This window comes from Shinella granuli (assembly GCF_004341885.1).
Lineage (GTDB): Bacteria > Pseudomonadota > Alphaproteobacteria > Rhizobiales > Rhizobiaceae > Shinella > Shinella granuli.
Map to the genome: position 1 here is coordinate 56,544 of NZ_SLVX01000024.1, position 48,039 is coordinate 104,582.

General features: G+C 64.6%; 43 protein-coding genes and 1 pseudogene (1 of these 44 cut by a window edge). 17 read left to right on the plus strand and 27 right to left on the minus strand.

The genetic code is table 11. The features are described 5' to 3' along the window. The 3 genes in view from EV665_RS26275 to EV665_RS26285 are tightly spaced (at most 12 nt apart) and all read left to right on the plus strand, a layout consistent with a single transcriptional unit that may run on beyond the window. Positions 1-736, plus strand: the 3' portion of a protein-coding gene (locus EV665_RS26275) for a vWA domain-containing protein (RefSeq protein ID WP_133036335.1). It extends 449 nt beyond the left edge of the window; 736 of the gene's 1,185 nt are visible here — the last part of the coding sequence; its start codon lies off the left edge, out of view; its stop codon occupies positions 734-736. Between the two features lie 11 nt (positions 737-747). Continuing rightward, positions 748-1,578 carry an XdhC family protein gene (locus EV665_RS26280; protein ID WP_133036336.1) on the plus strand — a complete coding sequence of 277 codons (831 nt, stop codon included), beginning with the start codon at positions 748-750 and terminating at the stop codon, positions 1,576-1,578. Positions 1,579-1,590: 12 nt separating this feature from the next. After that, the gene (locus EV665_RS26285) at positions 1,591-2,055 is read left to right on the plus strand and encodes an SRPBCC family protein (RefSeq protein WP_133036337.1); all 465 of its coding nucleotides are present in this window, start codon (positions 1,591-1,593) and stop codon (positions 2,053-2,055) included. Positions 2,056-2,238: 183 nt separating this feature from the next. On the opposite strand, the gene EV665_RS26290 is transcribed toward EV665_RS26285, so the two are convergent. From EV665_RS26290 to EV665_RS26330, 9 genes are all read right to left on the minus strand, one after another. Next, positions 2,239-3,996, minus strand: coding sequence for an ABC transporter ATP-binding protein (locus EV665_RS26290; RefSeq protein WP_133036338.1), 1,758 nt, complete (start codon positions 3,994-3,996; stop codon positions 2,239-2,241). Between the two features lie 79 nt (positions 3,997-4,075). Continuing rightward, positions 4,076-4,258, minus strand: coding sequence for a hypothetical protein (locus EV665_RS26295; RefSeq protein WP_133036339.1), 183 nt, complete (start codon positions 4,256-4,258; stop codon positions 4,076-4,078). An 87-nt stretch (positions 4,259-4,345) separates the two neighbouring features. Next, positions 4,346-5,452 carry a mandelate racemase/muconate lactonizing enzyme family protein gene (locus EV665_RS26300; RefSeq protein WP_133036340.1) on the minus strand — a complete coding sequence of 369 codons (1,107 nt, stop codon included), beginning with the start codon at positions 5,450-5,452 and terminating at the stop codon, positions 4,346-4,348. A 56-nt stretch (positions 5,453-5,508) separates the two neighbouring features. After that, positions 5,509-7,641 (minus strand): alpha-amylase family protein, encoded by a 2,133-nt coding sequence (locus EV665_RS26305; RefSeq protein WP_162853165.1) that lies wholly within the window; start codon positions 7,639-7,641, stop codon positions 5,509-5,511. Between the two features lie 81 nt (positions 7,642-7,722). Next, the gene (locus EV665_RS26310; protein WP_133036342.1) at positions 7,723-9,345 is read right to left on the minus strand and encodes an ABC transporter ATP-binding protein; all 1,623 of its coding nucleotides are present in this window, start codon (positions 9,343-9,345) and stop codon (positions 7,723-7,725) included. Continuing rightward, the gene (locus tag EV665_RS26315; protein ID WP_133036343.1) at positions 9,342-10,259 is read right to left on the minus strand and encodes an ABC transporter permease; all 918 of its coding nucleotides are present in this window, start codon (positions 10,257-10,259) and stop codon (positions 9,342-9,344) included. The genes EV665_RS26310 and EV665_RS26315 overlap by 4 nt, the downstream gene beginning before the upstream one ends. Positions 10,260-10,268: 9 nt before the next feature. Further along, on the minus strand, positions 10,269-11,186 hold the full coding sequence (locus EV665_RS26320; protein ID WP_162853166.1) for an ABC transporter permease: 918 nt from the start codon (positions 11,184-11,186) through the stop codon (positions 10,269-10,271). 88 nt (positions 11,187-11,274) lie between these two features. Beyond that, positions 11,275-12,360, minus strand: coding sequence for a TolB-like translocation protein (locus EV665_RS26325; protein ID WP_210234680.1), 1,086 nt, complete (start codon positions 12,358-12,360; stop codon positions 11,275-11,277). 81 nt (positions 12,361-12,441) lie between these two features. Next, entirely contained in the window at positions 12,442-13,953 is a 1,512-nt protein-coding gene (locus EV665_RS26330; protein ID WP_084438620.1) for an ABC transporter substrate-binding protein, read from the minus strand. 169 nt (positions 13,954-14,122) lie between these two features. Between EV665_RS26330 and EV665_RS26335 the strand changes: the two genes are divergently transcribed. Further along, complete coding sequence (locus EV665_RS26335) at positions 14,123-15,031, plus strand: LysR family transcriptional regulator (RefSeq protein ID WP_133036346.1); 909 nt, start codon at positions 14,123-14,125, stop codon at positions 15,029-15,031. Next, positions 15,028-15,936, plus strand: a complete 909-nt coding sequence (locus EV665_RS26340) for a LysR family transcriptional regulator (RefSeq protein ID WP_133036347.1) — start codon at positions 15,028-15,030, stop codon at positions 15,934-15,936. Before EV665_RS26335 ends, EV665_RS26340 begins: the two co-directional genes overlap by 4 nt. Here EV665_RS26340 and EV665_RS26345 read toward each other — a convergent pair. The 7 genes and pseudogenes from EV665_RS26345 to repA form a co-directional block, all read right to left on the minus strand. Further along, entirely contained in the window at positions 15,915-16,649 is a 735-nt protein-coding gene (locus EV665_RS26345) for an MBL fold metallo-hydrolase (protein ID WP_133036348.1), read from the minus strand. The two genes, EV665_RS26340 and EV665_RS26345, sit on opposite strands and share 22 nt — an antisense overlap. Before the next feature lie 368 nt (positions 16,650-17,017). Beyond that, the gene (locus EV665_RS26350; RefSeq protein WP_281048284.1) at positions 17,018-18,913 is read right to left on the minus strand and encodes a methyl-accepting chemotaxis protein; all 1,896 of its coding nucleotides are present in this window, start codon (positions 18,911-18,913) and stop codon (positions 17,018-17,020) included. Next, on the minus strand, positions 18,910-19,350 hold the full coding sequence (locus EV665_RS26355; RefSeq protein ID WP_133036349.1) for a hypothetical protein: 441 nt from the start codon (positions 19,348-19,350) through the stop codon (positions 18,910-18,912). The genes EV665_RS26350 and EV665_RS26355 overlap by 4 nt, the downstream gene beginning before the upstream one ends. Positions 19,351-19,670: 320 nt before the next feature. Further along, positions 19,671-19,772: pseudogene (locus tag EV665_RS32915) on the minus strand (3'-5' exonuclease); the annotation flags it as partial. Positions 19,773-20,727: 955 nt separating this feature from the next. After that, positions 20,728-21,948, minus strand: a complete 1,221-nt coding sequence (repC, locus tag EV665_RS26365; RefSeq protein ID WP_133036350.1) for a plasmid replication protein RepC — start codon at positions 21,946-21,948, stop codon at positions 20,728-20,730. 155 nt (positions 21,949-22,103) lie between these two features. Further along, the gene (gene repB, locus EV665_RS26370; RefSeq protein WP_064333910.1) at positions 22,104-23,078 is read right to left on the minus strand and encodes a plasmid partitioning protein RepB; all 975 of its coding nucleotides are present in this window, start codon (positions 23,076-23,078) and stop codon (positions 22,104-22,106) included. Between the two features lie 70 nt (positions 23,079-23,148). Then, the gene (repA, locus tag EV665_RS26375) at positions 23,149-24,357 is read right to left on the minus strand and encodes a plasmid partitioning protein RepA (RefSeq protein WP_133036351.1); all 1,209 of its coding nucleotides are present in this window, start codon (positions 24,355-24,357) and stop codon (positions 23,149-23,151) included. A gap of 447 nt (positions 24,358-24,804) precedes the next feature. Between repA and EV665_RS26380 the strand changes: the two genes are divergently transcribed. The 6 genes from EV665_RS26380 (at position 24,805) to EV665_RS26405 (ending at position 30,448) form a co-directional block, all read left to right on the plus strand. Then, positions 24,805-25,806: a LacI family DNA-binding transcriptional regulator gene (locus tag EV665_RS26380; RefSeq protein WP_133036352.1), complete on the plus strand. Its 1,002-nt coding sequence runs from the start codon at positions 24,805-24,807 to the stop codon at positions 25,804-25,806. Positions 25,807-25,979: 173 nt separating this feature from the next. Continuing rightward, positions 25,980-27,014, plus strand: coding sequence for a sterol desaturase family protein (locus EV665_RS26385; protein WP_133036353.1), 1,035 nt, complete (start codon positions 25,980-25,982; stop codon positions 27,012-27,014). Then, positions 27,011-27,322: a MocE family 2Fe-2S type ferredoxin gene (locus EV665_RS26390; RefSeq protein ID WP_064333906.1), complete on the plus strand. Its 312-nt coding sequence runs from the start codon at positions 27,011-27,013 to the stop codon at positions 27,320-27,322. The genes EV665_RS26385 and EV665_RS26390 overlap by 4 nt, the downstream gene beginning before the upstream one ends. A 78-nt stretch (positions 27,323-27,400) precedes the next feature. Then, on the plus strand, positions 27,401-28,345 hold the full coding sequence (locus EV665_RS26395; protein ID WP_064333905.1) for a substrate-binding domain-containing protein: 945 nt from the start codon (positions 27,401-27,403) through the stop codon (positions 28,343-28,345). 49 nt (positions 28,346-28,394) lie between these two features. Further along, positions 28,395-29,600 (plus strand): NAD(P)/FAD-dependent oxidoreductase, encoded by a 1,206-nt coding sequence (locus EV665_RS26400; RefSeq protein ID WP_133036354.1) that lies wholly within the window; start codon positions 28,395-28,397, stop codon positions 29,598-29,600. Continuing rightward, positions 29,600-30,448, plus strand: coding sequence for a sugar phosphate isomerase/epimerase family protein (locus tag EV665_RS26405; RefSeq protein ID WP_133036355.1), 849 nt, complete (start codon positions 29,600-29,602; stop codon positions 30,446-30,448). Before EV665_RS26400 ends, EV665_RS26405 begins: the two co-directional genes overlap by 1 nt. Positions 30,449-30,455: 7 nt before the next feature. Here EV665_RS26405 and treY read toward each other — a convergent pair whose 3' ends face one another. The 3 genes from treY to treZ all read right to left on the minus strand — a co-directional run bounded on the left by treY (position 30,456) and on the right by treZ (position 35,462). Beyond that, the gene (gene treY / locus EV665_RS26410) at positions 30,456-33,110 is read right to left on the minus strand and encodes a malto-oligosyltrehalose synthase (protein ID WP_162853167.1); all 2,655 of its coding nucleotides are present in this window, start codon (positions 33,108-33,110) and stop codon (positions 30,456-30,458) included. Between the two features lie 33 nt (positions 33,111-33,143). Beyond that, a complete protein-coding gene (locus tag EV665_RS26415; RefSeq protein ID WP_064333900.1) occupies positions 33,144-33,515 on the minus strand; it encodes a CBS domain-containing protein in 372 nt (123 codons plus the stop codon). Positions 33,516-33,638: 123 nt separating this feature from the next. Then, complete coding sequence (gene treZ, locus EV665_RS26420; protein WP_133036357.1) at positions 33,639-35,462, minus strand: malto-oligosyltrehalose trehalohydrolase; 1,824 nt, start codon at positions 35,460-35,462, stop codon at positions 33,639-33,641. Positions 35,463-35,665: 203 nt separating this feature from the next. Here treZ and glgX point away from each other — a divergent pair, with 203 nt between their 5' ends. Together glgX and EV665_RS26430 are read left to right on the plus strand one after the other, a co-directional pair. Continuing rightward, positions 35,666-37,750, plus strand: a complete 2,085-nt coding sequence (glgX, locus tag EV665_RS26425) for a glycogen debranching protein GlgX (protein WP_133036358.1) — start codon at positions 35,666-35,668, stop codon at positions 37,748-37,750. Positions 37,751-37,759: 9 nt separating this feature from the next. Continuing rightward, positions 37,760-38,785, plus strand: a complete 1,026-nt coding sequence (locus EV665_RS26430) for a DNA topoisomerase IB (protein WP_133036359.1) — start codon at positions 37,760-37,762, stop codon at positions 38,783-38,785. A 114-nt stretch (positions 38,786-38,899) separates the two neighbouring features. Here the strand turns inward: EV665_RS26430 and EV665_RS26435 are convergent, their stop codons facing one another. From EV665_RS26435 to EV665_RS26450, 4 genes are read right to left on the minus strand one after another with little or no spacing between them, the layout of a single operon-like run. Further along, positions 38,900-39,202, minus strand: a complete 303-nt coding sequence (locus tag EV665_RS26435; RefSeq protein WP_133036360.1) for a DUF2934 domain-containing protein — start codon at positions 39,200-39,202, stop codon at positions 38,900-38,902. Continuing rightward, complete coding sequence (locus EV665_RS26440) at positions 39,187-39,447, minus strand: DUF982 domain-containing protein (RefSeq protein ID WP_133036372.1); 261 nt, start codon at positions 39,445-39,447, stop codon at positions 39,187-39,189. Before EV665_RS26440 ends, EV665_RS26435 begins: the two co-directional genes overlap by 16 nt. A gap of 2 nt (positions 39,448-39,449) precedes the next feature. Further along, complete coding sequence (locus EV665_RS26445; RefSeq protein ID WP_133036361.1) at positions 39,450-39,842, minus strand: CBS domain-containing protein; 393 nt, start codon at positions 39,840-39,842, stop codon at positions 39,450-39,452. Between the two features lie 13 nt (positions 39,843-39,855). Then, positions 39,856-40,062, minus strand: coding sequence for a hypothetical protein (locus EV665_RS26450; protein WP_064333894.1), 207 nt, complete (start codon positions 40,060-40,062; stop codon positions 39,856-39,858). A gap of 173 nt (positions 40,063-40,235) precedes the next feature. Between EV665_RS26450 and EV665_RS26455 the strand changes: the two genes are divergently transcribed. Both EV665_RS26455 and EV665_RS26460 read left to right on the plus strand, forming a co-directional pair. After that, complete coding sequence (locus tag EV665_RS26455) at positions 40,236-40,427, plus strand: DUF3008 family protein (protein WP_064333893.1); 192 nt, start codon at positions 40,236-40,238, stop codon at positions 40,425-40,427. 21 nt (positions 40,428-40,448) lie between these two features. After that, positions 40,449-40,826 (plus strand): response regulator, encoded by a 378-nt coding sequence (locus EV665_RS26460; protein WP_064333892.1) that lies wholly within the window; start codon positions 40,449-40,451, stop codon positions 40,824-40,826. Positions 40,827-41,173: 347 nt separating this feature from the next. On the opposite strand, the gene EV665_RS26465 is transcribed toward EV665_RS26460, so the two are convergent. Further along, positions 41,174-42,934 (minus strand): peptidoglycan D,D-transpeptidase FtsI family protein, encoded by a 1,761-nt coding sequence (locus EV665_RS26465; RefSeq protein WP_133036362.1) that lies wholly within the window; start codon positions 42,932-42,934, stop codon positions 41,174-41,176. Positions 42,935-43,200: 266 nt separating this feature from the next. On the opposite strand from EV665_RS26465, the gene EV665_RS26470 reads away from it, so the two are divergent. Next, entirely contained in the window at positions 43,201-44,154 is a 954-nt protein-coding gene (locus EV665_RS26470) for a DUF1403 family protein (protein WP_133036363.1), read from the plus strand. 2 nt (positions 44,155-44,156) lie between these two features. Beyond that, a complete protein-coding gene (scpB, locus tag EV665_RS26475) occupies positions 44,157-44,843 on the plus strand; it encodes an SMC-Scp complex subunit ScpB (protein WP_133036364.1) in 687 nt (228 codons plus the stop codon). A 347-nt stretch (positions 44,844-45,190) separates the two neighbouring features. Here scpB and tcuB read toward each other — a convergent pair whose 3' ends face one another. The 3 genes from tcuB to EV665_RS32670 all read right to left on the minus strand — a co-directional run. Then, complete coding sequence (gene tcuB / locus EV665_RS26480) at positions 45,191-46,324, minus strand: tricarballylate utilization 4Fe-4S protein TcuB (RefSeq protein ID WP_133036365.1); 1,134 nt, start codon at positions 46,322-46,324, stop codon at positions 45,191-45,193. Then, positions 46,321-47,742: an FAD-dependent tricarballylate dehydrogenase TcuA gene (tcuA, locus tag EV665_RS26485; RefSeq protein ID WP_133036366.1), complete on the minus strand. Its 1,422-nt coding sequence runs from the start codon at positions 47,740-47,742 to the stop codon at positions 46,321-46,323. The genes tcuB and tcuA overlap by 4 nt, the downstream gene beginning before the upstream one ends. Beyond that, positions 47,735-48,039, minus strand: a 305-nt coding sequence (locus EV665_RS32670; RefSeq protein ID WP_210234681.1) for a hypothetical protein, incomplete at its 5' end; no start/stop codon positions are given. The genes EV665_RS32670 and tcuA, both read right to left, overlap by 8 nt.

The following is a 48,039-nucleotide window of genomic DNA, read 5'->3' on the forward strand; positions in this document are numbered from 1 at the left end:
CGACTTCAGGAAACTGTCCGATCCGGCGGACATGGCGCGGGCGCATGACATCGCCGCCGATCTCGCGCGGGCGATGCGCACGCGGCTCACCCGCCGCGATCTTGCCCGCCGGCGCGGCTATCGCATCGATCTGCGCCGCACGATCCACGGCAATATCGGCCATGGCGGCGTGCCGCTGGATCTCGTCCGGCGCCGGCGCAAGGAAAAGCCGCTGCGCCTCGTCATGCTGCTCGACGCCTCCGGCTCGATGACGCCCTATACCGGCCTCTTCCTGCGCTTCATGCATGGCGTGCTCGACGCCTTTCGCGAGTCGGAAGCCTTCCTCTTCCACACCCGGCTCGCCCATGTCTCCGACGCCATGAAGGAGCGCGACGCGCAACGCGCCCTCGACCGGCTTTCGATGATGGCGAAGGGCACTGGCGGCGGCACGCGGATCGGCGAATGCCTCGCCACCTTCAACCGCTGGCATGCCGCCCGCGTCATCCATTCGCGCACCTGCGTGATGATCGTCTCGGACGGTTACGAGACGGGCGATTCCGCGCTGCTGGCTCGGGAGATGGCGGCGCTGCGCCGCCGCTGCCGGCGCATTGCCTGGCTGAACCCGATGATGGGCTGGGACGGATATGCGCCGGAGGCCGCCGGCATCCGCGCCGCCCTGCCGTTCGTCGATCTGCATGCGCCGGCCAATACGCTCGAAAGCCTTGCGGCGCTCGAACCCTATCTTGCGAAACTCTGAGGGAGGTCGCGATGAACGCCCATGTCGATGTGATGGATCTCGCCAACCGCCTCAAATCCGCCGAGGAAGCCTTCGTGCTCGCCACCGTCGTGCGCACCGTCTCGGTGACGGCGGCCAAGGCCGGCGCCAAGGCGGTGATCCGCCCGGACGGCACGATCGTCGCCGGCTGGATCGGCGGCGGCTGCGCCCGCGGCGCGGTGCTGCGCGCCGCCCGCCAGGCGCTCATCGACGGCAAGGCGCGGTTGATCTCGGTGCAGCCGAAAGAGCTTCTGGCCGAACGCGGTGTGGCGGCCGGCGAGTTGCGCGAGGGCATCCAGTTCTCCGCCAACATGTGCCCCAGCAAGGGCACGATGGACATCTTCATCGAGCCGGTGCTGCCGCGCCCCGCGCTCGTCGTCTTCGGGGCGAGCCCCGTCGCCATGGCGGTGGTGGAACAGGCCGCCCTGCTCGGCTTCCACATCACGCTCGCCGCGCCCGCCGCCGACCGCGCCGAGCCGCCCATGGTGGATATCGTGGTGGACGGATTTTCCATCGCCGAGCCGCCGGCCGGCAAGATTTTCGCGCTGGTCGCCACCCAGGGCAGCGGCGACCTCGCCGCACTCCAGGCGGCGCTCGCCCTTGAGGCCGAATATTACGGTTTCGTCGGAAGCGGGCGGAAGATGGCGGCGCTCAAGGCCGATCTGTCCCGTGCGGGCATCCCGGCCGAGCGGCTCGACCGGATCAAGGGACCGGCGGGCCTCGACCTCGGCGCCATCACGCCGGAGGAGATCGCGCTCTCCATCCTCGCCGAAATCCTCGTCATCCGCCGCCGCGACCAGCGCGGCGACGCCACCACACCCTGAAAGGACCATCTCATGGACATGAACGGCAGCGAACGGATCGAAGCCCCCGTGCAAACCGTCTGGCAGGCGCTGAACGACCCGGACATCCTGCGCCAATGCATTCCCGGCTGCGAGACGCTGGAAAAGACCTCCGATACCGAAATGACGGCGACCGTCGCGCTGAAGGTCGGCCCGGTGAAGGCCCGTTTCCAGGGCACGGTCCAGCTCCTCAACCTCAACCCGCCGCATTCCTACACGATCAGCGGCGAAGGCAAGGGCGGCATGGTCGGCTTCGCCAAGGGCGGCGCGGATGTGGCGCTTGCCGAGGACGGACCGGACGCGACCCTTCTCACCTATGTCGTCAAGGCGGAGGTCGGCGGCAAGATCGCCCAGCTCGGCAGCCGGCTGATCGACTCCACGGCGAAAAAACTGGCGGCACAGTTCTTTGCCGATTTCACGCAGAAGGTCGCGAGAGCGCAGGAAGCGGTTGCGGGTTGAACCTACCGCCGCAAACCGACAGAAGAGACCGCATCCAGCAGACCGGATAAACGCTCCGGAGTTTCAAAATAATCCGCAATCTTCGCCCAGTTTGGCCTTAACCCGATGTTGGGATGCTTGTTTTCCTGATCCGTCTCTCAAGAGCGGCCTGACTTGTAGTTGGCAAAGGATTGAAAGATCGCTCTACCTCTTGAACGCGAGCGGATGAAACGGTCCGGTATCCGTCTGCGCAGTCTGGAGGTTTCTGTACCGGCCGTTCTTTCGGGCGATGAGGTCGGCATGGCTTCCCTGCTCGACGATGCGGCCGTCGTCGACGACGAGGATGCGATCGGCATTGGCGATGGTGGCGAGCCGGTGCGCAATGACCAGCGTGGTGCGGCCGGCCGAGAGCTCGGCGAGCGACTGCTGGATGGCCCGTTCCGTCTCCGTGTCGAGCGCCGAGGTCGCCTCGTCGAGGATCAGGATCGGCGGGTTCTTCAGGAAGATGCGGGCAATGGCGAGGCGTTGCTTCTGGCCGCCGGAGAGTTTTACCCCGCGCTCGCCGATGATCGTGTCGAGGCCGTCGGCGAGGCTGGCGATCACGTCATCGAGACGTGCCCGCCCGGCCGCATCCAGGATTTCGGCTTCCGTCGCGTCGAGCCGGCCATAGGCGATGTTCTCGCGGACCGTGCCCGCAAAGAGGAACACGTCCTGCTGCACGATGCCGATATTGGAGCGCAGCGACTTCAGCGTCATGTCGCGGATGTCCACGCCGTCTATGGTGATCGCGCCCGATGCGATCTCGTAGAAACGCGGCAGCAGCGAGCAGATCGTCGTCTTGCCCGCACCCGACGGACCAACGAAGGCGATCGTCTCGCCCGCCTTGATCGCAAGGCCGAGCCCGTCGAAGATCGGCCGGTCGTTGCGGTAGCCGAAATGCACATCGCGGTATTCGATGTCGCCGCGCAGCCGGCCGGCGTCCCTTGCCCCGTCGTGGTCCCGGATATCCGGCTCGGTGTCGAGGAACTTCGTGTAGCGTGTAAAGCCGGCAATGCCCTTCGGATAGGTCTCGATGATCGAGTTGATCTTGTCGATCGGCCGGAAGAAGACGTTCACCAGCAGCAGGAAGCCGACGAAGCCGCCGGCCGAAAGCTCGCCGCGCGTCACGAACCAGGCGCCCGCCAGCATCACCACCACCTGCACGAAGCGCATGGAGAGGTAGGAGAGCGACATCGAGGCGGCCATCACCTTGTAGGCCTGAAGCTTGGTGACGAGGTAGTTGCGGTTGCTCTCGGCGAAGAGCCGGCGCTCGTGGTCCTCGTTGGCGAAGGCCTGCACGACGCGGATGCCGCCGACATTCTCCTCGATGCGGGCATTGAAATCGGCGACGCGGCCGTAGATCGCGTGCCAGGTCGAGGTCATGCGCGCGCCGTAATGGGTGGTGACGAAGGCGGTCAGCGGCACGATGATGGCGGTGATCAGCGCCAGCGGCACATGCACCCAGAGCATGAGGATGAAGGCGCCGATCAGCGTCATGACGGCGATGAAGAGGTCTTCCGGCCCATGGTGGGCGACCTCGCCGATCTCTTCGAGATCCTTGGTCAGCCGTGCCACGAGATGGCCGGTCTTCTGATTGTCGAAGAAGCCGAAGGAGAGTTTCTGCAGATGGTCGAAAGCCTTGCGGCGCATCTCCGCCTCGATGCGGATGCCGAGCATGTGGCCCCAATAGGTGACGATCACCTGCAGGCCTGCATTGACGAGGTAGATGAGGAACAGGCCGATGGCGGCAAGCCCGATGAGATCGAGCCGGCCGGTCGGCAGCAGGCGGTCGATGAAGAGCGTCACGGCGACCGGGAAGGCAAGTTCCAGCAGGCCCGCGGCGACGGCCGAGGAGAAATCCAGCGCGAACAGGGCGCGATGGGGGCGGTAGTAGGCGGCAAAACGTTTCAGGAGATCGGGCATCGGCGGGCAGGCTTTCGGTATCGGTTCTATCTGTTAAGACGATCGAGGTCGCCCTTTCTCCCATATTCGGCACAGCTTTTCACGGGCCGGGGCGCATTTTCCGCCCCCCGGGCACGACCAGGGGTGTCCCTGAGACGGGATCGTCGATGACGAGGGCGGAAAGGCCGAAGACGGTCGCGACGAGGTCTTCGGAAACGATGTCCTGCGGCCTGCCTTCCGACACGGCGGCGTAGCGGCAGGCGTGGTTGAGGTCGTGCAGCACGGCAACGATCGTGCGACCCTTGGGGCCGTGCCATCCGATGAGACAGAATCCAAGGCTATGGACAGGACGGGATGGATCGCAAAGCCGTCAGCTTCGCCGTCTTTGCAGTTCGCCATCATGGACGACGAGCCCGAGGCCCGGTCCCGACGGCACCTTGAACATTCCGTTCTCCGGGATCGGGGGATTGGCGAAGGCGACGTGCATGCGCGTCGACGGATCGGAGAATTCCGCGGGCTTGGTGTTGTGCATCAGGGTGGCGAGCAGGTGCAGGTTCGCCGCATGGGCGATCGTCGGCTGGGTCTGGTGCGGCACGAGTTCGACGCCGTGGGCAAAGCAGATGGCGGCGCACTGCATCAGGCCGGTGATGCCCCCCATCTTGATGATGTCGGGCTGCACCATGCGCACGCCGGCATTGATCATGTCGACGACCGCCTGCATTGTATAGGACTGTTCGGCGGCCGAGACGGTAATGTCGAGACGCTGCGCAACCTCCCCCATGGCCCGGACATTGTAGTGCTGGACCGGCTCTTCGAACCAGATATAGCCAAGCTCCTCGAGCGCGCGGCCGACACGGATGGCACCGCCGACGGAATATTGGTTGTTGGCGTCGAAGGCGAGGGAGAAGTCGTCTCCGACCAGCTTGCGCACCGCCTTGGCCTTCGCGATATCGCCGGGGATGTCATGGTCCTGCCGCGTGCGGTCGCCGTCCAAGCGGATCTTGACGGCGGCGGGACGCTCGGATTTCAGCCGCTCTTCGACCGCCCGCACGGTCTCGTCCACGGTGCGGCCGGCATTCCTTCCGACCGACGAATAGAACGGCAGCTCGGTACGCCACGCCCCGCCGAGAAGCTTGTAGATCGGAAGGTCGAAATACTTGCCCTTGATGTCCCAGAGCGCGATGTCCAGCGCGGCAAGCGCGCCCGTCACCGCGCCTTCCGGACCGAGCTTTACATATTTGTGAAGCAGCCTGTCGCAGATGACGGCCTGGTCCAACGCGTCCAGACCGGCCAGCGAACCCGCGAAATCCCGCACGATGCCGAGCGAATGCTCGCCGCCCAGCATCGGGGAGGCTTCGCCGTAGCCGACCAGCCCGTCCTGCGTCGTCACGCGCACGATCGCCGTCCTGCGCCCCGGCGGTTCGTTCTCCACCCAGGTGACCTGAAAGGCCTGGACCGATTTGATGATGGTGCCCACTTTTGTTCCTTCCTGTGCGTAACCGGATGGCGCCGGTTTTCAGAGCCGCGGCGCGGCTATCCAAGGAGCATTTCTATGGTTTCCATGGCCTCCAGCCGCGGCAGGGTGAACCGGATGCGATTGCCGTCCAGACGCGTCACGGGGATTTCGCGTTCTGCAAAGACGAGCCGGACGCGATCCCTTCTGAAGGATGACGGCACGTCGACGGTGATTTCGAGATCGTGGAGAGGGATCAGTTCCTCGATGATGCGCCGCTGCCCGGTGTTGAAACTGCCCGGAGCGGAAAAGTTCACGAGCGAGACGACGAGCCGGTCGCTCTTTTCCATGACGGAGAGGTCGATCAGGCCCGGCCCCTTGACGGTCGCGACATCGCGCCAGCCCTCCGCCTGTCTTACTGCGTTGGCGATAAGCCGGAAGAGATCCCTGAAGCCGTAACGGAAGCCGATCAGGTCCGGCTGCCAGGGGAAATGGATGATGCGGCCCTTGCCGACGCGGCGGTCCACGATCATCGGATAGTCGGTGACGTGATCGATCGTATTGAATTCCGGCACCGAAATCCCGCTTCCGACCTCCCCTTCCACCGGCGGCACGAGGGTCAGGGGCGCTGGAATGGCCGGCTGGTCGTCGGTGCGCATGAAGGTGATATCGCCGGCCACCGGCAGCAGATCCGTTCCCTCGAACCCGGCCAGCAGCGGCGACGACGGGTCGCGGATCGCGGCATAGGCCGCCCGCAGGCTTTTCCAGGTGACGCCGGTTCCCTTCGCGCCGATCAGCCTGCCGAGGAGTGTCGTCTCCCGGGGGGCGCCCATCTCGTCGAAGTCGCCGCTGCGATAGGTCGAGACGAGATGGCCACCGTTCCGGACATAGGTTTCGAGCGCCGCGCAGGCGGCATCCGACAGGCAGGCGGCGTTCGGAAGCATCACGGCCTTGTAGCGCGCCAGCATCTCCGCCGTGAGGCGGTTGCCGCTGAGGATATCGAAGGCAAGCCGCTGGTCCATCATGGCGTTGTAGGCGCCTCGGAAATGATCGAGGTAGCGGGCGGCCGGGTCCTTGTGGCCGAAATTGTCGAGGCTGTGGCGGGAATAGACAAGGGCGAGATCGGCCACCGGCTTCGCCTCCATATAGGTTTCCCGGTTGCGGTCGAAGACGGCGAAGGTCTCGCGCAGGCCGTCCAGCCCCCGGTGGTCGAACTGTTCCTTCTGGTAGCCCGTTACATGGATCCACGGCATGACGCCCTGCGCCATGACCTGGCCGGCCCACATCCGGTTCTCCGCGACCGGGACGCGATAGAAGCGCCACCAGGGCAGGAAGTAGCTGGTCGTGATGCCGCCGCCCTTTTCGGGCGCGAGGCTGCGCATGTAGCGCGCTTCGAGGCCCGGCCAGAACATGTTCGCATAGCGCCGCTGCGCTTCCAGCACGATGCCGTCCTGGTGCGGTTCCGTATAGTCGAGGTCCCATCCGCCGACGCGGGAATGATCCCACGATTCTGCGACCTGGCTGAGGGGCATCCAGGCACAGGAAGGCCGCACGCGCATCTTCGCGGCCTGAACACGGGCGTTCCATTCCGCGATGCATTCGTAGCGCCATTCGTTGTATTGGCGCCAGACGGGATCGTTCCAGTTCTCGTCGGGAATGGCCTTGCCGGTCTTCGCCCGGAATTTCTGCTGGCAGACGGTGCAGTGGCACTGCGGCGTGTGCCACGGGGAGAACTGGGCGGCATTCGCCCACAGGCCGTCGAAGGCGTAGCGCGTCAGGATCTCCTCGACGACCCTGATCATGAAGTCGTTGTAGTAGCCGCCGTTCGGGCAGGTGATGAAATGGCCGTGCACCTCGACCGGAGCCCCCGACTTGTCCTGGGCGAACCATTCCGGCCGCTCGGCGTAGAGGGCGCGGGAGGCCATGCTGGGGTCGATGCGCGCGATGGGCCGGATACCGCGCTTGGCGAGCGAGGCGATCATCTCCGCGGCGAGGTCCCGCTCGCCGAGGGTTTTGGCGCGGGGGTGCAGAGGGATGTCGCTCGGATAGAAGGCCATGATGCCACCCACCGAAAATCCCAGCGCGTCGAGCGAGAACGACTTGGCGAAATCGGCCATTTTCTCGGTGTTCCAGCTTCCCGCATCGCTCTCGCGAAGCGTCATGATCATCACCAGCGAGGATCGGAGCCAACTGTATTGGGAGTGCGATGTCATTGAAGTCTCCATTGGAATGCGCCGCAAAGCGGACGCTTCGGGTGGCTTGCGCTGCACGCTGGACGATCGGATGCCGCGCGCCTAGGCGGCCACATGGCTGCCGAGAACAGGATCGGATTGAAGGAGTTCGCGGGTGTAGGGGTGCTGCGGGTCGGTGAAGAGGCTGTCGGTCCTGCCCTGCTCGACGATCTGGCCCTTCCGCATGACGAGAACCCGATCGGCGAAACTGCGGACCACGGGCAGGTCGTGAGCGATGAAGATGTAGGAGAGGCCGTGCTCGTCCTTGAGGTTCTTCAAAAGCGCGATGATCTGCGCCTGGACGGACACGTCCAGCGAGGAGACCGCCTCGTCGCAGATGATGACATCCGGCCGCAGGGCGAGCGCCCGCGCGATGGCGATGCGCTGCCGCTGGCCGCCGGAGAACTGGTGCGGATAGCGCTGGGCATGTTCCTTCGTCAGGCCGACCTGTTCGAGAAGCGCGCCGACCCGCCCTTTCCATTCCTTTTTCGGCAGGACGTCGCGGTGGATGGCCCAGGGTTCCGAGATGATCTCCTCGACGGTCATGCGCGGGTTGAGGGATGCGGTCGGGTCCTGGAACACCATCTGGATCTGGCGCTGCAGAATCGTCCGGTCGGCCTCCGTCGGCCGCAGCATGTCGCAGTCCCTGTAGGATGCGGTGCCGCCCGACGCCCTTTCGAGACCGAGCAGCGTGCGGGCGAGCGTCGACTTGCCGGAGCCCGATTCGCCCACGACGCCGAGCGTTTCCCCGCGCGCGAGCGTGAAGGACACCTTGTCGAGCGCCATGATGGCCGGAGACCTCGACGCGCTCGGATAGCCCTTCGACAGGTCCTTGACGGCGATCAGCGGTTCCGCCCGCACGCCCTCGGGGGCGGATGCCGGAAAACTGTGCTTGCCCGGAACCGCATTCAGCAGATTGCGGGTATAGGCGTGTCGGGGGGCGTTGAAGACCTGGTTCACCGGGCCGGTCTCGACGATCTCGCCGCCATTCATGACCGCGACGCGGTCGGCAAGACCCTCGACGATGCCGAGGTCGTGGGTGATCATCAGCAGGCCCATGCCCCGTTCGCGCTGGAGCTCCTTCAGCAGGCGCAGGATGCGGGTCTGGACGGAGACGTCGAGCGCCGTCGTCGGCTCGTCGGCGATCAGGAGGTCGGGATCGAGCGCGATCGCCATGGCGATCATGATGCGCTGCCGCTGTCCGCCCGAGAACTGGTGTGGATAATCGTTGAAGCGCGCACGCGCATTCGGCAGTTCGACCCGCTCCAGGAGGTCCAGCGCCCTGGCATTGGCCTTCTGGCGGTCGACGCCGTGGGCGCGGAACGTCTCCGCCACCTGCCAGCCCACGGGATAAACCGGGTTGAGGGCGGCAAGCGTGTCCTGGAAGATCATCGCGATCTTCGAGCCGTTCAACGCCCGCTGCCGTTCATAGGAGGCCTTGAGCAGGTCTTCGCCGCGATAGAGGACCTCGCCGGAGGTGATGCGGCCCGGTGGAATGTCGATCAGGCCCATGAGCGCCGATGAACTGACGCTCTTGCCCGATCCGCTTTCGCCGAGGATCGCAAGCGTCTCGCCGCGGTCGATATGCCAGCTTACATTGCGAACCGCCTGGACCGTGCCTTCCTGCGTATGGAATTCGACGGAGAGGTTGCGGATTTCGACGAGATGTTGGTCGTTCCTGGTCATGAAGATTTCTTTCTGGATTCCAGCCGCCAACGCTGCACCGGATCGCCGACGATGCGCAGCCAGTTCGCGAAGAGATTGAGCGACATTGCCGTCAGGGTGATCGCGACGCCGGGCCAGAAGGCGACCCACCAGGCGGTGCTGAGATAGCTCTGCCCCTGGGCGACCATGGCGCCCCAGGTGAAGGCGGGCGGCTGGATGCCGAGGCCGAGGAAGCTGAGGCTCGATTCCGACAGCATCACGAAGGCGAATTCGAGTGTTGCGATGGTGATCAGGGTCGGCGTGACGGTCGGGCGGATATGCCGCCAGATGAGCCGGCGCGGCGAGGCGCCCATGATCCGCGCCGCCGTCACGAAGGTCCGTTCGCGGACCTCCAGCACCTCGGCCCGCGTCGTGCGCAGGTAGATCGGAATGCGGGTGATCGCGAGCACGAGGATGACGTTGGCGATGCCGGGCTTGAGGACATAGAGGACGATCAGCGCGAGGAGGAGCGAGGGAAAGCTCATCACGACGTCGGCGACCCGCATGATCACCGCGCTGGTCCAATCGTTGCGGTAGCCGGCGATGAAGCCGAGGAAGGACCCGATGACCAGCGAACAGATGACGGCGGATGCGGCCAGGAGCATCGTGTTCTGCGCCCCGACGATGAGGCGAAGAAGGATCGACCGGCCGAGCGAGTCCGCTCCGAGGACGAAGGCCCAGCCGTATTTGAACGACAGGGGCGGTGCGTTGCGGGCGATGAGGTTGATCCTGTTGGACGAGGCCTCGAAGACCGCCGGCCCGAAAAGGGCGGCGCAGAAGACCAGGAGGAGGAACAGGACCGCCGCCGCCGCGAACTTGTCGTGCCATAGCAACGACAGATAGCGGCGGATGGTGGACCGGCTCGGCTGGCCGTTGGATGCGATGGTGGTGCGCATGTCGTCGCCTCAGCTATATCGGATGCGCGGATCGAGCAGCGCATAGGAGAGATCGATCGCGATATTGAGGATGAAGATGGCGACCGCGGTGATGATGACGCCGCCCTGCACCATCGCGAAATCGCGATACTGGATCGAGTCGATCATCAGCTTGCCGATGCCGGGCAGGCCGAAGATGACCTCGATGACCACGGCGCCGTTGATCATTCCCGTCGCCTGGTCGCCGGCGACGGTGATGACCGGGAGCATCGCGTTGCGCAGGGCATGGACGAAGATGATCGTCGAGCTGCGGACCCCCTTGGCCCTCGCCGTCTTCACATAGGCGGACGACATGGCGCTGATCATCGATCCCCGTACGACCTGGGCGATCAGGCCGCAGGGGCGGATGGAGAGCACCATGATCGGCAGGATCCAGTAGACGAAACCGCCAGTGCCGGAGGTCGGCAGCCATCTGAGCCAGACGGAGAAGACGAGCACGGCGACGATCGCCAGCCAGAAATTCGGCAGGCTTGCGCCGGCAAGCGAGATGACGTTGACGAAACGGTCGAGAATACCGTTGGGCCTCTGGGCGGCGAGCGCCCCCGAGACGATCGCGACGACCAGGGCGAAGAACATGGCGAAGAACGCCAGCAGCAGGGTCGTCGGGAATGCGGCGAACACCAGATCGAGGACCGGCCGATCCTGGCGCAGCGAGGTGCCGAAGTCGAGATGGGCGAGATCCCGGACGAAATGCCAGAACTGCACGATCAGCGGATCGTTGAAGCCATGCGCTTCGGAAAAGGCGGCCCTGGCCTCGGCCGAGGCTTCGACCGGCAGGTAGATATCGGCGGGATTGCCGGTCAGCCGCGCCAGGAAGAAGACAAGGACGACAAGCCCCACCATGGAAATGGCGCTGTGCGCCACTCTCGACCCAATATAACCGCGCAAGATGTTCCTCCCTTTCCCTTCATCCATCCATTCCTAACGGGTATCCGCCAGCCCTCCCCGGCCGACGGACACCGTCCCGGATGAAGGCCTACTTGATTTCCGCGAAGGTACCGTCCTTTTTCCGGATCACGGCACGATCTTCCGGCGTCTCCCATTCCTGTGCGTAGTCGCTCTTTTCCCAGGCTTCGAGATCCATCAGGCCGATGCCCATGCCGAAACCCGGTTCGCTCGTATAGGTATTGACCATGAAGGCCAGCCATTTGCCGTCCGGGCTGACATTCGAATTGCTGGCGCGCCAGGGCGCGCGGTCGAAGAAGCGCGTCATGCGCACGCGGCGCCCGGACCCGTCGAGCTTCAGCTTCCACAGATCGATCGGCGGGAACTGGTCGACGAAGTCGCAGGAGGATTCCAGGCAGATATGCTCCTGGTCGGGGAAGATGCCCTCGCATTCGTTGTGGGTGAGCGGTTCGTCGATATAGGTGCGGACATCGAGGGTTTTCAGGTCGATGCCCCGTGTCTGGGTCTTCCAGGTGGTGCTGCGATCGCGCGGGCCGATATATTCGGCCATGATGACTTCCGTGTCGTTGTTGCGGAAATCCTGCGGTTCCGGGCGGCGCAATCCCGTGACGTTCCGGTAGATCGGACGGGTCGCGCCGATCGTCGGCCCATCCGGCCCGTAGTCGATCTCCGACACGTAGCATTCGAAATCCTCGAACTTGCCGAGGCGCGGATCGTGCTCGCCATGCCGGGAATAGGTGATGCGGTTGGCGATGGCCGAGACGCCGATGCCTTCGAAGATCGTCAGGCCGAGGGGGCGGGGCGGTGTCTTCGCCTCGCGGTCCATGAACCAGAGTTCCGACTCCACGTAGCGGCTGACGTGATGATCCTTGAATTCCTTGGGGCCGATCAGAAGATAATCGCCGTTCGGCAGGAAAAGCACCCGCAGGAACGCATGATGGTCGCCGAGGCCGCCGGTCAGATTGCGGATCTGCCGCGTTTCGAGGTCGATCTCGTGGACGTCGCCATAGGCCTTTTCCACGAAGGCGATGCGCTTTCCATCCGGGGACCAGTAGGGACGCGCACCGTAGTCGCAGAGCTTTTCATGGAATGGCGGCGGGTTGTCCAGGACGTGAGGACCTTCATAGGACTTGTTGTCCCACTTGTAGATAGGCATGCTGGTACCTTCCGTTCGAGCGGATTGCATTGAGTAGAGACGGAGAGGCGGCGTATCCGCCTCTCCCATTCGTCTTGGGGGTTATTTCAGGCTGATCGCTGCAAGTTCGAGCTGGCCGCCGGTGGTGAAATCCGGCTTGAAGCTGACGCGCGGTCCGATGCGCATGTAGCTGACCATGTGGAACAGCATGATATCGGGAACGACCTCCTGCTGGATCGTCCGGTTGGCCTGCTGGAAGAGCGAGCGGCGTTTGTCGCCGGTCGAGACGCTGGCATCATTGAGCACGGCATCGAGTGCCGGGTCGGAGATGTTGGAAAGCGCGCCTTCGGAGGTGTAGTAGACCATCATCGTGAAGAACGCGTCGCCCGCCGTGTTGTCGTGCAGTTCATGCACCATGGTCGGGCCGCGGTCCGTCGGATAGGGCTTGCGGCGCATCGCGGAGTGCTGGATCTTGTCCACCATCCGGATCTGAACGTTGAGGCCGACCTCCTGCCAGCTTTGCGTGAGCGTCTGGAGCATCTCATCCAGGTTCGCCTGCATGAACTGACTGCCGTACAGGTCGATCGGCGCGTCTACCGGAACGCCGGCGGCCCTGGCCTCTTCGACGAGCGCCTTTGCCTGTTCCGGATCGTAGGGCCAGGGCTTCAGACCGTCGTCATAACCGCTGACGCTCGGCAGCATGTATTGGCTGGCGGGCAGGGCATCGGCGCTCATGATGCTGCCGACGAAAGCGCTGCGGTCGAACGCCATGTTGAGAGCCTTGCGAACGCGGATGTCGTTCAGCGGTGGCTTGTCCATGAAGATGCGGATGCGGCTCGTATCGGCGTTGAGGTAGCCGACATCCATCTGTGCGTCGACATCCTGTGGGGCGATCTGGAGGCCGAGATCGGCTTCGCCAACCTTGATCATCGATGCACGAAGGGCCGGCTCTTCACGCCATACATAGGTCGCCTGGTTGACCTGCGGCTTGTCGCCCCAGTAGCCGTCGAAGCGGGTCAGGACCAGACTGCTGGCCGGATCCCAGCTCGTAAAGACATAGGGGCCGGTCCCGACGGGCGATTTCGTAGCTTCCGTGGTGCTGGTGCCCGGCGCCGTCATGCCGATCTGCGACAGCGTGGTCGGCATCAGCGGCATGGGCGTGCTGGTCTTGATCTCGACGGTATAGGGATCGAGAGCCTTCGCCTCGATGGTCGTCTTGGCAAACAGGCGGATGGTGTCGCGGCACTGGAGCTCGGGGCTGAACTGCCGGTTGAGCGCTGCGATCACCGCATCGGCATTGAAATCGGTGCCATCCTGGAATTTCACGCCCTGACGGAGGGTGATCTGCCAGGTCTGCGGATCGATCTGCTTCCATTCCGTGGCGAGGTTGGGCTTGATCTCGCTGGTCTCGGGATCCATGCGGGTCAGCGTCTCGACGACATTGGCCTTGAGGACCTGGCCGATATAGCCCGTCGAGTTCATGTGGCATGGTTCGACCACGTCGACGGCGGATGACAGCACGATGGTGATATCGCCGGATTTGTCCTGGGCGTAGGATGGGCTTGCCAGCATGCCGGCCATGCCGAGCCCCAAAATCATTTTGCTGATGTTCACAACGTTCCTCCCTGTTGTTGGCGGATGGGCGCCTCCACGCCCCCCAAAGCTTGGGACGGCTCCTGCGAGCGGGCCGCCTTCACTTTCACAGGGATGCTAAATCTAAACTTTATGATTGATAAGAAGCAAAAAATGCAGTTCATTATGTACTGAAAGTATCGGATTAACCGTGGACAAGCTTCGTGAAATCGAAACCTTCGTGGCGGTGGTCGCCGAGCAGAGCTTTGCCGGCGCTGCGCGGAAATTTGGATTGACGCCGGCCATCATCGGCCGGCGCATCAGCCAGATCGAGGAGCGGCTGGGCGGGGTCCTGCTGGTGAGGTCGACCCGCAAGCTCGACCTCACCCCGCAAGGGGAGGAGTTCCACAGGCATTGCAAGGTGATACTGACGCGTCTCGAAACCGCCGAACGGCTGGTCTCGGACGGCAGGAAATATGCAACAGGCCATCTGATCCTGTCGGCGCCCGCCGCCTTCGGCCGTCGCCATGTCGCCCCCCACCTTCCGCCCTTCATGCGGGAGAACCCCGACGTGCGGGTTTCCCTCAATCTCAGCGATCATATCACGGATCTGGTTCGCGAGGGCTATGAGGTCGCGATCCGGCTGGGGCCGGTCATCGACACGAGCCTCGTCCAGGTCCGGCTTGCGACCAACCGAGCCATCCTGTGCGCGGCGCCCGGCTATCTGCGCGAGCGTGGCACCCCGCTCGTCCCGGCCGATCTGGCCCATCACAATTGCCTGGCCTTCAACGAATATGGCGGCCAGCCGCGCGGCTGGCATTTCCTGGTCGACGACCGGCCCGTCACGTTCAGGCCGTCGGGGACGCTCTCGTGCAACGATGGCGAGGTCCTGGCGCAGTGGCTGCGCGAGGGGCGCGGGATCGGCTGGCGCTCGCTTTGGGAGGTGGCCGCCGAACTGTCTTGCGGAGCGCTCGTGACGGTTCTCGACGACCATATGCCGCCGGGCTACGACGTGACCGCCGTCTATCCGGTGCAGCCGCACCTTCCGGCAAAGATCGGCCTGCTCATCGAATGGCTGCGAACCGTCTATGCCCGGCCGGGCTACTGGGAGGCGCCATGAATCGTTACAAGGAGATGCGGGCCTTTCTCGCCGTCGTCAAGGAAGGCTCGCTGGCGGCCGCCAGCATCAAGGAAGGCATCACCTCCTCCATGCTGGGCCGGTACATCGACAGCCTCGAGCGGCGGCTCGGTATCCGCTTGCTGCACCGCACGACCCGGCACCTTTCCCTGACGGAGCAGGGCGTCTTCTTCCTGAAGCACTGTCAGGAACTGGTCACCGAAATCGATGTGCGCGAGGCGGAGATTTTTCCCGATATCGCGCAGGTGACGGGGCGCCTCACCGTGCTCGCACCGCCGCATTTCGGACGGCATCACGTGGCCGTGCATGCCGGAGCCTTCCTCGCCGCGCATCCGAACGTGCAGCTCTCCTTCAATCTTTCCAACGACTATGTCGATCCGACGACGGCCGAATACGATCTCTGCATCCGCATCGGAAACGTCATCGATCGAAGCTTCGTGACGACGAAACTCCTGAGCAACAAGCGCGTGGTCTGCGCGACGCCGGCCTATTTCGAACGTTTCGGCCGGCCCCGGACGCTGGAGGATCTCGGGCAGCACAACTGCCTTTGCGTCAACCTGCGGGCCGGCTTGCACCGGGAATGGCTTTTTCAGGAGAACGGCAAGCCCGTTTCCGTGAAGGTGGAGGGCACGATCGATTGCAACGATGCCGATGCATTGATCCGCTGGGCCCGCGACGGGCTGGGTCTGGCCTGGCGGTCGACCTGGGAAATCGGCGCCGAGATCGCCGACGGCCGCCTCGTCACCGTTCTCGACGACTATGCGCTGCCCAGCTTCGATATCACCGCCGTCTATCCCCGTGACCGGCCTCTGAAGTCGGCGCGTCTCTTCGTCGAGACGCTGCAGAACGCCTATTCCCAACCGGATTACTGGACCGTCAGGGCGTGAGACTGGCCGCCCGGCACGATCTCGATCCGTTCACGGCAGGTGGAAAGGGAGCGGAACCCGTCGTCGGTGCGGGCGAGCGGGACATCGTGGCCAGGGACGATGATGTCGGCCATCGCCAGGATGCGGTCGATGCTTTTCCGCGCGGCTTCGGCATCGAAGGCGCCCGTCAGGGTCACGGCAGTGACTTCACCGCGATGTTTGAGCGCATCCTGCGCAAGCACGACTTGCTTGCCGTCGACGGTCAATGAAAGCGAAATATGCCCACCGGTATGTCCCGGGGTGCAAAGCACGCGAATCCCCGGCAAGACTTCCGGCTCCCCGGACATCAGGCGGAGCTGGGGCTGTCGCAACAGGGTTTCTGCAAGAAACAAGGGGACCGCGGGATCGGCCGCGCCGTGATTTTCAAGATAGTCGCGTTCCGTTTCATGGAGGAGAAATTCGGCCTGCGGGAAGCATTCGGCATTCGCCACATGGTCGAAGTGCAGATGCGAAAGAATGATGGTCTTGATATCGCTGTTTCGAACTCCCCTCGCGGCCAGCGCGCTGAGAAGCCCGGGACGGTCTCCGGCAGCGCCGGTATCGAAGAGCGCATAGCCGGCTGCCGTCCGCAGGAGAACCGTCGTACTCCATCCAAGGAAACCCCGATCCGTGCGGCCGGGAAATCCGGTTAACAGGGATTCATAGCCAGTTTTCCTTGACGTCTGTGAATTCATCTTACGTTTCTGCCTTTCCGATCGTCAGCTTTCGTGCGCGAAATCAAGCCGAGCCAGCGACTGTTGCAGGCAAGCGTTTCCGTCTGCAAGGCTGGAGGTCTCTGCCGAGCGCTTTTCGGCCGTGCTCGAATATGTTGTGCGAGTCCTCCCTCGTAATCCTCTCTACAGCCGGTCGACGGTGTCGAAATGCGGCCACGGGACCACGAGGAGATCATTGACGACGCTCGAAACGGGCGACGCCGGCAGCGCCTGCCGGCTGATGCCGAACCACATCGACCACCCGGCCGCTCTCGATTTCAGCGTCCGCAAACCCGTCGATCTGGGCCGGGACTTCGAGATATGGCAGTTCCGGAAATACCGCGGCCCGCTCAGGCCGCCCTTGGCGGCAGTCTCCCGGTCGCCGGGATCTGACACTGCGCACCGGCGGGACGGCCGCCAAGCTGGAACCCGGAAAGCAACTGCTTCAGGTGCTCGGCCTCTGTCGCGAGGCTCCGGCTCGCCGCCGAGGACTGTTCGACGATCGCCGCGTTCTGCTGCGTGCCCTGATCGATGATCGACACGGCATTGTTGACCTCATGCAGGCCGACGGCCTGTTCGCGCGCCGCTTCGGCAATGGCCGTGACGTGCTGGCTGATCTCCTGCACATTGCCCACGATCGCCTGCAAAGCCGTTCCGGTCTCGCCCACAAGCGCCACGCCGGATTTCACCTGCTGTTCCGACCGGGCGATCAGGGTCTTGATTTCCTTGGCAGCCGTGGCCGAGCGTTGCGCCAGTTCACGGACCTCCTGCGCGACGACGGCGAAGCCCTTGCCGGCTTCGCCCGCGCGGGCGGCCTCGACGCCGGCATTCAGCGCCAGCAGGTTCGTCTGGAACGCGATCTCGTCCATCATCTCCGTGATCGAGCCGATCTCGCGGGAGGATTGCTCGATCTCGCCCATCGTGGTGATCGCCCTGCGGACAACCGTTTCGGATTGCTCGGCGCTCTGCCGGGATTCGGCAACGAGCCGCCCGGCCTCCGAGGCCCGTTTTGCGGTCGTGCTCACCACGGCGGTGATCTGTTCGAGCGCGGCGGCCGTCTCCTCGATGGACGCAGCCTGCTGCTCGGTGCGCTTGGACAGGTCGGCGGCCGTGTGACTGATTTCGCTTGCGGCGGCATCGACAGTGACCACATTGCCGCCGACGGCCTGCAAGGTGCTGCACAGCGTCTTGACCGAATGGTTGAAATCCTCGCGCAGCTTGTCCAGCGCGGGAATGAACGGCTCCCTGATCTCACAGGCCAGGTCGCCCGTAGAGATGCGGCCGAGGCCTGCGCCGATTTCGCGCACGGCCCGCACGCGACCCGAAATGTCGGTGGCGAACTTCACGATCTTCACCACCTTGCCGTCCTTGTCGAGGATCGGGTTGTAGGACGCCTGGATCCAGACCTCCCTGCCCGCCTTGCCGATGCGCAGGAATTCCTCGGCGACGAACTCGCCCGCACGCAGCTTCTTCCAGAAATCGGCATAGGCGGCGCTGCGCGCATGGGACGGTTCGACGAAGAGGCTGTGGTGCCGCCCGACGATCTCGCCAAGCTCGTAGCCGAGCGCAGAAAGGAAAAGGTCATTGGCGGTGAGGACCTCCCCGTCGGTGGAGAAGGCGATGACGGCCTGCGAGCGGGAGATGGCTTCGATCTGGCTCTGGGCATCTCGGGCGACTTCCAGGAGATCGGCCGAGCGCCCGGCTTCCTGGCGGGCCTCCTCGCCCTTCTCCACCGCGGAGGCCAGAAGCTTGCGCGTCTGTTCGATCATCCAGACGAGCGCCACCGTTTCGAGGATCAGGATGACCGCATGCAGCATGACCCGCTCGAGGCTTCCGCCGCCGTAGAAGACGAAGGTATCGAGAAACAGGCCGAGGCCGATGTGGTGGAGCGCGACCAGACCGGCGCCGAGCAGGATCACGCGGACATCGTACATCAGGGCGCTGACCGCAAGCGCTGCGAAGAACATCATGTGAATGTCCGTCTGCCAGGGATGATTGCGGGCAACGATGAGAAGGGCGACGATCTCGGCCACCAGGACGGATACGACCATGAGCCGGAGCGCGTCGCCGTGGCGGGCGAGGAACCAGGTGGCGCCGAGGCCGAGCAGGCCGGCCACGGCAAGTCCGGAGCCGAGGCCAAACGCGCCCTGCAGGAGAAGATCGGTTGCCAGGACGCAGCCCGCCAGGATGGCGATAAAGGCGCAAAGCGCGATGGTGGCGTTCCTGCGGATGTTGTCGAGCGTCATGTGTCACCTGCGCCTGATCTGGATTGACCGTCGACGGACCGGCAGAGGCCGGTCGCCGCAAGCGTGAAGAGCGCGCCACGGGAGCGGACGCGTGATGAAAAATCCGGGTCCTTCGCATAGGCGATGACCACGTTCGAAAAACGGGAAGGACCGACGATCGTCCCGCCGGCTTCGGTGACACGCCGCCAGGCGGCCGCCTCGCCGGTGAGCGGCGGGAACACGACCGCCATCTGCCCGGTCGACGGCGGGGCCAATTCGGCAGCGCCCAGTCCGGTCGCCGTCAGGACAGCCATCGCAAGGGCGGGCGCAAAGGCGCGAAGGCCTGTCCCGGCCTTGCTGTCACTGGCTGCCTCGTCCTTCATCCCGCCTTCACCAACCTGCATGAACGGATTGCGATGCTCTCCGCGCCGGAAAACGACGCGGCCGCCGACACTCATGCGACGGAGAACATGACGGCATCATGCCGAGCTTCGGGATGCCCGGACGCCTCGTCGGCCTGCAACAGCAGACGGGCCGACCAGCCTCGAACCGCACCGGCCGACAGTCGATCGTCCTCGACAGGCCCTCGCACCCAGCGGTGTTCGGCTATCTCCCGGATACAGCTTATATCACGACAAGTTAATGTTTTCGTACGCGCGAACCGGCGCCCGGAAATCGCCAATGTTCCAAGGCGATCCGCCCTTTGGTGCCAGTAGGTATATTGCAGCCAGGCCCGTCTGACGTCGTCGAGAGCCACTTATGCTCCTCAGCGCTGAGCTTCGTCCTTGCGAGCAGTAAGGCCTGTCGTCTCCGTATCGACAATCATGCCTCGCAATGGAACGCCTGGCCGCGGCGCAGCTACGATAGCGCGAGGCTGCAGCTTCGCGGCAGGACCCCGTCGGGCAAACCTGCGAGGATTACGAGGGAAGAACAGGCGGAATGTCGTGCGAATCCATGACCACACACCTTATGGAACTGTGCGGTTTATTCCCTTCATTCAGGCCTCAACCGCACGGTGCATCGCATCCCCATAACAATGGATAAGATTGCCTTATCGGTCGTCTTTCTTTTCAACGAAGAGGTATCCGTCTGGACGACAAGGACGGCAAAAACTTCGCTCCGGGAGCATCAGCGTCACCGTACGGCAAGCTGGTATCCAACAGGAAATCCAGGGTCTCGTCCGGGCTTTTGCATTCTCCCCTCTGGGTGCCATCGGACACCGTCCTGCAGGCGCATTTCTCGCCGACACCGACATCATGTAACGCCTGATGCCGGTGCCCCACAGGCTCGAAAAGCGACTGAGGCCGGTCGGCGTGTCTTATAGTGTAATGGAGATGGGCCTTGCATCTTTCCTGTAAAGTGGACCTTTTCGTCACAAGCCTTCGCCAAAGCCCGGCTCCCCTCCCCCGCGTAACCAGCCACCACAACGGCAGCCCGAAAGCCGCGACAAACCCGTTGTCCGTGAGCACCGTCCCATTCTCTCCGCCAAGAAAGAGCCGAACGTCGCCGGCATCCAGGATGGAGAGCAAGAGCACAGCCGGCCCGCCGAACAAGGTCGAACCCTCAATGAGAGCCGTGCTCGGCTCGAACCGCACCGAGAGCATCATCAAGACCATCGCGCCAAGGCTGAGGACGATGCCGAAACAGACCTGTTCCTGTCGTGGCGCAAGCCGATGGAACCGATCGCTCCCATGCATGCAGGCTGAAACCAGCAGCGCGGCGCAGGCAAGATTGCCCATAAGGACCTGCCGGATATGAGTCATTCCGCACCTGCTCCACGAAGTTCGCGAAACGAACCTACCGTGCACATGTTAATCCAACATTGACCAGCAGCCTCAACCGACATTCCCGACAGGCACCCCCTTACCGTTCGCCCGGAGCAATGCCATGAGCATTGGGCCGAGCGAGAACTGGCCGCGCGCCGCCTTTCGCGTCAGGTCGCGCAGATAGCCGCCCGGCGAGTTGATATGCCCTGCCCTTTCGAGAATGCAGGCGATCGCGACGGCCGCGTTTTCCGGTCCCATGGTTTCACAGGCCTCCTGATAGGCCGACGGGCTGACGCCAAGCGTGGAGCGGACGACCACCGCCGCCGCCATCAGGTCCCGCCAGTGGGCGATCGCGCCGTCCGGTCCGTACATCCCGATTTCCGGGCATGCCCTCAGCACCATCCCCAGCGGGAACGACCTGACCGGTTCGACAGGGCGTTCCCTGTTGGAAACGGACGGTTCGCCCTGCTCTTTTTCAGAGCGAGGTTCAAGTTCATGGATGGATTCGGGTTTTGAATTATGTTTGTGCTGACGGTATTCGGCATCATTGGCGTCGGTTTTTTTTGAAATAAGCTGATCTTCCAGCATATTGACGATCTCTTCCCGCAACAGGGCCAGTTCGTCGAGGCATCCTTCCAGCTCGGTGGCATGCTTTGCGAAACGCAGCCGGGCGACAGCCGCCACATAGTGGTCTTCGATGAGGCCCCAATCGCCTGAAGCCCCCTCCTCCATCCCCGCCGAGATCAGCTTCCGGATATCCCGGCGCGTGATGGAGATGCGTTCCCTGACGATCTTCAGGCGTCGGCGTTCCTCGGCCACCTGCTGGGCCATCTGCGCAAGCTCTTCCGAGCGGGCGAGCAAGGGCGCGAGGCTGAAGCCGTAAGCCGTCTCTATCGTGCCGTCCCTGCCCTTTCGCGCGTAGCGCTTGCCATTGGGGCTGTCCTGGCGGTGGATGAGGCCCGCCTGAACGAGAAGCGCCAGGTTCTCGCGAAGGGTCGTGCCGGCAATGCCGTTCGCCCGCGCCGAGAGCTGCGCGTTGGAGGGAAACACGATAAGGTTCGCGTCCTCCTTCAATTCCACCTCGGGATGGAACGAAAGAAGCGCGTTGAGAACCGCAAGCGCCCGGTCGCGCAGCCCCATCAGGGATCGCGCATCGCAGGCGTCGCGGTAGATCTTCCACTTGTCGGCGGATTTCCCACGCTTGATATTGGCCGTCTCGAACTGGCCTTTCACCAGCGCAAGCGTCATCGGCCGCCGCCCGAAGGGCGTCGTCACATGTCCACTGTGCATTTCCTTCACCTTCCAAAAGGCAAAAGAAATCTGCTCACCAAAAAGGGTGCCAAAGACTCTTGACTGTGATTCGTGGAAATGCGATTCTCGGAGTGCTTAGTTCTGAGAGAGGCTTCCACGTGGGCAACCGCTTGGGGGCCTTTTTCTTTTGCTGTTCAGTCTCCCTTGTTTTCCTCGTCCAGGAACTGCGCGTAGAGCGCGTCCAGATTGCGCGAAAGAAAGTCACCGAACCGGGCGGCATTCTTCGCCTTCATCGACAGCGAAAAGATCTTGCCGCTGTTCTTGATCTCCGCCAGCACAGCCTTGTCCTGCGGCTCCCACTTGGCCTTGGCCAAAGCGGGCTCTGCCTTCCGGACCGGGCGCGTGCTCTTGTTCAGCGCGGCATAGAGCGCCAGGAAGCGCTCGTCCGGCGCCAGCGCCTGGAAGTCGGCGTCACGGACGATGCTGCGCACCTTGTCATTGTTGGATGCCTTGCCGGCCAGGAGCGAAAGCTCGACCCAGCGCTCCCGGCCGATGCCCGGCGCCGCGCCGATCGCGCGGATGATGTCGGCCGGGATGCGCTCGGTGACGGACATCATCTTGGAAATCGCCGCCGCATTGGCGGCCAGCGCCGAGGAAATGACCTCCCGATCATACCCCAGATCCTCCAGGCGCCGCGCGAAGAGCGCCCGCTCGATGAAGGTCAGGTTGGCGCGTGCGGAGTTTTCCTGGCCCTGCGCGATGACGTGGGTACGGTCGTCGATCGACTTGACGACCGCCTTGACCTTGCGGCCGAGCTCGCGCGCTGCCCGCAGCCGCCGGTGGCCGAAGACGACCTGGTAGCGCCCGGCCGCCGTCGCATGGGGCCGCACGAGGATCGGCGTGTCCTGACCCCGCTCGCGGATCGCCTCGACGAGCTCGCGGAAATCGTCATTGTCCTGTGCCAGGCGATCCTGCACGAAGGAATCGTCGATCAGGTCCGGATCGAACTCGACGACCGCCTCGCCTTCGAGAAAGCGGTCCGCCTGCTTGGCAAGCTCGTCGAGCGAACGCACGAGCGACTTTCCGGCGCCCCGCATCGGATAGGAGGCGGTCACCGTATTGTCATCCGGCAGTGCAGCCAGGCCTTCCAGGAGATTCTTTCTTGCCATCTTGTCAGTTCCGATAGGCCTCAGCCTATTGTTTTTCCTTCAATAAATACCGATTTTGTCAGCCGACAAATCAGCGCCCCCAGGAGCGATGGATGAGATCGGCGATTTCGTCATTGACGGCATCGAGCGATTCCAGCGCGCGATCATAGGTTCCACGGTTCATGGTGGCGCGCTCGACCTCGTAGAGCGTCTGCTTGGTGATGCCGGCGTCGGAGACGGCCGTGGACTTCACCATCTGGTTCTTCAGCATGAATTCGTGGAACATGGTCGACATGAAGCCGACCATCTGCGCCTGCGGCACATCCATCGGCTCGTAACGGGTGATGAGGTAGCGGTACCAGGAGAGATTGACTTCGGCACCGGCGGCACGGATCGGCTTCAGGATGCCGCCCAGCATCAGCAGGAACTGGCCCATCGACATGACGTCCAGCATCTGCGGATGGATGGTGATCAGCACGCTGGTCGCAGCCGTCAGGGCCGTCAGCGTCAGGTAGCCGAGCTGCGGCGGGCAGTCGATCACCACGACGTCGTACTTGTCGTCCACCTCGGCCAGCGCCCGCGAGATGCGGGTGAAGAAGGTCTTGCCCTCGTTCGACGACTTGTCCGCCATGGCGAGCGGCGTGTCGTATTCGTATTCCTGCAGGTCGAGATTGGCCGGGACGATATCGAGCCCCGGGAAATTGGTCGGCCGGATGATGTCCGCAAGCGCTTTCTTCTCTCCGTCATAGCGGATGGCATCGTAGATCGACGCCACCTGGTCGAGTTCCGGCTGGAAGCCGTGCAGGGAGGAGAGCGAGGCCTGCGGGTCGAGGTCGACCGCCAGCACCCGGTGCCCGGTCAGGGCGAGATATTGCGCCAGATGCGCCGCGGTCGTCGTCTTGCCGGAGCCGCCCTTGAAGTTGACGACGGCGACCACCTGCAGCTTTTCGCCGTTGCGACGATGCGGCACATACATGCGGCTTTCCGAACGGCCGTGCTGGTCGAGATACCGGCGCAGTTCCAGCATCTGCTCGGCCGTATAGGAGCGGCGACCGGACGGAGAAGTCTGCGGGGAGGGTCCCTTGCCGTCGAGATGCAGCTTCTTCAGGGTGCTTTGCGAAACGCCGACATAATGCGCCACCTCCGCAAGCGAGAACGACCGCAACGTCTTCCTTGCATTCGGCGGGAATCGTTGCACGCTGAGCAGGTGCAGCTTCTTCGAGATCAGATCGCCCTGTTCGAGGATCTGGTCCTCGAAATTCACGAGGTTGTGCACCGAAGCGCTCGGATTAGCGTTCATGAACGGTCATTCTCTCAGATAACGATTTTCAGCCGTAAAAGGCTACATAAGCGGGATTATGTGCGATTCTCTAGAGGGGACAAGGTTTTTAAGGTTAACAACCCGCCAGCCAATCGCCGTGAGACGGCTGCAAAAGGCTAACACCCTGCCGCAGCATTGCTTTTTCGCCCCATCACAGGCATCTGCAGCAAGCTGTCCGATCCTCCGCAACACCCGCGCACCGCGGCCGCATCAACGGCCCGGCACGCTTGGCGGCCGAATCGGGTTTCATCCTGCCATCCGCGCCGCATTCCACCGATGCCTTGCAGTTCTGCAGGCTCATCGACAGATTTGTCGAGAATGGGCCTGTTGGAGACGGCGATTTGGTGGTGCATTCATGCGCAAACCCGCGACAGGCGCAAGGCCTGCGCGGCGAAGCACGGACCGGTTCGAGGAGCCTGCGATACAATGAGCAAGTCCAACTACAGGGACATTGCCCGCCTTGCCGGGGTCGGCACCGCGACGGTGGAGCGGGTGCTGAACGGGCGCGGCGGCGTGCGCCCCGAGCTGGCCGAGAAGGTGGTGATCGCTGCCCGCAGCCTCAACTATCCCCGCACGCTGCCCGATGCACATCGCGGCTTGCTGCGCATCGAGGTCCTGATGGTCCGTCCCGAGACGACGTTCTACAGGCGCCTGTCCAAGGCGTTCGAGCGCATCGCCGCGACACTGGATCCCTTGGTCGTGGTGCATCGCAGCTTCACCGAGGAGATGAACCCGGAGCAGATCGCGCGCCATATCCGCTCGACCGACCTGCCGCGTGCGGGCCTCATCCTCGCCGTGCCCAACAGCCCGCTCATCAAGGCGGCGGTGGAGGCGGTCGCGGCCCAGGGTGTGCCCGTCGTGCATGTCGTCACCCGCGCCTCGGAAAAGACCGGCGCCTTCGTCGGCATCGACAACCAGGCCGCCGGGCGGACGGCCGCCTGGTTCATCGCCCGCATGGCCCGGACAGACGGCCCCGTCGTCGCCCTCTGCCATCCGATCTACCAGGTACACCGCGACCGCATCCGCGGCTTTTCCGATTATTTCGCCGCCCATCCCGGCCCGATTACCTTCGAATGGCTCGGCTTCACCCGGGACGAGGAGCATTTCAGCGCGGAGACCCTTGCCATCGCGCTGGAGAAATATCCCGGTCTCGTCGGCCTCTACAATGCCGGCGGGGCCAATTCCGCGCTGATCAGCGTGCTGCGTCGCCATCCGCGGGGCAGGGACATCCTGTTCGTCGGGCACGAGCTGACCGATTATACCCGCACGGCGCTCAGCGAAGGCATCATGGATGTCGTTCTCGACCAGGCGCCGGAAGCGCAGGCCCAGCGCGCGCTCGATCTCGTCCTGCGTCGCATCGGCCTGACGGATGTCGAACCAGACCCGAGCCCCATCCGCTTCATCACCATCACCGCCGAAGGCCTCTGATCTGATTTGATCAAGGAACCGTTCGGCATTCCAGCGAGCTCTTGATAATTTCCAAGTCGGGAGGAAAGCCGGCGTTGCGCAAGGCGTAACGCGGCGAGCGGCGCGGCATGCGCTCCTTCCGACAGGGAAATTCCGCGGGTGCCGACGCACCCGCGCGTCCGAGGGAGAGCGCAATGGACGATCTGAAATACGGAACGCGCAACAAGCGTGGGGACTGGGCGCCGAACCAGCCGGTGGAAACCGCGCCGCTGTTTACCTTTCCGCCCCGCTTCCTGGCGATCCTCAAGTGGTTGCCGCACTATTTCTTTCCGTGGAACGCCATCTTCGCGGCCTCTGCCGTTGCCTACTGGGCCTGGGTGGTCCCGCCGGTCGAGACGATGCAGAGGCTCGGCATCGGCTGGGCCGCCTGGCTCTATGCGGTGAACGCAGTCTGCGTTCTTCTCTTCTACGGCGCCTTCGAGCTGCATCTCTATGTGCTCAAGCGGCAGGAAAACCGCTTCAAGTACAACGGAAAGTTCCCCGCCGACCAGAAGAACACGGCCTTCTGGTTCGAGAGCCAGAACCTCGACAACATCCTGCGCACGTTCCTTTCGGGCGTCACCATCTGGACGACGATCGAGGTCGCCATGCTCTGGGCCTATGCCAATGGCTATGCGCCCTGGTTGAGCTTTGCCGAAAATCCGTGGACGCTGGCACTCGTCGCCCTCGTGGTGCCGATCATCCACGAGTTCCACTTCTTCTGCATCCACCGGCTCATCCACACGCCGTTCCTCTACAAGTGGGTGCATTCGGTCCACCACAATTCGGTGAACCCGTCGCCGTGGTCGTCGCTGTCGATGCATCCGGTCGAGCACCTGCTCTATCTCGGCACCGCCTTCTACCACCTGATCCTGCCGTCGAACCCCGTCCTGATGCTCTACCAGCTCCACTATGCCGGCTTCGGCGCCATCCCCGGCCATGTGGGCTTCGACAAGGTGGAGGTCGGCGAGGAGACGCTGGTCGACAGCCACGCCTATGCACACTACCTGCACCACAAATATTTCGAGGTGAACTACGGCGACGCCCTGATCCCGCTCGATAAATGGTTCGGCACCTGGCACGACGGCTCGGCGGAAGGCGAGGCCCGCATGCAGGAGCGCTACCGCAGGCGCAAGGAAAAGCTCGCCGCCCGCAAGGCCCACGCTGAAGCCCAGGGAGCCGCCGAATGACCTGGGTTCAAGCCTGCAAGCTCACCGATATCGAGCAGGAAGGCGCCATCCGCTTCGATCATGGCGGCCGCACCTACGCGATCTACCGCGCGCCCGATGACAGCGTCTATTGCACCGCTGGCCTCTGCACCCACGAGGCGATCCATCTTGCCGAAGGGCTGGTCATGGATTTCGAGGTGGAATGTCCCAAGCATTCCGGCGCCTTCGACTATCGCACCGGCGAGGCCCTGCGCCTGCCGGCCTGCGAGAACCTGAAAACCTATCCCGCCGAAGTGATCGACGGAGAGGTTCGCGTCGCCCTCGGCTAGGGCGGCGTGCCGACAAGCAGGCCCGTCGGGCCTCCGGCGTGCGAGCGGGTGGACCGGCACCCACATTGGGAGGATACCATGAAATCCATGTGCCTGGCGGCCGCTCTGGCCGCCTTGATGGGAAGTGCTGCCGCAGCGGAGACGATCGGCGTCTCGATGCAGAGTTTCGACAACAACTTCCAGACCCTCTTGCGCGAGGGGATCGGCGCGCGGGCCGCCGAGGTCGACGGCGTCAGTGTCCAGGTCGAGGACGCCCAGACCGACATCTCCAAGCAGCTCAACCAGGTGAACAACTTCATCGCCGCAGGGGTGGACGCGATCATCATGACGCTGACGGACACCTCCGCCGCCCCCGGCATCAGCGAGGCGGCCGAAAAGGCCGGCATCCCGCTCGTCTATCTCAATCTCGAACCCGACAATGTCGGCGCGCTGCCGCAAAAGCAGGCCTATGTCGGGTCGAAGGAGACCGATTCCGGCGAACTCGGCGCGCAGGCCGCCTGTTCCCTGCTGAAGGAAAAGGGCAAGGCGAGCGATGCGCAGGTCTATATCCTGATGGGCGACCTTGCCCACCAGGCCTCGCGCGACCGTACCTCCTCGTTCAAGGACGCGCTGGCCGCCAGCGACTGCAAGGGCGTCACCATCGCCGACGAACAGTCCGGCGCCTGGACGCGCACCAATGCCATGGACCTGACGACCAACTGGATCACCGCGGGTCAGCCCATCGACGTGGTCTTCGCCAACAATGACGAAATGGCGATCGGCGCGATCCAGGCCCTGAAGGCGGCGGGCGTCTCCATGGACGACGTGATCGTCATCGGCATCGACGCGACGCAGGACGGTCTTGCCGCCATGGCGGCGGGCGACCTCGACGCGACCGTGTTCCAGAACGCCAAGGGCCAGTCGGCAAGCGCGGTGGATGCCGCGGTGGCGCTGGTGCGCGGCGAGGCGATCGAAAAGCAGGTCTGGGTGCCCTTCGAGCTCGTGACGCCGAAGAACATGGCCGACTACGCCAGCCGGAACTGATCCTCCCCGACCGGCGCCCCCGCGCCGGTCCCTTTCCACGGAGACCAGCATGGACGATATCGTCATCATCGGGGCGGGCGAGGCCGGCACCCGCGCAGCCTTCGCCACCCGCGAAGCCGGCTTTTCCGGCGCCGTCACGCTGATCGGCACGGAGCCGCACCTGCCCTACGAGCGTCCGCCGCTCTCCAAGCCGCTGGGCGGAGCCGTGCAGATGAAGACGATCTGCACGTCCGAGGCGCTGGAAGCCGCCGGCATTGCCTATCACCAGGGCCTTGCCGCCATCCGCATCGACGCCGCCCCCCGCAGCATAGCGCTCAGCGACGGCCGGGCATTGCCCTATGGCAAACTCCTGCTCGCCACCGGCGCCCAGACCCGCCGGCTGGCATGCCCCGGCGCCGAGCGCACGCTCGACTTCCGCACCTATCGCGATGCCGCGACCCTCTTTTCCCGCGCTGAAACCGGCGGGCCTGTCGCCATCATCGGCGGCGGGCTGATCGGCATGGAGCTTGCCGCGGTGCTGCGGGGCAAGGGCATTGCCGTCAGCATCATCGAGGCAGCGCCCAGGCCGCTCGGACGGGCGGTTCCGCCACGCTTTGCCGAAAGGCTGCACGCCCGGCACCGGGAGGAGGGCGTGCATTTTCATCTCGGCCTTGGCATTGCCGAAATCACCCCCGATGCCGTCATGCTTGCCGATGGCAGTCGCGTTCCCGCCGGCACTGTCATCTCGGCCATCGGCGTTCTGCCCGATATCACGCTTGCCGAGAGGGCAGGGCTCGCAACGGCGAACGGCATCCTCACCGACAGCTTCCTGCGCACGAGCGATCCGCATATCTTCGCCGCCGGCGACTGCGCCGCCGTCTCCCAGCCGGGCGGCCGCGCCATTCGGTTCGAGAGCTGGCGCAATGCGCGCAGCCAGGCCGAGACGGCCGCACGGAACATGACCGGCACCCGCGAGGCCTTTGCCGCCCTGCCCTGGTTCTGGTCCGATCAGTACGATCTCGGCCTGCAGGTGGCAGGCCTGCCCCAGCCGGGGCACCAGAGCATCCTGCGACCGGTCGCCGGGGGCGAACTGGAATTCTACCTTGCGGACGGGCGCCTCGTGGCGGCGGCCGGCCTTGGCACCGGCAACGCGGTGGCGAAGGACGTCAAGCTGGCCGAGATGCTGATTGCCGCCGGCATCCGTCCCGATCTCTCGGCGCTTGCCGATCCGGCCGTCAACCTCAAGGCTCTTCTCAAGAGCGCCCGGGCCGCCTGATGCAGACGCTGCTCGTCTTCCAGTCGCTCTGGGCCATGGAGCGCCGCCATACGGATGGCCATGAACGCAGCCTTGCAGAAAACATCGCGATGATTGCAAGGGCAGGGTTCGACGGTGTCAGCGCGCACTATACCAACCGCGCCGATGTCACCCGCCTTAACGAGACACTAGGCGGCACCGGCCTGAAGATCGAAGGCGTCTGCTTCCCGCGCAGCATAGACGACCTGCGCCTGCCGCTGGAGCTGGCCGCCGAATTCCCGGTCAGCCATATCAACCTGCAACCCGATATCCGGCCGCGCCGGATCGAGGATTGCCTGCCGCTTCTCGACGGATGGATGCGGCTTGCCGAGGAGGCGGGCATTCCCGTCTATATCGAGACGCATCGCGACCGGATGACCACGGACCTCTATTTCACGCTCGATCTCCTTGACCGGCGGCCCGACCTGCCGCTTCTCGCCGACCTCTCGCATTTCCTGGTCGGCCGGGAGTTCGCCTTTCCGGTCTCGCAGGAGAACCATGCGCTGATCCGGCGCATCCTCGACAATGCCCAGGCCTTCCATGGCCGCATCGCCTCGCGCGAGCAGGTGCAGATCGAAATCTCCTTCCCGCATCACCGCCCCTGGGTCGATCTCTTCCGCGCGTGGTGGGACTACGGTTTCCGCGACTGGCGCTCCCGTGCGGCCGAGGATGCCGCACTGGTCTTCACCTGCGAGTTGGGGCCGAAACCCTATGCGATCACCGGCCGGGACGGCAACGACACGACGGACCGGTGGGAGGAGGCGCTTCAGCTCCGGCGGATGGTGCTCGATCTCTGGGCTGCCGGTGCCGCGATCGCTCGGGATGGTTAACGAATGCTTACCTACTGGTCCACCGAAAGGAGCAGTGCCGCAGGGGACTTGGCGAAGAGGAGGGAAAGCGGGAGATCCTGGCCGAGCGTGAAAGTGTCTCCATCGAGAACGGAGCGCACGACGCAACCAACCAAGCGAGAGGGGAGGGCAGTGGCCATCTCGCGCAGGGCCGTATCCTGCAACAGCAGGGTGCCGGGTGCCACCTTTCCAAAGGCGAGCCGGGGAACGGCGACGATCGCGAAGGCCTGCTGCGTGCCGCGCAGGAAGGCAAGCACGCCACCGTCTCCGCCGGAAACGGCGAGGGGCTGGTAAGGGCCCGAGAAGGGGAGGGGGCTCTTCCGTCTTGCCGCCAGCACGGTCGCCGTGAGCCATTGCTTGTAGAGGGGAAAGGCCGCACCGGCGGGTTCAGGCCTTTCGGGGATCGCCATTCCGGTGACATCCAGCATCGCCGGTTGTCGGGATCGACGAGGGAGAAATCGCAGCGCTCGCTGCCCTGGTAGAGATCGGGAATGCCCGGCGCCGTCAGCTTGATCATCGCCTGGCTGAGGGCATTCACCCGGCCGGCATCGATGAAGGGGGCAAGTGTCGCGTCGAAATCCCGCAGGAAGGCATCGTGCCGCATCAGACCGTCGATGAAAGCACCGACCAACCGCTCGTATTCGGCATCGGGTTCTGTCCAGTTCGTGGCGCGTTTGGCCTCGCGCAGGGCCTTGGTGGCGTAGAGCCTCATCCGCTCCGCCAGTGCCTGCAGCACAGCGGAATCGCCAAGGGCACCGGAGGGCCAGATGCCGGCGAGCGACTGATAGATGAGCCATTCTACCTCCGGCTCCGGCACCGTTCGCCCATCGAACATGGTGCGCAGGGATGCGTTGAGCGCGCTCCATCGCCGCGTCGCGGCAATCCAGGTGTCCGGCGCTTCGGTCAGCGTGTAAAGCCGGGCGCGGGCATCTTCGCCCCGCTTCGTATCATGGGTCGCGGTTGCCGACAGGCCGTGCAGCATGGTCTCGGCCCGGTGCGCCATGAAGGCATCAAAGGCCGATACGCCACCGATCGCGGCACCGGGATCGCCCCCGACCTCATTCAGGGCGATGACGGCGTTTTCCCGATAGAAAAGGGTGTCTTCCACCGCCTTTGCCATGATCGGGCCGCTGAGTTGCTGGAAGCGCCGCCGGAATTCGGCGCGGGAGCCTGCTTCGGCAGGATGCGGATCGTCGACCAGAAGGCCGGCCACAAAATCGATCGCGGAACGGAGTTCGTCCCCCTCCGCCGCCTCGATCGCGTCCTTGCGTACACCCTGCACCAAGATGCGGTCGCCTTCGGGCACCACGGTCGCCGTCGTATAGGTTCGGTAGACGGGCAGCGCGATGATAAGGGAGCGGATCGCCCCGGCCAGTGCCCCACGGTCGAATTCCAGCCCGTCCGCATCGGCGATCGCCCTTGCAAGGCGCGCGACGCCCGCCACCTCGCCCGCAAAGTTCTCCATCAGCATCTGGCGTTTGGCGCTCCGCCTCTCCTCGGAATAGGAATTCTGCCGGTCCGGCGGTTTCAATGCGGTGAAAGCCTGTTGCAGCCGTTTCTGCCCCCATTCATCGACGAGAACATCCGCAAGCGCCCCAATGAATTCGTAACCGGTCGTGCCCTGGACGGGCCAATCCGCCGGGAAGGGTTCGTTCCTCTCCAGGATCTTTTCCGTGATGATGGAGGGCGCGGGGCCGACGGCATCGCGCAGGCGCCTGAGATAGCCGAGAGGATCGGCAAGCCCGTCGACATGGTCGATCCTGAGCCCGTCCAGGATCCCCTCGCGCACGAGGTCGATGATCAGGTGGTGAGTATCTTCGAAGACGCCGACATCCTCCACGCGCATGCCCACCAGGCCGGCGATCTCGAAGAAGCGGCGATAATTGAGGTGCCGGCCGGCGGTCTTCCAGTCGGTCAGCCGCCAGGGTTGGGCATCGTGTATTGCATGAAGCCGCGCGACGTCCCGCGATATCGCCTCCAACCCTTCGGCGATGGCCTTACGATGGCCCGGGGTCGCAAGCACGCCGGACAGGCGGCGCCGGTTTTCCGCCTCGTCCCCGGGCTGGAGGCCGGCGCCGGCCGTGCACAGATCCGCAAGGGCCGGCCACCTCACATCCGCCAGAGCCTGCGGATAGCTGTGCGGATGCAGCGGATAGAAGGTCTCGTGATAGCGAAGCGCTGGCACGACGTCGCGCGGGTCGAGCGCAAGGCTTATCGCCCCGCTTGCCAGCTCCGCGTCGAAGCCGCTGCCGAGAAAGGGAAGCGTCAGGCGCTCGGACCAGTCGATATCGAAATGCCGGGCATATGGACTGTCCGCCCCCCATGTCACGACACTCCGCCACCAGGGATTTTCCAGATGGGCGGCCATGTGGTTGGGAACGATATCGAGGATGAGACCCATGCCGCGGTCGTGCAGGTCGCGCGACAGGCGCCGCAGGCCGTCGAGCCCGCCGAGGCACGGATCGATTTCGTTTGCATGGGTGATGTCATAGCCATGGGTCGAGCCACCGACCGCCGTCATGACGGGAGACGCATAGAGATGGCTGATACCGAGCGCCTCGAGATAGGGCACGAGCCGGCGGGCGGCGGCAAAATCCAGGCCGTTGCGGAACTGGAGGCGATAGGTCGAACGGATCGGGATCAAGACATTGCCTCGCTGGCCGGCGGTACGCAACGGTCAGGTCCGGCGGCGCTTGAAATCCGATTGCGAAACGACACCGGCCAGCCGGTTCTGGCGATCCAGCACGGCAAGGCGGCGCAGATGCAGCGACTGCATGTTGGCCAGCACGCTTTCCGGCTCCTCGTCGTCGAAGCAATAGGTGATGTTGGTCGTCATGACGTCGCTGACCTTGGTGGTTTCCGCATCGAGCCCCGGCGCGACGGCACGCAGGATGATGTCGCGATCGGTAAGCGTGCCGACAAGACCGCTGGCATCCGCCACGGGCAGGAAGGCGATATCCCATTCCGCCATCAGGCTTGCGGCATACTGCAGGGTCTCCTCGGGCCGGACGAGATGGACATTGCGGGTCATGATGTCGCCGATGGGCATGAGGACCTCTTGCTGCGCTTTGACGAGAGCATGTCCGGATGAAGGAATGTCGCCTCGGCACCGGACTGCGATAAAAACAACACTCTAAAGCCGCGCCGGCGAACCGGGTCCGACGGCGCTGCTCTAGAAACAGACGAGCGGCACTTTGGTTCCAATGGCGGCTCCACGCGGCGGCTTGCCGGCGCGATCGATGGTGACGGCAATCGCCGGCCCGGCCGCGCCGTCCGCCCCCCGTTCGAAGATCGTCTCTCCGCCGGCCGCCGGCCAGGCCTTGCGTTCCGTCGTCAGGTTTACGCGCAGGCGAAGCGTCCCAGCAGAGAAATGCCAGTCCACGGCAAGAACGCCGTCCTCGGCAGGCAGGATCTGCGGCGCGGCTGCCGCGGAGAGCAGCGGCGCGACATGCGCCTGCCGGAGCCGGATGAGATAGCGCACGAAATCCATCCGCCGCCGGCCATCGGGCGATGCGGCGCGCGACCAGTCGAGCGTCGAGCGCCGCATCGTCTCCTCCGCGATCGGATCGGGAAGATCGTCGAGGGTCTTGTCCGTCTCCAGCCCGCCGAACTTCTCCGCCTCCTGCTTGCGCCCCTGCCGTACAGCCTGGGCAAGATCGCCGGTGAAATCGGCGAAGAAGAGGAAGGGGCGTTCCTCGCCATATTCTTCGCCCATGAAAAGCATGGGGGCCGGTGGCGCCAGCAACAGCATCGCCGTCATGACGTCGAACAGCGCCGGATCGGCAATCTGCGTGAGCCGGTCACCGAAGGCGCGGTTGCCGACCTGGTCGTGGTTCTGCAGGAAATTGACGTTGACCTGCGGCGGCAGGCGGTCCTGCGGCGCCGGCCCCACCCGGTCCTGGTTGCGATCCGCATGCACGAAGCCCTTGGCTGTCGCCTCACGCAGGAGAGCCGTGGTGTTTTCCGCGAAGGGCGCGTAGTGCCCCTGCCGCTCCCCGGTGGCGACGACATGCAGGGCGTGATGGAACGCGTCGTTCCAGCCGGCCGTATAGTGGCGCACCACGCCGCCATCGCGGTTGAGAAGGCTCTTGCGGCTCAACTGATCCTCGACGACGAGATGCACCGGCCGGTCCGGCACTGCCTGCCGGACCGTTTCCGCCATCTCGATGAGGACATGCTTTTCGCTCTCGTCGCTGATCTCCTCGGTCGCATCGAGACGCAGGCCGTCGAACCGGTAGTCGACGATCCATTGCAGAGCATTGTCGATGAAATAGCGGCGCACCGGCTCCTGCTCGAAGGCAAGCGCCGCGCCCCAGGGCGTATGGCGCTCGGGATGGAAGAAGGCCGGAGCGATGCGCGGCAGGATGTTCCCGACCGGGCCGAAATGATTGTAGACGACATCGAGCAGGACCATGATTCCATGGCCATGGGCGGCATCGACCAGCGCCCTGAGGTCATCGGGCGTGCCGTAGGCGTTGTGCGGCGCATAGTGCAGCACGCCGTCATAGCCCCAGCCGCGTCGCCCGGCGAAATGCGCGACGGGCATGATCTCGATGGCGGTGATGCCGACGTCACGGACATGGGCAAGCCGGTCGATGGCGGCACGGAAGGTGCCTTCCGGCGTGAAGGTGCCGATATGCAGCTCGTAGAGCACCGCCTCCTCCCAGGGACGGCCCTTCCAGCCGGGGTGTTGCCAGGCATGGCTGGCATGGTCGACGACGATGGACGGGCCTTCGACACCCTTCTCCTGCGCATGCGAGGCGGGATCGGGAATCACAAGACCATCGGGGAGGCGGAAGGAATAACGGTCGCCGGGCCGGGCAAGATCTGTCTCGGCCGTATGCCAGCCTTCACCCGCCGGGCGCATGGCGATCTCGTTTCCTCCGACGAGCAGCGTGACCGTCTCTTCGGCAGGCGCCCAGAGGCGGAATTGCACCCGGCCGTCCTCGAGGAGGCTCGGTCCCCAGCGTCCCAGCGTCGACGATGTCTGCGTCATGCGGATCCTCTCGTGGCGTAATGGGGGAGGGAACCGGGCGGCGACGAAAATGTTCCGGAACAAATCGCGCCTTTTCGCATTGCACCATCGCTCTCTTCGCACCCCCGACCGGCGCTTCCGAAACCCGTCGCAGGTCGCGATGGAACATCCGCAGCAGCGGTCCGGGCTTCAGGAGCCGCATGCTCGACCGAAGGGGACATCACATGGGCTATTCATTTTCCGAACTCGATTTCATGAAGCCGGAACTCGGCGCCGAATTCACCGGCGAGGGCACGCATTTCGCCGTGTTCTCTGCCCACGCCGAACAGATGGAGCTCTGCCTGTTTTCCGACGACGGCAAGGAGGAGACGGCGCGCCTGCCGCTCCCCAAGCGCGAGGGCGGCATCTGGTCCGGCTATATTGCCGGCTTGAAGCCCGGCACCGTCTACGGCTACCGGGCGCAAGGCCCCTACGATCCGAAGAACGGCCACCGCTTCAATCCGAACAAGCTGCTGCTCGATCCCTATGCCAAGGAGATCATCGGCGAGATAGCCTGGGACGATGCGCTCTACGGCTACCGCATCGGCGATCCGGAGGAAGACCTCTCCTTCGACGATCGCGACAGCGCGCCCTTCATGGTCAAGGGCGTGGTGCAGGATCCGGATTTCGACTGGGCGGGCGATGCCGCCATCCGCCGGCCCTGGACCGAGACGATCATCTACGAGGCGCATGTGCGCGGCATGACGATGAACCATCCGGGCGTGCCGGAAGAGCTGCGCGGCACCTTCATGGGCATGGCGAGCGACCCGATCATCGAGCATCTCGTCGACCTCGGCATTTCCGCCATCGAACTCCTGCCGATCCAGTATTTTCCCGACGACCGCCATCTCCTGGAAAAGGGCCTGCGCAACTATTGGGGCTACCAGACGCTCGGCTTCTTCGCGCCGCAGCCGCGTTTCCTCTCCGGCCGTGCCGTCATCGAGTTCAAGACCATGGTGAAACGCTTCCATGCCGCCGGCATCGAGGTGATCATGGATGTCGTCTACAACCACACGGCCGAAGGTTCCGAGCGCGGCCCGACCCTCAGCTTCCGCGGGCTCGACAATCTCAGCTATTACCGCCTGTCGCCGGACGACCTGCGCCACACCTATGACACGACGGGCACCGGCAACACGCTCAACATCGCCCATCCCATGGTGCTGCGCATGGTGCTCGACAGCCTGCGCTACTGGGTCGGCATCATGCATGTCGACGGCTTCCGCTTCGATCTGGCCAGCACCCTCGGCCGCACGCGGCACATCGAGTTCGACCGCCAAGGCACGTTCTTCGATGCGATCCGGCAGGATCCGATGCTTTCCGGCGTGAAACTGATCGCCGAACCGTGGGACGTCGGCGACGGCGGCTACCAGGTCGGCGGTTTCCCGCATCCTTTCCGGGAATGGAACGACAAGTATCGCGACGACGTGCGCCGCTTCTGGAAGGGCGATGACGGCCTCGTTTCGGGGCTTGCGGCACGGCTCACCGGCTCGGCTCCGCAGTTCCACCATTCCGACCGCGGCGCCACCTCGTCGGTCAACCTGATCAGCGCCCATGACGGCTTCACGCTCATGGACACCGTCTCCTATGACGGCAAGCACAACGAGGCCAATGGCGAGGACAACCGCGACGGCCATTCCGCCAACCACTCGCACAATATGGGCGCCGAAGGGCCGACCGAGGACGAGGCCATCCGCGCGGCGCGCGACCGTCGCCGGCGCAACATGATCGCGACCCTGCTGCTCAGCCAGGGCGTGCCGATGCTGCTCGGCGGCGACGAGCTCGGCAACAGCCAGAGCGGAAACAACAACGCCTATTGCCAGGACAACGCGATCGGCTGGACAGACTGGAACGGTCTAGACGATCCGTTCCTCAATTTCTGCAAGGGCGCCATCGCCTTCCGCAAGGCCCATCCGGTGCTCCGGCAGGAGCGGTTCCTGACGGGCGAAGCGGGGGAGGGCGGCACGGTCGAGATCGCCTGGTACAAGCCGGACGGCGGCGACATGACCGATGCTACCTGGACGGACGGCAATCTGCGCACCCTCGGTCTCTTCCTCGCAAAACCGGCCAACGGGGAAGGGGCGGACCAGCTCTTCATGGTCTTCAATGCAGGCGGGGATTGCGACGTGATGCTGCCCGCCGCAAACGGCATCACGGCATGGAAGCGGACGCTCGACACGGGATCGCAAGACGGCGCCTTCACCGAACATCCTGCGGACGGCCCCGTCATGGTCGCCGGCGCAAGCATCGCCGTCTTCGAACCTGCGGGATGACGATCGACCATGGCGCCGGAAAACCTGAAGGAGACCGGTCTCGTTTATGTCAGCGACAGCGAACCGGGCATCCGGCGCCAGCGGACCGGCCGCGGCTTCTGCTATCGCCTGCCCGACGGCGCGCTCCTGCGCGACGCTGCCGTGAAGGCACGCATAACCGCCCTCGGCCTGCCGCCGGCCTATGAGAATGTCTGGATCTGCATCGAGGCCAACGGCCACCTGCAGGCGACCGGCTACGATGCGCGCGGGCGCAAGCAGTATCGCTACCATCCCGACTGGCAGGCGCTGAAGAGCGGCGACAAGTTCGGCCAGCTCATCGCCTTCGGCCGCGCGCTGCCGAAACTGCGGCGTGCGGTGAAGCGTGATCTTGAAGGCGAGGCCGGCGCTGTGGACACGATGCTGGCGGCAATCACCGTGCTGCTAGACGAAGCCCAGCTTCGTGTCGGCAACCGGGCCTATGCGGTCGAGAACAAGACCTACGGTGCGACGACACTGCTCAAGCGCCACGTGACCCTTGTCGACGGGCGCATCGCGCTGCGCTTCACCGCCAAGGGCGGCAAGCGCGTGCGCCGCACGCTGAAGCATCCCCGCCTCCAGCGCCTGCTCGAAGAGTGCGCCGACCTGCCGGGCCGCCAGCTCTTCGTGTGGAAGGACGAGGGTGATCTCGTCCGGCCGATCGATTCCGGCCGGCTCAATGCCTATCTCGCCGAGATTTCCGGCATCGCCATTTCGGCGAAGACCTTCCGCACCTGGGCCGGCAGCCTCGTCGCCTTCGCCCATGCTCGCCATGCGATCGAAGAGGGCAACCGCCCGACGATCAAGGGCATGGCCGACGCGGCGGCGGAAAGCTTGCACAACACGCCGGCCATTGCCCGGTCGAGCTACATCCATCCGGACATCATCGCGCTCGCCGAAAAACCGGAGACCCTTGGCCTTGCGCTGCGGCGCCCCGCGCTCGACATTTCAGGATTGCGGGTGGAAGAGGAACGCCTGCTGCGCTTTCTCGAAACCCGCAAAAGGGCGCAGCGGGGTTAGGGATGCTCGCATTGGAGCATTTCCGCTTTTTTTCGAATCGCGAAAAGGCCCCAACTCTTCAATTCCAACGCAGTTCCGGACGCAAAACCGCTTCGCACTTTTGCTGGAATTGCTCTAGTGGCGAAGCGCAAGCGCCTCGTCGTCTTTCCGCCGCGGCCGGCGGATCGCGTCGACGGCCTTGCGGGTGGCGTCGTCGGCCTCGTTGGAATTGCGTTTCGTCTTCAGATGCTCGGGCAGGGCGACCCGTTCCAGTTCGGCGCGCTCGCGCGCCGCCTGTTCCCAATGTTCACGATCCTTGCCGTGGGGGCGTCCTTCCGCCTCCCACAGGCCATAGGCGCGCTTGCTGATCCATTCCTGGCGCTCGTCATTCACGATGATGTCCCTTCGGTGGCGGCGGCGATCTATGTCGTCGTCCATGAATTCACGCGGAAACCGGCTTCCTTCGCCGCCTCGATGAAGGCGCGGCGCGCGAAGGCCGGGTCGTCGTCACTCGTCAGCCCCTGCTCGCAGACGCTTCTGGCCATCAGCGCTGCAGGTCCGTCTTCGATCGGCCAATGGTTCTTCAGGCACAGGAGGGCGTCCCGCGTGCTCTGCACGCGAAGCACCTGCCTGTCGCTCTCGAGCACGACGGCCTCATCCCACAGCCGATCGGTCGCAAAGATGGTCATTGGCGTTCCTCCGTCGCGGGTCTTTCGGCGGGAATGTCGACCAGGCTGACGATGCCGACGACCCGCCGGTCGTCGTTCACCACCACGAGACGGCGCACACCGAGTTCGCGCATGCGGGCCGCCACCATTGCCGTGTCATCGCCCTCGTTACACACTTCAGGCGACACGGTCATGAATTCGGCAATCGCCATCGAGGTGGAATGCCCCCGCCCGAGGACCGAGACAACGATATCTCGATCCGTGATGATACCGACGATGGCGCCGACGCCCGGCACTTCGACCGGCAGGGCGCCCACTTCGGTTTCAAGCATCAGCCGCGCGGCCGACTGGGCGGTGTCATTGGGAGAGACGGTCACGATCTGGGCGGACATCACGTCCTTCACAAGCATGTCCGTCGCCCCTTCACAGCCGTCCGTTGACGAGGCTGCGGCCGTTCGGCGCGGCGGGCACGACCACTTCCTCGTGATCCTGCCGGATGAGCGGCAGATCGACCTGTTGCGGCACGATCACCTGCGGTTCCCAGGAATTGCGGTGTTTGCGGGTGTTCCTCAGGTCGGCCTCGGGGGTGACGGCGGGTTTGCGGGCAAGCGGCTTTTTCTTCTGGCGCACGTTGAACTCCTGCGAACGGGCTTCGTCTTTTCAACAAACGCAAGCGCCCCCGCTTGGTTCCCCAAAAAACCGGAAACCGACATGCCGTGCCGCCGCTAAAACCCGCCGATATCGAGGGAACATTTGGAAGGCCTGCGGGTTTGCTGGGAATATTCCCACAAGGAGGGTATTCCATGCCTGCAAAATCGAAAGCGCAGCAGAAGGCTGCCGGGGCCGCACTGGCCGCCAAGCGCGGCGACATCAAGAAGAGCGAACTGAAGGGCGCCTCGCGCAGCATGGAAAAATCCATGTCGCAGAGCGAGCTGAAGGAACTCGCTTCAACGAAGCGCAAGGGCAAGCCCGAGCACGCTTCGAAATCCGCCTGACGCGTTGAACGGGAGGAGCCGATGCGCGTTCTGATCGTCGAGGACGAATTCCTGATCGCCAAACTTCTGGAAGACGTGGTGGAAAACGGGGGCCATGAAGCCATCGGCCCGGTGTCGACCGTGGAGCAGGCCCTTGCCTATGCCCCGCGCACCGACATCGCACTGGTGGATCTCAACCTTTCCGACGGAAACAGCGGCCAGCTTCTCGCGCGGCGGCTGATCGACCGCTTCGGCATCGACGTCATTTTCGTGACGGGCGATCCGACATCGGTGCAACAGGGTTTCGACGGTGCGCTGGCGGTGGTGAACAAGCCCTTCCGCGACGAGGAGATCACCGGCGCTCTCACCCTGGCGCTGGACAAGCGAAGCCGCTCCGTCGCCCGCCGCGTCGCGCCCTGACATTGCGGTTGAAGTTGATGAGCGGTCCATAACCGACATCGGCCGCGGCACGCCGAAGCGGCTGGCCCGCCGCCGATTGCCACCGGCGATGCCGAGATAGAGCAGGTCGTCTTCGTCGGCGGGGGTGAACAGCGTGACGGCGTGTTGGCTATCGCGATATGCATGGCGCCGACCCCTCGCAGCCGCAATATCGATATTGACCTGCATCTCCCCGAGAAAATCGATCGTGATGCGGACATGGCCGATATAGGCCGCTTCGATCCGAAGCGCAGACTATGTCGCTGAAGGCCACAGGATAAAGGCGTGCCGATGCATGCGCCTATTCGCGCGCCAGTAGAACGGCAAACCTAATAATCGACCAGCCGCATCTCCGCCTCCGGCGTGCCAAAGCGCGGCTTGACGCCGAGAAGGGGCGCGACGCGCTGGATGATGGCCCTGATCATCGGCGCTGCGGTGGACGCCGCGGTTCGCCCGCCGTTTTCGCCCGTCCGGGGCGCATCGATGATGGAAAGGACGATGTATCGCGGCCTGTCCATCGGAAAGGCGGCGACGAAGGCGTTGAAATTGATGTTCTTGGCGTAGCGTCCGTTGATGACCTTGTCGGCCGTCCCGGTCTTGCCGCCGACATGGAAGCCGTCGACCTGCGCGTTTCGGCCCGATCCCCTCTGTCCGTTCCAGTCGTAGAGGAAGCGCATGTCCGCGCTCGTCGCTTCCTTGAGGACGCGGGTCGCGAGCGTTTGCGCCTCGTCCTTCGTGCGCGGAAGGAAGGTCGGCGGGATGAGGTAGCCGCCATTCACCAGCGCGGCGGCCGCGACGGCGGTCTGCAGGGGCGTGGTGGCAACCCCGTGGCCGAAGGAGATCGTGACGGAATTGATCTTCTTCCATGTGCGCGGCTGGGTCGGCGTCGCGACGCCCGGCATCTCCGTCGCCAGCTTCGACAACAGGCCGAGCCGGGTGAGGAACTGCTGGTGGCCGTCGATGCCGACCATGTCGGCCACCGCGGCGGTGCCGATATTGGAGGAATACTGGAACACTTCCGGGATGGAGAGCGGGCGGTTCTTGCCCCTGAAATCCCGGATGGTGAAGCCGCCCATGCGGATCGGGCGGGAGGCATCGACGACGGAGTTCAGCGTGATCTTGCCCGCATCGAGCCCCATCGCCAGGGTGAAGCTCTTGAAGGTCGAGCCCATCTCGAAGGTCGCGTTGCTGATGCGGTTGAACCAGCCTTTCTCATAGTCCCTGTCGACGCTTCCATCCGCCAGGGTGCGGGACGGCGCGTTCGGGTCGTAGTCAGGCACCGAGGCCATGGCCAGCACCTCGCCGGTCTCCACGTCGAGGATGACGGCGCCGGCCGCTTCGGCCTCGTAGTCGGTCATCGCCTTGGCGACGACGTTGCGCACGATGTTCTGGACGCGAAGGTCGATCGACAGCCGGACCGGCGCCAGGTGGGCATCGTCGGTCAGCCCGGCGGCCCGGAGGTCCGCCAGCCCCTGCTGGTCGAGATAGCGCTCCATGCCCGCAAGGCCCTGGTTGTCGACATTGACATGGCCGACAATATGCGAGGCGGTGGCGCCGCCCGGATAGAACCGCCGCTTCTCTGGCCGGAAGCCGATGCCCGGAAGCCCGAGCGCCAGGATCTCGGCCTGCTGCCTGGGCGTCAGTTGCCGCCGCAGCCACTGGAAGGCGCTGGGGGAGCGCAGCTTCCTGTGCGTATCGCCCCAGTCGAGGTTGGGAATGACGAGGGCGAGCTTTTCGACCACTTCGTCGGCATCGACGATGCGGCGGGGATCGGCATAGAGCGAGACCATGTGGAGGTCCGTCGCCAGCAGCTCGCCATTGCGGTCCGTGATGTTGGGGCGTGAGGCGATCGCATGGCCATTTCCGCCGATCGACGCGGAAAGGACAGGCTCGGAAAGGCCGTATTGCAGAAGGCGCCCGCCGATCACCAGATAGACCGCCGAAAAGATCGCGATCATGATCGCCACCCGCTGCCGCGCCTGCTTCCTGCGGCGCGCATTGGTGCCGACGAATGCCTCGCCCCTGGCGTGCCGGCCCCGGTCGAGGACGAAATGCGCGCGGCTCTTCAGTCGGATGACGAACGAGATCATTCCACAGCAATCCAGGCCCTGTCGCTGCAACGAAGGGCGGATCCCTGCGCGCTGACGGGAGGGAGCCTGCATGCAGACGGCCGGGAAACCAAGGAAAGACTGGGCAAGCACCGGCACGCGATTAAATTTGCATTAATATACATTTAAAGTCGTACCAACCGCCTTAACGGTTCATTAGGCGGGCGTCCGCCGGGAAAAATCGAAAAGCTGTGCGAATGCGCTGGAAAAAACAGCACAAACCGCACGCGCCATGTAAACTCGCCGACATGGATTCGCGCGCACGCCCACCTGTTCCCGTCGTCCTGCCGCCCACGCATCTGCCCGGCTGGGCGCAGCCGCGCGGCCGGACCCCGGATGAACTCGACGCCGCCTTCGCCGCCGGCATCGCCCTGAAAACCCTGGACGACCTCGTTCGCGCCGAGCCTGTCTGGGCCGGCTGCTGGCGCGCGCGCCAGGCGCTTGCCTGCGCCGTCGCCGCCGTCCGGCTGGCGGGCAGGGGAGAGGACGAGGCGGCCCTGCGCGATGCGGCCCTGCTGACGGCACCGGGCGACGATCCGGGCCCGGCCGGAAAACTCTTCCTCGCTTTTAGCAGGCTCGCCGGCCGCAAGGGCGCCATCACCTCGAAATTCGTCGCCGACCTTGCCGATCTCTTCGGCCTTGCCTGGGACGCGCGGCTCGGTGCGGCCGTCGATCATGCCGAAGCGATCCTCCAGTCGGGTCGCCCGGCGCCCTTCGCCGCGGCCGAGCTCGTGGCCGCCATCCATGCCGAGCGGCCGGACGCCGAAGCGCTCGCCTGGGCGCTCGGCGATGCGATGATCGCGGAAAAGCTCAAATGGCAGCATGCCGTGCCGCTGCTGATGGCCGAACGCCATGGTCCGGCTTTCCGCACGCTTGGGGGGAGGGGGCGTGTGCGCCCCGGCGAGCCGGGCTTCGAGCGCGCCGTCTGCCTCGCGCTGGCCGAGGGTGCCGGGGCCGCGCTGCGCTCGGCCGGCGAAGTCGCGCGTCGTGCCGAACAGCTTCTTGCCGCCGCGCCGAAGGTGCGCACAAAGGGGGCCGGCGCCGTCATCCGCAAGCTGCTCGACGAGGACGCCATCTCGGCCTCCGCACGCAGCACCAACCTCTCCCGCTGGGCCAGCACGCGGCTGTTCGAGCGACTGGAAGGGTTCGGCGCCGTGCGTGAACTGTCGGGCCGCACCTCCTTCCGGATCTTCGGGCTGTGACGATGACCGGATCGACCGCTCCCAGGGCGCCGCGCGCCGGCAAGGCGAAGACGGAGAAGGAGATCCTCTTCGATCGCGAGCTGGAGGACCTGCCGCCAGACCTGCGCTGGCGGGAATGGATGCTGCGCATCGAGGCCGTCATCTTCGCCTCGGCCGAACCGGTCACACGCGAGACGCTGTCCCGCATCGTCGGCAGGGATTGCAGCATCGACCTCCTCATCGACGATCTCAAGGAAGACCTGCACGGGCGCCCCTACGAGATCGTCGCCGTCGCCGGCGGCTGGCAGCACCGGACCCGCCCACGCTACACCGATGCGATCCGGGCGTCCTCCACGCCCACGCGCGGGGGCGGGGCGCTGCTTTCGGAATTCGAGGCGATGGTGCTGATGGCGGTGGGCTATTTCCAGCCGGTCACGCGCGGCGAACTGTCGAAGATCTTCGGCAAGGAGGTCAGCCGCGACACGATCGGCGCCCTGCGCAATATCGGCTTCATCGGCTCCGGACCGCGCAGCCCGACGCCGGGCGCGCCCTATACCTATGTGACGACCAAACAGTTCCTCTCCGCCTTCGGCATGGAGACGCTGCGCGACCTGCCGGATATCGAAGCGCTGGAAGATGCCGGACTGCTGAGCCGCAAGGAAATGGTCGATGAAACCCTTCCGGCCCCGGCGGATGACGGGGAAGGATGACCGGGCCGGAAATCACCGTCCATTCCTGAGAGGGCGTCCTCACGATCGCTTTTCGGTCGGCTTCATCCCGGCCGGAATGGGGCAGACATAGGGTTTGCCGTCCTTCTTCTCCTTCGAGCTGCCTGATGTTCATGATGCCGGCATCCTGAAGGCAAGATCGATCACGCCGTCGATGCGCTGGAGGACGAAGGCGGCAGCCCCTTGCAGCACATTCCCGTCGCTGCCGGAAAGGCGATAGGTCACCGGCATTGCCTGTTCAAGCGCGAGGAAGCGCAGGCACTACGAACAAAGCCAGGGTCCGCTGTCGCAAGCCCACCACGGCAACGGCGTCATGGTTCCGATAGGCTTCAGGCTCCGTCGATCTGCCGCTTCTCCTTCGCATAGCGCACCAGCGCGAGGAAGCGGTAGATGCCGTGCACGAACTTGCCATAGGGCATGGTGACGAACAGGCTGAAGACGACACCGAGATGCAGGGCGAGCAGCAGGCCCATGGCCGGCGTCGCGCGCAGGACGAGCAGCAGGAGGCCGGTTAGGCTCGTCAGGAACAGCATGACGAGGAAGGCGACGTCCATGCCGGTGCGCGAACCGTCCTTGAGAACGGGATCGCGCCGCCATTTCGCATGGAGCAGGCCCGCCGGCCCGACGAGGAGCCCGATGCCGCCGAGCGTGCCGAGCACGACCGGGAGATCATAGACGGGGTAGGGGGCTTCGAGGCCGAGAAGGTAGTGGTAGAGCGTCGCCGTCGAGGTCGCGGCAAAACACAGGAGGAAGCCGTAGAACGTCATGTGATGGTAGAGACGCCGCCGGTCGGTCGGCTTGTCGTCCTCGTTCATGCAGCCGACCCCGCCGCCGTCGAGATACCGCAGGCTTCCCGCATCGCGGACTGCCTGCCAGATCGAAGCGGGTTCCCCGAGCGTGCCGGCGGGCTCGCCGATATCCTTCCAGAAATTGCGGATGCCCATCGCCATCGCCACCACGGCATAGGCGAAGGCCGCGCCGAAGAGCAGCGCCATCACATTGTGCGGCATCAGCTTGTAGAAGGCGCCAGGCCCGGTATGCACGCCGAAGAGCACGGCGGGATCGTGCCAGGCGGCAAAGCCGGCGATGAAGAGCGCGACGCTCAGCGCCGCGATCAGGCTGATCGCCAGTCCGTTGCGATGGAACAGGCCGGAAAAGGCGCGCGGCCAGGCATAGGCCCGGTAGGAATCGTTGCGCACGATCGCCAGCGTCTTCGGCACGTTCACATCGAATTCGTGCGGCGGCGAGAACTGGCAATCGTGGAAGCAGGCGCCGCAACTGTGACAGAGATTGGCAAGATAGTTGAGATCGCCGTCCGAAAAGGCCCGCCGCATCTCCATGGCCGGAAAGACGGCACAGAGCCCCTCGCAATAGCGACAGGAATTGCAGACCGTCATCAGGCGGTCCGCCTCGGCAAGGCTTGCCGTCGCATGGACCGGCGGGAGGGAGGTGTGGATGTTCATGCGGCCTCCGGGGACTGGCTTGCGGACGAAACGAGACGGGCGGCCTCCCGCCCGGCAATGCGGCCGAAGACGCTGCCGATCGTCATGCCGATGCCGGCGGCATAACCCTGGCCGAGCACGTTGCCGGCCATGATCTCGCCGGCGGCGAACATGTTGGCCGCCGGGCGGCCATCCGCCATCACCATGCGCGCCGCACGGTCCACCTTGACGCCGAGATAGGTGAAGGTGATGCCCGGCCGGACCGGATAGGCATAGAAGGGCGCCGTCTCGATGCGCCGCGCCCAGTGGGTCTTGGCGGGTTCGAGGCCCTCGGTGCGACAGTCGTCGAGGGCCGTATGGTCGAAGGTGCCGGGCCGGACCGCGGCGTTGAAACCGGCGACGGTACGCTCCAGCGCAGCGGGTGAAAGGCCCAGCTTCTCGGCAAGTTCGCCGATCGTCTCGGCTTCTACCGGCGGGAAGAGCGAGGGCATGAAGAGTTCGAGCGAGGGCGCGTCGAAGACGATATAGGCGATCTGGCCCGGCTGGGCGGCGACGAGCCGCCCCCAGATGGCATAGCGCTTCGGCCAGACATCCTCGCCCTCGTCATAGAAGCGCTTGGCATGCCTGTTGACGACGATGCCGAAGACGACGCAGTCGAGGCGCGTGATGATGCCGCCGTCGAATTTCGGCGCACGCGCGTCGATCGCGACGGCATGGCACTGGGTGGGATCGCCGATCTGCATCACGCCCCTGTCGATCAGCATCCGCAGCACCGTGCCGCGATTGTAGGGCGTGCCGCGAATGAGGAAGTTTTCGGCAATCTCGCCCCAGCCCTCCTTCAGCCAGTCGATATTCGCCTCGAAGCCGCCGCTGGCCGCGATGAAGGTCTTTGCGCGGATGGAGACGTCCTTGCCCGCATGCCGCACGGTGGCGGAGCGGAACCGCGCGCCCTCGATCGCAAGGTCCACGACTTCGGCGTCATAGACGATCTCGACGCCAAGGCTTTCGGCCGTCCGGTAAAGGGCGTTGAGCATCGCCCGCCCGCCGCCGAGGAAGAAGGAATTGGTGCGCCCGAGGCTGAGCGTACCGCCGAGGGAGGGCTGGAAGCGCACGCCCTGTTCGACGATCCAGGTCAGCATCTCCTTGGATTCGGCGATCATCATGCGCGCCAGGGCCTCGTCCGTTCGCCCGCCGGTCACGCGCAGCAGGTCGTCGAAGAACTCCTCCTCGCTGTAGGGGCCGGAAAGCGTTTCGGTCGCCGCGTCGTGCGCGCAGCGCATGTTGCGGGTGTGGCGCGTGTTGCCGCCCCGGTAGAAGCGCGGTGCGCCCTCGGCGACGAGCACCCGCGCGCCGGCCCGCCGGGCGCTGATCGCCGCGCAGAGCGCGGCATTGCCGCCGCCTGCGATGAGCACGTCGTAGTCTGTCGAGCCGTCAAGCATGCCGGAACCGTTTCACTTTGCTGCACCTCACCTGCTTTATTGCACACATTTGTATACAGTCAAGCGGATGACGAGAGGACGGCCGCCGCCGCACGGCATCGATCGGTAAATCGGAAATGAAAACAGGGCCTCGCAATTGGAGAAGCCCCCGTTCGCCGAACGGCAGTATGCAAATGGATACATTGATGTAGCGGGCGATGCGGAAATTATCTATAACGCCGGCGACACGCCAGCGGTCGGCGTGAATTTGATGTTCAGCGCCGAACACGGGAGTGAATTCCGGGTACGGACAGCGGA

What these genes read in the sequence shown, in the direction of transcription:
- EV665_RS26310 (WP_133036342.1), bottom strand. Translation starts at nt 9,345, where the DNA reads ATGACCAGGAACGACCAACATCTCGTCGAAATCCGCAACCTCTCCGTC.
- EV665_RS26385 (WP_133036353.1), top strand. Translation starts at nt 25,980, where the DNA reads ATGGACGATCTGAAATACGGAACGCGCAACAAGCGTGGGGACTGGGCG.
- EV665_RS26355 (WP_133036349.1), bottom strand. Translation starts at nt 19,350, where the DNA reads ATGAGTGTCGGCGGCCGCGTCGTTTTCCGGCGCGGAGAGCATCGCAAT.
- glgX (WP_133036358.1), top strand. Translation starts at nt 35,666, where the DNA reads ATGGGCTATTCATTTTCCGAACTCGATTTCATGAAGCCGGAACTCGGC.
- EV665_RS26325 (WP_210234680.1), bottom strand. Translation starts at nt 12,360, where the DNA reads ATGCCTATCTACAAGTGGGACAACAAGTCCTATGAAGGTCCTCACGTC.
- EV665_RS26285 (WP_133036337.1), top strand. Translation starts at nt 1,591, where the DNA reads ATGGACATGAACGGCAGCGAACGGATCGAAGCCCCCGTGCAAACCGTC.
- EV665_RS26415 (WP_064333900.1), bottom strand. Translation starts at nt 33,515, where the DNA reads ATGCCCATCGGCGACATCATGACCCGCAATGTCCATCTCGTCCGGCCC.
- EV665_RS26390 (WP_064333906.1), top strand. Translation starts at nt 27,011, where the DNA reads ATGACCTGGGTTCAAGCCTGCAAGCTCACCGATATCGAGCAGGAAGGC.
- EV665_RS26430 (WP_133036359.1), top strand. Translation starts at nt 37,760, where the DNA reads ATGGCGCCGGAAAACCTGAAGGAGACCGGTCTCGTTTATGTCAGCGAC.
- EV665_RS26305 (WP_162853165.1), bottom strand. Translation starts at nt 7,641, where the DNA reads ATGACATCGCACTCCCAATACAGTTGGCTCCGATCCTCGCTGGTGATG.
- EV665_RS26340 (WP_133036347.1), top strand. Translation starts at nt 15,028, where the DNA reads ATGAATCGTTACAAGGAGATGCGGGCCTTTCTCGCCGTCGTCAAGGAA.
- repA (WP_133036351.1), bottom strand. Translation starts at nt 24,357, where the DNA reads ATGAACGCTAATCCGAGCGCTTCGGTGCACAACCTCGTGAATTTCGAG.
- EV665_RS26445 (WP_133036361.1), bottom strand. Translation starts at nt 39,842, where the DNA reads ATGCTTGTGAAGGACGTGATGTCCGCCCAGATCGTGACCGTCTCTCCC.
- repC (WP_133036350.1), bottom strand. Translation starts at nt 21,948, where the DNA reads ATGCACAGTGGACATGTGACGACGCCCTTCGGGCGGCGGCCGATGACG.
- EV665_RS26315 (WP_133036343.1), bottom strand. Translation starts at nt 10,259, where the DNA reads ATGCGCACCACCATCGCATCCAACGGCCAGCCGAGCCGGTCCACCATC.
- treZ (WP_133036357.1), bottom strand. Translation starts at nt 35,462, where the DNA reads ATGACGCAGACATCGTCGACGCTGGGACGCTGGGGACCGAGCCTCCTC.
- EV665_RS26350 (WP_281048284.1), bottom strand. Translation starts at nt 18,913, where the DNA reads ATGACGCTCGACAACATCCGCAGGAACGCCACCATCGCGCTTTGCGCC.
- EV665_RS26395 (WP_064333905.1), top strand. Translation starts at nt 27,401, where the DNA reads ATGAAATCCATGTGCCTGGCGGCCGCTCTGGCCGCCTTGATGGGAAGT.
- EV665_RS26380 (WP_133036352.1), top strand. Translation starts at nt 24,805, where the DNA reads ATGAGCAAGTCCAACTACAGGGACATTGCCCGCCTTGCCGGGGTCGGC.
- EV665_RS26465 (WP_133036362.1), bottom strand. Translation starts at nt 42,934, where the DNA reads ATGATCTCGTTCGTCATCCGACTGAAGAGCCGCGCGCATTTCGTCCTC.
- EV665_RS26470 (WP_133036363.1), top strand. Translation starts at nt 43,201, where the DNA reads ATGGATTCGCGCGCACGCCCACCTGTTCCCGTCGTCCTGCCGCCCACG.
- tcuB (WP_133036365.1), bottom strand. Translation starts at nt 46,324, where the DNA reads ATGAACATCCACACCTCCCTCCCGCCGGTCCATGCGACGGCAAGCCTT.
- EV665_RS26405 (WP_133036355.1), top strand. Translation starts at nt 29,600, where the DNA reads ATGCAGACGCTGCTCGTCTTCCAGTCGCTCTGGGCCATGGAGCGCCGC.
- EV665_RS26400 (WP_133036354.1), top strand. Translation starts at nt 28,395, where the DNA reads ATGGACGATATCGTCATCATCGGGGCGGGCGAGGCCGGCACCCGCGCA.
- EV665_RS26460 (WP_064333892.1), top strand. Translation starts at nt 40,449, where the DNA reads ATGCGCGTTCTGATCGTCGAGGACGAATTCCTGATCGCCAAACTTCTG.
- repB (WP_064333910.1), bottom strand. Translation starts at nt 23,078, where the DNA reads ATGGCAAGAAAGAATCTCCTGGAAGGCCTGGCTGCACTGCCGGATGAC.
- EV665_RS26345 (WP_133036348.1), bottom strand. Translation starts at nt 16,649, where the DNA reads ATGAATTCACAGACGTCAAGGAAAACTGGCTATGAATCCCTGTTAACC.
- EV665_RS26290 (WP_133036338.1), bottom strand. Translation starts at nt 3,996, where the DNA reads ATGCCCGATCTCCTGAAACGTTTTGCCGCCTACTACCGCCCCCATCGC.
- tcuA (WP_133036366.1), bottom strand. Translation starts at nt 47,742, where the DNA reads ATGCTTGACGGCTCGACAGACTACGACGTGCTCATCGCAGGCGGCGGC.
- scpB (WP_133036364.1), top strand. Translation starts at nt 44,157, where the DNA reads ATGACCGGATCGACCGCTCCCAGGGCGCCGCGCGCCGGCAAGGCGAAG.
- EV665_RS26280 (WP_133036336.1), top strand. Translation starts at nt 748, where the DNA reads ATGAACGCCCATGTCGATGTGATGGATCTCGCCAACCGCCTCAAATCC.
- EV665_RS26435 (WP_133036360.1), bottom strand. Translation starts at nt 39,202, where the DNA reads ATGGACGACGACATAGATCGCCGCCGCCACCGAAGGGACATCATCGTG.
- EV665_RS26455 (WP_064333893.1), top strand. Translation starts at nt 40,236, where the DNA reads ATGCCTGCAAAATCGAAAGCGCAGCAGAAGGCTGCCGGGGCCGCACTG.